The 46,186-nt window shown below is 45.1% G+C and carries 32 protein-coding genes and 1 pseudogene; 13 read left to right on the forward strand and 20 right to left on the reverse strand.

Annotation, left to right across the window (positions count from 1 at the left end; genetic code table 11):
* The 3 genes and pseudogenes from QUB64_RS04635 to QUB64_RS04645 all read left to right on the forward strand — a co-directional run.
* Window positions 1-776, forward strand: a pseudogene (locus QUB64_RS04635) (chromosome partitioning protein ParA); the annotation flags it as partial.
* A 36-nt stretch (window positions 777-812) separates the two neighbouring features.
* Window positions 813-1,202, forward strand: coding sequence for a hypothetical protein (locus tag QUB64_RS04640; RefSeq protein ID WP_333325277.1), 390 nt, complete (start codon window positions 813-815; stop codon window positions 1,200-1,202).
* A gap of 76 nt (window positions 1,203-1,278) precedes the next feature.
* Window positions 1,279-2,607: a glycosyltransferase gene (locus tag QUB64_RS04645; RefSeq protein ID WP_333270291.1), complete on the forward strand. Its 1,329-nt coding sequence runs from the start codon at window positions 1,279-1,281 to the stop codon at window positions 2,605-2,607.
* A 528-nt stretch (window positions 2,608-3,135) separates the two neighbouring features.
* On the opposite strand, the gene QUB64_RS04650 is transcribed toward QUB64_RS04645, so the two are convergent.
* The 7 genes from QUB64_RS04650 to QUB64_RS04680 all read right to left on the reverse strand — a co-directional run bounded on the left by QUB64_RS04650 (window position 3,136) and on the right by QUB64_RS04680 (window position 16,644).
* Window positions 3,136-5,649, reverse strand: a complete 2,514-nt coding sequence (locus tag QUB64_RS04650; protein WP_333270293.1) for a glycosyltransferase family 4 protein — start codon at window positions 5,647-5,649, stop codon at window positions 3,136-3,138.
* A 40-nt stretch (window positions 5,650-5,689) separates the two neighbouring features.
* Window positions 5,690-7,336: a class I SAM-dependent methyltransferase gene (locus QUB64_RS04655; RefSeq protein ID WP_333270295.1), complete on the reverse strand. Its 1,647-nt coding sequence runs from the start codon at window positions 7,334-7,336 to the stop codon at window positions 5,690-5,692.
* 27 nt (window positions 7,337-7,363) lie between these two features.
* Complete coding sequence (locus QUB64_RS04660) at window positions 7,364-8,125, reverse strand: DUF4214 domain-containing protein (RefSeq protein WP_333270297.1); 762 nt, start codon at window positions 8,123-8,125, stop codon at window positions 7,364-7,366.
* 51 nt (window positions 8,126-8,176) lie between these two features.
* Window positions 8,177-9,694, reverse strand: coding sequence for a methyltransferase domain-containing protein (locus tag QUB64_RS04665; RefSeq protein ID WP_333270300.1), 1,518 nt, complete (start codon window positions 9,692-9,694; stop codon window positions 8,177-8,179).
* A gap of 107 nt (window positions 9,695-9,801) precedes the next feature.
* A complete protein-coding gene (locus QUB64_RS04670; RefSeq protein WP_333270303.1) occupies window positions 9,802-11,454 on the reverse strand; it encodes a tetratricopeptide repeat protein in 1,653 nt (550 codons plus the stop codon).
* A 389-nt stretch (window positions 11,455-11,843) separates the two neighbouring features.
* Window positions 11,844-16,424, reverse strand: a complete 4,581-nt coding sequence (locus tag QUB64_RS04675) for a tetratricopeptide repeat protein (RefSeq protein ID WP_333270307.1) — start codon at window positions 16,422-16,424, stop codon at window positions 11,844-11,846.
* A 40-nt stretch (window positions 16,425-16,464) separates the two neighbouring features.
* Window positions 16,465-16,644 carry a hypothetical protein gene (locus QUB64_RS04680; RefSeq protein WP_333270311.1) on the reverse strand — a complete coding sequence of 60 codons (180 nt, stop codon included), beginning with the start codon at window positions 16,642-16,644 and terminating at the stop codon, window positions 16,465-16,467.
* Window positions 16,645-16,910: 266 nt separating this feature from the next.
* Between QUB64_RS04680 and QUB64_RS04685 the strand changes: the two genes are divergently transcribed.
* Together QUB64_RS04685 and QUB64_RS04690 are read left to right on the forward strand one after the other, a co-directional pair.
* Window positions 16,911-17,216, forward strand: coding sequence for a hypothetical protein (locus tag QUB64_RS04685; RefSeq protein WP_333270314.1), 306 nt, complete (start codon window positions 16,911-16,913; stop codon window positions 17,214-17,216).
* Window positions 17,217-17,255: 39 nt separating this feature from the next.
* Window positions 17,256-17,549, forward strand: a complete 294-nt coding sequence (locus QUB64_RS04690) for a Uma2 family endonuclease (protein ID WP_333270317.1) — start codon at window positions 17,256-17,258, stop codon at window positions 17,547-17,549.
* 122 nt (window positions 17,550-17,671) lie between these two features.
* Here the strand turns inward: QUB64_RS04690 and QUB64_RS04695 are convergent, their stop codons facing one another.
* Window positions 17,672-18,268 carry a 50S ribosomal protein L25/general stress protein Ctc gene (locus tag QUB64_RS04695; RefSeq protein ID WP_333270319.1) on the reverse strand — a complete coding sequence of 199 codons (597 nt, stop codon included), beginning with the start codon at window positions 18,266-18,268 and terminating at the stop codon, window positions 17,672-17,674.
* Between the two features lie 434 nt (window positions 18,269-18,702).
* Window positions 18,703-20,043 carry an adenylosuccinate synthase gene (locus QUB64_RS04700; protein WP_333270321.1) on the reverse strand — a complete coding sequence of 447 codons (1,341 nt, stop codon included), beginning with the start codon at window positions 20,041-20,043 and terminating at the stop codon, window positions 18,703-18,705.
* A gap of 501 nt (window positions 20,044-20,544) precedes the next feature.
* Here QUB64_RS04700 and QUB64_RS04705 point away from each other — a divergent pair.
* Window positions 20,545-21,582, forward strand: a complete 1,038-nt coding sequence (locus QUB64_RS04705) for an adenosine deaminase (RefSeq protein ID WP_333270322.1) — start codon at window positions 20,545-20,547, stop codon at window positions 21,580-21,582.
* A 258-nt stretch (window positions 21,583-21,840) separates the two neighbouring features.
* On the forward strand, window positions 21,841-23,145 hold the full coding sequence (locus QUB64_RS04710) for an aspartate aminotransferase family protein (RefSeq protein ID WP_333270324.1): 1,305 nt from the start codon (window positions 21,841-21,843) through the stop codon (window positions 23,143-23,145).
* A 172-nt stretch (window positions 23,146-23,317) separates the two neighbouring features.
* Here the strand turns inward: QUB64_RS04710 and QUB64_RS04715 are convergent, their stop codons facing one another.
* The 4 genes from QUB64_RS04715 to QUB64_RS04730 all read right to left on the reverse strand — a co-directional run bounded on the left by QUB64_RS04715 (window position 23,318) and on the right by QUB64_RS04730 (window position 29,368).
* Window positions 23,318-24,868 (reverse strand): hypothetical protein, encoded by a 1,551-nt coding sequence (locus QUB64_RS04715; RefSeq protein WP_333270325.1) that lies wholly within the window; start codon window positions 24,866-24,868, stop codon window positions 23,318-23,320.
* Between the two features lie 5 nt (window positions 24,869-24,873).
* Window positions 24,874-25,263: a hypothetical protein gene (locus QUB64_RS04720; protein WP_333270328.1), complete on the reverse strand. Its 390-nt coding sequence runs from the start codon at window positions 25,261-25,263 to the stop codon at window positions 24,874-24,876.
* 290 nt (window positions 25,264-25,553) lie between these two features.
* On the reverse strand, window positions 25,554-25,940 hold the full coding sequence (locus QUB64_RS04725) for a hypothetical protein (RefSeq protein ID WP_333270331.1): 387 nt from the start codon (window positions 25,938-25,940) through the stop codon (window positions 25,554-25,556).
* Window positions 25,922-29,368, reverse strand: coding sequence for a CHAT domain-containing protein (locus QUB64_RS04730; RefSeq protein WP_333393973.1), 3,447 nt, complete (start codon window positions 29,366-29,368; stop codon window positions 25,922-25,924). Before QUB64_RS04730 ends, QUB64_RS04725 begins: the two co-directional genes overlap by 19 nt.
* 567 nt (window positions 29,369-29,935) lie before the next feature.
* Between QUB64_RS04730 and QUB64_RS04735 the strand changes: the two genes are divergently transcribed.
* Window positions 29,936-31,423, forward strand: coding sequence for a TldD/PmbA family protein (locus QUB64_RS04735; RefSeq protein WP_333270337.1), 1,488 nt, complete (start codon window positions 29,936-29,938; stop codon window positions 31,421-31,423).
* Between the two features lie 299 nt (window positions 31,424-31,722).
* On the forward strand, window positions 31,723-33,069 hold the full coding sequence (locus QUB64_RS04740; RefSeq protein ID WP_333270340.1) for a TldD/PmbA family protein: 1,347 nt from the start codon (window positions 31,723-31,725) through the stop codon (window positions 33,067-33,069).
* A 205-nt stretch (window positions 33,070-33,274) separates the two neighbouring features.
* Here QUB64_RS04740 and QUB64_RS04745 read toward each other — a convergent pair whose 3' ends face one another.
* Window positions 33,275-33,421, reverse strand: a complete 147-nt coding sequence (locus QUB64_RS04745; RefSeq protein ID WP_333270342.1) for a hypothetical protein — start codon at window positions 33,419-33,421, stop codon at window positions 33,275-33,277.
* On the opposite strand from QUB64_RS04745, the gene QUB64_RS04750 reads away from it, so the two are divergent.
* The gene (locus QUB64_RS04750) at window positions 33,413-34,537 is read left to right on the forward strand and encodes a THUMP domain-containing class I SAM-dependent RNA methyltransferase (protein WP_333270346.1); all 1,125 of its coding nucleotides are present in this window, start codon (window positions 33,413-33,415) and stop codon (window positions 34,535-34,537) included. The two genes, QUB64_RS04745 and QUB64_RS04750, sit on opposite strands and share 9 nt — an antisense overlap.
* 544 nt (window positions 34,538-35,081) lie before the next feature.
* On the opposite strand, the gene QUB64_RS04755 is transcribed toward QUB64_RS04750, so the two are convergent.
* The 3 genes from QUB64_RS04755 to QUB64_RS04765 form a co-directional block, all read right to left on the reverse strand.
* Complete coding sequence (locus QUB64_RS04755; RefSeq protein ID WP_333270349.1) at window positions 35,082-35,978, reverse strand: 2OG-Fe(II) oxygenase; 897 nt, start codon at window positions 35,976-35,978, stop codon at window positions 35,082-35,084.
* A 558-nt stretch (window positions 35,979-36,536) separates the two neighbouring features.
* Window positions 36,537-36,956 (reverse strand): peptidylprolyl isomerase, encoded by a 420-nt coding sequence (locus QUB64_RS04760; RefSeq protein ID WP_333270352.1) that lies wholly within the window; start codon window positions 36,954-36,956, stop codon window positions 36,537-36,539.
* 236 nt (window positions 36,957-37,192) lie between these two features.
* Window positions 37,193-38,062: a prohibitin family protein gene (locus tag QUB64_RS04765; protein ID WP_333270356.1), complete on the reverse strand. Its 870-nt coding sequence runs from the start codon at window positions 38,060-38,062 to the stop codon at window positions 37,193-37,195.
* Window positions 38,063-38,230: 168 nt separating this feature from the next.
* Between QUB64_RS04765 and QUB64_RS04770 the strand changes: the two genes are divergently transcribed.
* Entirely contained in the window at window positions 38,231-39,022 is a 792-nt protein-coding gene (locus QUB64_RS04770) for an RNA ligase family protein (RefSeq protein WP_333270359.1), read from the forward strand.
* 85 nt (window positions 39,023-39,107) lie between these two features.
* Window positions 39,108-40,262 (forward strand): AAA family ATPase, encoded by a 1,155-nt coding sequence (locus tag QUB64_RS04775; RefSeq protein WP_333270361.1) that lies wholly within the window; start codon window positions 39,108-39,110, stop codon window positions 40,260-40,262.
* Window positions 40,263-40,393: 131 nt separating this feature from the next.
* Here the strand turns inward: QUB64_RS04775 and QUB64_RS04780 are convergent, their stop codons facing one another.
* The 3 genes from QUB64_RS04780 to QUB64_RS04790 form a co-directional block, all read right to left on the reverse strand.
* The gene (locus QUB64_RS04780) at window positions 40,394-41,074 is read right to left on the reverse strand and encodes an HAD family hydrolase (RefSeq protein ID WP_333270363.1); all 681 of its coding nucleotides are present in this window, start codon (window positions 41,072-41,074) and stop codon (window positions 40,394-40,396) included.
* Window positions 41,075-41,471: 397 nt separating this feature from the next.
* Window positions 41,472-41,687: an acetyltransferase gene (locus QUB64_RS04785; RefSeq protein ID WP_333270366.1), complete on the reverse strand. Its 216-nt coding sequence runs from the start codon at window positions 41,685-41,687 to the stop codon at window positions 41,472-41,474.
* Window positions 41,688-41,714: 27 nt separating this feature from the next.
* Window positions 41,715-42,881 (reverse strand): zinc-dependent alcohol dehydrogenase, encoded by a 1,167-nt coding sequence (locus tag QUB64_RS04790; protein WP_333270369.1) that lies wholly within the window; start codon window positions 42,879-42,881, stop codon window positions 41,715-41,717.
* A gap of 471 nt (window positions 42,882-43,352) precedes the next feature.
* Between QUB64_RS04790 and mutS the strand changes: the two genes are divergently transcribed.
* Window positions 43,353-45,980 (forward strand): DNA mismatch repair protein MutS, encoded by a 2,628-nt coding sequence (gene mutS, locus QUB64_RS04795; RefSeq protein ID WP_333270608.1) that lies wholly within the window; start codon window positions 43,353-43,355, stop codon window positions 45,978-45,980.
* Window positions 45,981-46,186: the final 206 nt, after the last annotated feature.

The raw sequence follows: 46,186 nt of genomic DNA on the forward strand, positions 1-46,186 counted from the left end.
CTCAGTTGCACCAAACTCAGACAGAGTTGACTCAATCGCAGTCTCAGTTGCACCAAACTCAGACAGAGTTGACTCAATCGCAGTCTCAGTTGCACCAAACTCAGACAGAGTTGACTCAAACCAAATCGGTGTTGCACAAAACTGCACGAGACTTCAAGCAGTCCCAATCTCAGTTACATCAGACTCAACAGGAATTGGAGCAATCTCAATCTCAGTTACATCACACTCAAGAGGAAGTAGAGCGATCTCAAGCGCAACTGGATCGGACTGAACAGAGATGGGAGCAATCTCAAGCGCAATTGCATCAGATTCAAGAGGAATTGGAGCAGTCTCAAGTGCAACTGCATCAGACTCAAGAGGAATTGGAGCAATCTCAAGCGCAACTGCATCAGACTGAACAGAGATGGGAGCAGTCTCAAGTACAACTGCATCAGACTCAAGAGGAAGTAGAGCGCTCGCGATTTCAGCAAAATCTAGTCGATCGGACAAATGAACCAAGCCAGATGCAGTACACGCTCTTTATTGGGGAAGCTTGGTATGCTTATTACTGTGGCAATCTGACGAAGATGCGAGAGTGCTTGCAGGAATCTTTGAAATGTACGCCTTTGTCCCGAACAGAAACAGTTAATAACTGGCTAGAAAGTTTTGGCAAGTTCTCCTCAGAAAAGGGAGATCAACTCGATACCTATTCCCTGACGAACTCACAAGAGTGGAAACAATTGATGCGTCAAGTAATGGCAGTTAAGCCAATGTTGTTGGTTAACGGAAAAAGTTAAAATTTTTACCAAGCTATGGTTATACAGACAAATGCAATGCAGCAACTCCAAATAGGATTGGAACCCACCCATAGTGTCGAACACCAGACTCAGGTGGAAGTCAGAGATTCTAATGACTTAATTCTGCTCGTCTCAACCCTTGCAGTTCAATTGCACCAGACTCAGGAAGAGTTAGAGGAATCCCACGAGCTATTGGACTTAATGCGAGACAAATTGATGCTGTTAGAGCCTGTACAAGCTCTGCTGAACCAGACTCAGACAGAATTGGAGCGATCGCGCTCTGAGACTGAGCAGTTTCGGGCAGAAAAAGAGTGGCTGGAATTAAAGTATCAGGCTTTGAGGGAGACAGCACAGCAACTTCAAAGAGAGCTGAAACTAGCTCAGATTCAGCAGCAGCATCAACCTCAGAATCCGAGTATGAAGTGATCGATCGGAACAGTATTTTTCTGTTAACACAGCCCGCCGATCGCCTGACCAATTATGAATGTGACAAGATTCACTTATGAACGAGAAAACACTAAACTCTTCTTTGGGTATTAATATTGCAGGTTTTGTCAATGGAGAGTTTGGCATTGGGGAAGGAGTCCGAGCCAATATCAGATCGATCGAAGCTGCTAGGATTCCTTTTGCCATTAATAATTTTCAAGTGGAGTGGCACCGCAACTTAGATACAAGCTATCAAGAGCAGCGCTTTGCTAAGGATAACCCCTATCCTATCAATTTGATAAATTTCAACCCTGACGGTATATCTCAATTTATTGAACTTTGGGGTTCTCAATATTTTGAAGGACGCTACAACATAGGCTTTTGGGCATGGGAACTGCCGACATTTCCGCCGGAGTTACAATTTGGTTTTGATGGCTTTGATGAGATATGGACTTTTAGCAATCATGCAGTAGAAGCTATATCAGCCGTATCCCCAATTCCAGTTATCAAGATAATGCCGAGCCTTTCTCTACCCCGCGTATCGCTGGGCAGAGAAGCTTTGGGATTGCCAAAAGATAAATTTATTTTTATGTTTATGTTCGATGCTCTTAGCACATTTGAACGCAAAAATCCAGCGGCGATTGTTGAGGCATTTATTCAGGCTTTTGGCAAGTCTAATCCAGATATTCTTTTGGTAATTAAGTTTTCCAATTCACACCATTATCCTCGCCAGCGAGACGAATTTAAGGCGTTAGCAGCCCAATGTCAATCTGTTCACTTGATAGATGGACATTTGATGAAAAAAGAGGTGAATGCTTTAATTTACAACTGTGACTGTTATGTATCGCTGCACCGGGCTGAAGGTTTTGGTTTAACAATGGCTGAAGCCATGTACTTTGGCAAACCTGCGATCGCTACTGCTTACTCATCTAATACAGAATTCATGAATGTAGGTAATAGTTTTTTGGTTAAATACGATTTAGTGCCAATTACTGAAGATATTGGGCCTTATAAAACAGGCAATATTTGGGCTGAACCGGATATTGAACACGCAGCCGCTCTGATGCACTATGTATTTCACAATTATCAGCAAGCAAAATTAGTGGGAGCGAGAGGATCTCGTGAAATTCAGTCTTTGTTAAGTCCACAAGCACTGGGAAAAAAAATTAGAAGTCGGTTGGAGCATATTATTGCTATGAGGATGAGGATGAAAGATGATTTACAGCAAGAAAAAGATAGTTTGAGGCGAGAAAGAGATTGGCTGGAATGCCAAGCTCAAGCCTGGAAAAACACATCCCAGCAAGTGCAAAAGGAATTAGAACAAGTACAGTCTCAATTGAAAAAAGCTGATATCAATTCTGGTTGCACTCCTTATGATATAGAGGAGACTGCACGTGCCCATTAGTGTCAACAAACAGGTCAAACCCGCAGTCCGGCAGGGGTTGAAACCCCTGCCTCAAAGCTAAAGTCCTCTTTGAGAGGACTGAAGAACTCATTAGTCCTCTTTGAGAGGACTTTAGCTATTAGACAGGGAATTGATTCTAAGAGCGGACTGACGGGCAGACGGAAGGACTGGGTGGACTGACAGCCTTGATAAATCTCGTTTTTACCTGAGTCCAGATCCCCCTCGCATCCCCCGAATCGTTGCGGGGACTTTGAGCAGATTCTTGTCCCCCCGCAACGATTCGGGGGGCTAGGGGGATCGGGCTTTAATGCTCAAACAGCAGTCTGTGACTACGTTTGAGCTGGTTGTTGACACTCCTTGGGCTCTTGGAGTGTCCTGGCTGTGAGTAATATTAATTCCGATGCTACCGGATTTGATATGAGATACAGATAGATAACTTGCAAGCCATAATCCAACAAGATCGAGGCTTGCGAGTGTGATATCATGTCCGCTGGCATCATTGAATACTAGCTAGCTGCCTTAAGCTAATCACAGGATTTGCATGGCTTCAATTTGACTAATAAATGTCTTCGCAATTACCGCCCAATCAAACTTTTGTTCGACATATTCCCTAGCATTTTCTACACGCATAGCCTTAGTTGAACTGCTTTCATCTCTGAGACGCGCGATCGCCTCAGCAAACTGCTCAATTTCTGCAACAATACAGTGCTTTTGGTGTTCCAGCCCCAAACCTCTCACCCCAGTAGGAGTAGAGATTACGGGAATGCCTGCGGCTAAATAGTCGAGCATTTTCAGATTAGTGCCTCCTCCAGACATCATCGGATTTAGAGCAACATCAGCGATGCCAAAAACCGCATTTTTAGTCTCGTCATCTATAAATCCCATCGCACTTACATTGGGTGGAGCCAGATGAGGTTCAGCACCTAAACCTACACTTCCCACAGTCAAAAATTTAACATCGGGAAGCTTCCTAGCCATATCAAAAATACAGCGCACTGCATCTACATTTGGAGGATGCCCGCTACCTGCGAACACTACCAGAAAATTTCCCGACAAACCCAATTTCTCTTTTTTCAAGGTTCGCTGATACAACGGAATATAACTTACTGTATCTAAATCTCCACCGTTAGGAACACGAACGAACTTATTTATGTCCACATCATATATTTCACTCATGACTAGAGCTTCATTATCAGAACAAGCCATAATCAAGCTACTAACTTGGCAACATTCTTTCTCAATTCTGCGAGTTAATTCCAATAATTCGCGACCGCCAAAGTTATCAGGAAGAATGGCTTTCTTTAATTCTACTTCGATATTGTGAGCTTCATACCAAATAGGCTTATTGGTAACTTTTAGAATAGCTGGGAAAAGATAGGGATGGGAAGCAATTACAAAATCTGAACTCTCTGAGGCCTCTCTTAAAGCCTGTAGATAATCAGGTGTTAGAGAGTAAAGTTTTGGCATTACCACATCACCAATGCCAAACGGTGTTTCTAAATCACGTTGGATTGATGCTTCTGCTTCTTGATGTTGAACTGACCTGGGAATCCTAGTTTCCCACATTCCAGGAGAAATTTCGCCCCTAAATGGTTGATCGTAGGCATCAGTCAGCGTCACCACTTCAATGTCGAATTTTGTAGCTAAATGCCGATAAAAGTGAAATACGCGAAACTGTCCACCATATCTAGGTGGAAAAATTGGAAATGGTGGAACTACAGTGAGTTTTTGGCGTTTTGCTATTGATTTGAAAGTTTTTGTTTTATGGTTTAGGGGGATGGTTGCAGTTAAAGAGGATTTCACAGTTTCACCAAGCAATTTGGCAACTGTACTTTCCCAAGTAATTTCCTTAACTAAATGCTGAGCTGCAAGTCCCATCTTTTGTGCTTGATCTGGATGTTCGCAGAGATAATCAATGCGTTCTGCGATCGCCTGGGGGTCTGGTGGAACCGAATATCCAGTTTCTCCATTACGGACAAACTCATTGGGTCCCCCTGAATCGGTAGCTGTAATTACTGGCTTACCGCTCATCATGGCCTCTACGGTAATCAATCCATAATCTTCGTCATAGGGAATGTAAAGAACAGCTAGAGAATCAGCATAGAGTTCAACTAAATCGCGATCGTTTACAAAACCGAGAAACGTGATTCTGCGATCGTCACCTGCAATTTGTTTTAGACCTTCAAGTTCTGCACCTGTTCCAGCAATTTTAAATTGAATATTCGCCTTGACATATTTCATTGCTTCTATCAAGTGAGCTATTCGCTTGCTACCATACTCCAGCCTACTAGCTGTAAATAAGTAATCACTTTTACCAGTCCGAAAACCTGTTTGGATCGGAGGTGGATAAACAACTTCAATAGGGCTACCTGCCGGGAAATAGTCTTTGCGCTTTATAACATTATATGATAGTGATGCGTACTTTCTAATAGCACTAGGAGCCATACCGATACCATCTAAAAAGTGAACAATCTCACGGGTTAGTGGTCCGGGATATTGAAAAGCATCGGATGGCAGATAATTTACCTGAGAACGGAGCCGATCTATTTTTTGAGAAAATTCACTGAGTGCAGCCCTAGAGCGTTGATTGTGACGCATGAAATTTTGCAATGCCAAAATTTCTGGAACATCAGTAATGTATGTTTCTGGATAGCTAGGAGGATAGAGGTCATACAAGCCACGAGATGTGTGAAACATATAGCACACATGATTTGGATGTTGTACCATCCAAGCAGGGTATTTGCAGGAGATGACTGCATCAAAGTGGCTTAAATCTAGTTGCGAAAATCGCCAATAATTATCCATTAAATCCCAGAAATCGATTTCTGGACTTGGCAGCTTAATTAAATCTGCGTGGTGTGAAGTATGTTGATTGATGTAATGGAGTAGTCCCCACCAAACATTTTCTGCACCACCAATCCGAAATGGTATACCACTAGGAGAAACTATGGCAATTTTCATTACTACTTCCTGAATAATTAAAATACATCTGTGACTTTCGATCCAACCTGTTAGCGAAAAAGAAGAAAGATCTTCATTCAAACAGTATTGGATAATTGGAAATTTCCATGTTTTTCTACTCTTAATTATCTAGTTTTTCGGCTGTTACATCAAACAACCACTCATGTATTAGTTGAAATTTAATTTTCCCCAGCCCTGCTTGCTCCAAATAATAAGTTAATAGAGGTTGGGTAAAAGCTGTAAAATGCCAATCTCCTTCACATGATTGCGGAGCAAACAAGCAGTAAATTATCTGTTGGTTACCTTCCACTGATTGATATTGTTCTAAGTTTAATAGCCCTACTAAGTCTACAAGACTTGTAGTTCTTATTTTTAATATCCCTCCCGGCTTCAACAACCGAGACCATCCTTTTAAAACTGGTTCGGTATCGCAGCGAGGCATATGTTCGAGACAATCTTGAGCTACTATCTCTTCATAGTAATCTGCTGGCAGAGCTTCTAAGTATCGGATATCTGCTACTAAATCTGGCTTAAAAAAGTTGTGAAGGTCTACATTCAAATAGTCTGGTCTGATGTCAGAGCCACAACCAAGATTTAAGCGCTTGGGGTATTTAGAATAGTCAAATCCTTTTAACTTCAATTTCCATTCCATAGCTCGACCGAAGGATTGAAATTCCTGGGACTGGCGAATAGTAGCGGGAATTTGCGATCGCTGCGAGCTATCATCGCTCAGTATTTTAAAGAAATGATTATACCCATGCTTATCAACTTCGCGCTGCAAATAGGCGCGGTAAGCTGCTTTCACAAAAGCTTCATTATTTAGGTGGGAAGTTGCTTGCAAAAATTCAGCGTCGTCAAGTTCATTTTGAGGTATTGAATGTTCGTTTACTCTCCTTTGATTCTGATTTTCCGACAAATCAACGCTTTGATCTGCTTCATCTTTCGATACAATATCTTGCTTTTTCTGCATCCAAAAACTACCGCCATGCTTATAGACACGATCGAATTTTGCATCTGCCGACCATAAGGGAGATAGAATGCTGGATAGTTCTGGATGGAAACTGGCATAATGAACTGGCAATACTATTTCGTAATTAGTTAAACCATTAGCCAACAAAGCCCCTAATAAGTATTGCTCGTTATAATATCTTTCTTGCCATGATTCTGGGTAGTCCAATGGCCAGAAAATGTCATGAATTTGCAGATATACGCCCGGATTCAGACGCGGCATGATGTCAAGAAAACAAATAGTGACATCTGAATTCATAAAACATCTATGAGAATTATCAATGAAGACAATATCATTTTTCTGAAGATTCTCAAAGATACTGAGATCGACTTCCTCTAATGGCTGACGAATCACCCGATCGCATATATTATCAATTTCAGCTCTAGGGTAAGGATCGATCGATATTATCTGAGTATCTAAGCGATGGTCGCTAATTGCTCTTCTCGCAAACTTAGTCGAATTGCCTGAACCTACTTCTATGTATAGATTTGGTTTTAGTTCAGCAATCAAACAGTAGAGAGAAATGCTATCAAATGCTGGCAAGTATGGATTAATATACTGAGGTTCCCTTGCATCTTCATTGCCTTCTACATCTATATTTGCCAAGTATTCAAAATACTTAGGAAAAGTCTGCAACACATTCCGATACATTTCATGATTCGATTCCAGCGCTTTACTAATATATTTATTAGGCTGGGTTTTCGTATAGCGCGGTTTGTTACTGCTACTTGTAGGGTATTCCAACTCAATTTTAAACATTTGGTCTTCCTTTAATTCCTTTAATTTTTAGGCGATACTTTTTAATTTTTCTGCACTGACATCCATTAGCCAACCATGTAACACTTGATATTCAATGTTCCCTAAACCAGCTTCTTCAAGATAGTGAGTTATTAAAATTTTGGTAAATCCCGTAAGATGCCAATCTCCCTCACAAGCCTGCGACCCGAATAAAAAATGAACTAACTGTTTTTGACCTTCGATCGATTGATATTGTTGCGACTTAAAAAGATCGAACAAATCCATTAGACTAGTAGTCCTTATTCTTAATATTCCTCCTATTTTCAACAAACGAGCCCATCCTTTGATGACTGGTTCTGTATCGCACCGGGGCATATGTTCTAAACAGTCCTGAGCAATGATTTCTTCATAGTAACCTGATGGAAGGAGATCTAAATATCGGATATCTGCTACTAAATCTGGCTTGCCAAAATCATGAAGGTCTACATTCACATAACCCGGTTTGATGTCCCAACCGCAGCCGAGATTTAAACGTCGGGGATATCTAGAGTAATCAAATCCTTTGACTTTGAGTTTTAATTGATGCGATTTAAACTCGGATGATTCCCGGATACTGGCAATCGCTTGCTCGCGCGTCCCCTTATTATTGGTAAGTAGACTAAAAAAGTGATGGTAGCCTTGTACGTCAACATCTCTCAGCAAATATTTGCGATAAAGAGCTTGCACAAAAGCTTCATGACTCTGATTAGCAGTTTCTTGCAAAAAAACTGTATCGTCTAATTCGCCTACTAGATTTGATTGGTAATTCATAATTTCATGACTCTCATTTTCAACACAATAGAACAGTTTCAGTACCTTGTCTCAAACTGTGATACCTGACGCTCTTAGAGCGTGAGCATATTTCTCTTCACTGAGCAAAGTCTTGTCCTGAATGGGCTTTTGGATTAATCCTGCAAATTGTACATAACATGACTGATCTACCTGTTTAGCATTTACTATTTTGTAAACTTTGAGTTTCATGCCGTTTAAGTTGTTGCAGACTCGGCTCAAAAGATGTTCTGGATCGTAGAATCGACCGTGACGGTTCCCCCATCCATAGGCACAGTAGACTGTAGCATCATCGTCAAATTTAACTTCTTGTGGTATTGAAACCGCCGGGTCAGTCTGAATCGCATATTCATCAAACATATACAGAGGTAGAATACATATAGCACCTCCTGGTCTAAGTACGCGAGACACTTCTCGAATAAAGCCCATGTCTGAACTGTTTTCAAAATGTTCAAAAGAGCAGTGTAAAGCCATCTTGCTAGCAAATCCATCTGGCACGGCCATATTTGCCGCATCGCCTCCTATCATATTTCCGTGGAGTCCCTGAGGGTAATCAAGGTCTTGCAGATACGGATTCACTCCAAAAAGACGACTGTATATTGTTGGTGTTGGGCTGTGTTGACTGGCAATATCGATGTAAATGTCTTTGTTGTTTAATTGAAGGAGTTTTGCTGCTATGTAGTGTTCGAGAGCTTTTTCTGGCAGATTAAAAGAATAGTAGTCAGGGAAATCCTCTGCGTATCGCGCAGCTTGAAAGTATTTGCGGTAGTCATCTACATCGATTTTGTAATCTTCTACGTCAATGCCTAGCTGGATCAGACGCTGAAATACTTTTTCTTGTGATTCTGGGCCATGAGGCACACCACCTTGTTTTTGGGGATTAGGTATTTCAGGATGATAGTAATTCAAATTCGATCTTGGCTTGGTTTCTGCCCTCTCTATTTTCAATTCTGCGGGGATGATTTGCATCCAGAGGGGATTTTCTTCTGCTTTAGGTTCTACAAATGCGCCGAAAATAATTTTTTTTAAAATTAAATTTACGGAACTGTTGCCGAGCAACTCAGATTCAGAAACCGCTTTTAGTTGAGAGTTATTATCATATTTGGCAACAGAAAATCCCATTGTCAACAATTGATATGCAATTTTTTTGGGATTGACTCCTTGAGCTTGGATCTGATCGCTATTAAATACCATGTAAATAGTAACTTGCGGGTTATTTGCGATCAGCTTTTGCATCCCTTTTAAAATTTTTGGTGCCGCTCCTTTAGCATCAATATTGATAGCAGCAATACCTTGTATTTCTCCCAGGGCTGCATCTAATGAATTGGTTTCATACTCAATAAACCCTTCGTCGTCGATCGAATTTAAAAATATTTGACTGCTACTATTTTCTTGAACTGATACTTTAATTCCTTCTGTGAATTCTGATAATCGTACATTTATACAAGTTGATTTTGAACGAGAGTTCTTGACTTGTACCTCTTTTTTCAGCGAAGCATACTGAAATATCCGAGCTTGAATTTCTTGAGCAGTTAAGTTTGCGATCGTCATTGATAAGACTTCCTTGCTAAAAACAGCGATTTTTTTTATTTCTCAAAAAAGGTCTTTCTGTCTATTTAAATTTAGATGCCTGTATGGCAAGAGCTGCTAAATTGCTGTCAAACGGAGGAGGTGCTTGCTTCTAGCTCAATAGCTTTGCGGTAGGCAACACTTGCCTCATCAACTTTACCTTGCTTAGCCAGAGCATCTCCTAAGTTGTTATGAGCTGGATAAAAGTCTGGGTTAAATTTTATCGCTTGGCGGTAAGCTGCGATCGCCTCATCAAGATTGCCTAGTGCCATAAAAGCTTCCCCCATACCATGATAGGACTTAAAGAATTCTGGTTTGATTTGAGTTGCCCTGCGGTAGGCGGCGATCGCGATCGGCCACTGATTCTGTGAAGCTAGAGCCTCGCCTAAGCAGTGATGAGCTTCCCAAGCATCCGGGTTCATCTCGATCGCGCGGCGGCAAGAAGCGATCGCCCGATCGAACTGATTTTGTTTCGTCAAAGCTTTCCCTAACTGTAAGTGCAGCCCTGGATCGTCTGACTTCATTTCTAGCATTTTTTGGCGATCTGCCAGCACATTATTGGGATTTAGCTCAATAGCTTGACCATAATAACTCAGTGCCTCATCTAAATCCGATTCAGCTTGTTCGATAATAGGTTGAACGCGCGATCGCTGCTGCAAAGCATCCCCTAAATGCTTAAGTACCACATCTGAGTCAGGAGCGATTTTAAGAGCTTTGTGGTAAGCTGCGATCGCTTCATCCCACCGATGAATTTGAGCTAGAGCAAACCCTAAATGATCTTGGAATTCTAAAGAGTTGGGTTCAAGCTCAACGGCATTGTAGTATTCTATTACAGATTCATGCCACCTTTGCAATCTTGCTAAGGCATCGCCTAAGTGATAGTATACCACGGCTGCACTGGGGGCAAGCTTAATAGTTTTGCGATAATAGACGATCGCCTCCTCCCAGCGCTGCACGATCGACAAAGTATGCCCCAAATAGTGGTAGGCTATCGCCGAACCCGGTTCCAACTCAACCGCCTTCCGGTAAGATGCGATCGCCTCCTCCCATTGACCCTGTGCCGATAAAGCCGTACCCAATTTATAGTAAAGCCAATGGAAATCTGGTTTTAACTGAAGCGCCTTTCGGTAATAACCCACGGCTTCGGCTAATTCATTCTTACCTTGCAAAGCCTCTGCCAACTTCAGGTACAAATCTCCCTCGCCCGGATTGAGTTCGATCGCCCTTCGCAAACAATCAATCCCTTCATCAACCCGTCCTTGCCTTGCCAAAGCCTCCCACAAATTTTGGTAAGGCAAAGCCGATTCCGAGTCAAGTTCGATCGCTTTTCGCAAACAACTTACAGATTCATTCAATTGACCTTGCAACCACAAACCCTTACCCAAACTATTATAAAATTCATAAAAATCTGGATATATTTCCACAGCTTTCCGATACGCCGCCACGGCCTCATCAAGATTGCCCTGCTGTTCCAAAACCTCCCCTAAATTGTGCCAAGTCCAAGCCGAATTTGGGTTAAGTTCGCAGGCCCTGCGGTAACTTTTCTCCGCCCCATCCCGCTGCCCCAATTTTGCCAAAACTTCACCCAAATTGTGGTGATACCAGGAAAAATCCGGGTTGAGTTCAGTACAGCGCTGGTAGGCGACGGCAGCTTCCTCTAATTTACCAGACTGTTTAAATAGGTTGCCTCGGTTGAAATAACTAGAAGCAGTTTCTTCGTGCACTTGTAATGAGTTATTCATATTTTTGTACCGTTAATTTCAGTTTTCTAGTTTAGTCTAGCAGGGTTGATCGAAGGGGCGGGGCGGGTTTATTAACCTGTCTGTACCCTTTAAAGCTATTGGTGAACCCGTCACAGGTTTTTGACATTGGTGCAAGATCTGAGCTCTCGCACGGGGTGGGGGCGGGTTTATTTAACCTGTTTGTACCATTTACAGTTATTGGTGAACCCGCCCCTACAGTCCCCCCAGCACCCAGGGCGGGCACGGGGACACCGCCCCTACAAAAGGGCGAATATTGTTCAAAGTCCCCCTTTTTAAGGGGGATTTAGGGGGCTCTAGACTTGGAGACACACTAGAGATACAGAAGGGTTTAAGCTTAAGTTGATACCCTAAACTTAATAGGGATTTTCCTAATGATTCCCCCGCCAATTCTCGTCCTCCAATCTAATACCGCTGTCTTGACACGCTCTAGTTAAATGAGGGCTGTAGTAAGGGTCATTGTCAATATACTTTTGCCACCTGCTTTCGATCAGCTTCGATTCCTTTTTCAGCCGCTCTTTTTTTTCTGGCGAATCCTCGTAACCGCGACTTTTAGATTCGTGGTGGTAGAGAACTACATGAGGCAGGTAAATATTTCGATATCCTTTTTCTAGCATTTTCAAACACAGATCGACATCATTGTACGCCACTGTTAGCTCTTCGTCAAATCCCCCAATACTCTCAAATACTTCGCGACGACACATTAAACACGCAGCAGTTACCGCTGAAACATTGTTCATGCCTACCACATTCCCGAAATACCCCGGTATCGATCGCGGCATATGGTAGAAGCTGTGACCGGCAACTCCACCACCGAGTCCCATCACCACTCCCGCGTGTTGGATCTTGTTATCTGAGTATATCAACAAATTGCCCACAGCGCCGATCGAGCTTCTCTGAGCTTGTTCCACCATCCCGTCAATCCAATCGGGAGTAATTACCTCTGTATCGTTATTCAAAAACAGCAAGTAATCTCCCTCCGCTTTGCTAGCAGCGTAGTTATTAATCTTCGAGAAATTGAATGGAATATCGAGCCGGTAACTTTTAAACCTCGCGGATTCCTGAGCCGTCCATTTAGCCAGAATTTCCGCCGTGTGTTTCTCTTGACTGCCGTTGTCGATGACGATAACTTCGTAGTTGGGGTACAGGCTCTTAGTAAAGATAGACTCCAAGCAATTGTCCAAGACATCGCCTAAATCCCGCGTCGGAATAATGATGCTGACTCGCTTGTAATCCGCTATTTTATAGCGTGCAATAAAGTGTCCCAAAAAGTAGGGGACGCCTTCAATTTTACCCGGTTCGCCCCTGCGTTCGATCGCCTCTTGCAAAGCTTTTTGAGATGCTTCGTAAGCATAGGGTTTAGCATCTACACCGCCAGCAGCAGAACCCGCGTGCATTCTCCAGTGGTAAAGAATTTTAGGGATGTGAAATATTTTGTCAGTTTTTTCTGTAAACCTCAGAACCATATCGTAATCTTGAGCTCCCTCAAAACCAGCTCTAAAACCGCCGATTTCACTGATTAGCGATCGCCTGTAAGTGCCCAAATGGCAAGTATACATCCGAGATAAAAATGAATCCGGGCTCCATTCTGCCTTGAAGAAAGGATTTATTAGTTCCTTATCCTGATAAATCTTGTCTTCATCTGAATAAATCATGTCCGCTTCCGGGTGGCGGTTAAGCAGCAGTACAACTTCATACAAAGCCTCTGGTGTCAGCGTATCGTCGTGGTCTAGCAAAGACACAAATTCACCCGTCGCTAACTCCAAAGCCGAATTTGAACAGTGAGAAATGTGACCGTTTTTGCTGCGATAAACTACTTTTATGCGACTATCTTTAGCTGCATACTCTTGCAAAATCCGCTTGACATGGGGCGTCGTGGATAAGTCATCAGCAATGCAAAGTTCCCAGTAGGGATATATTTGATTGAGAACCGAGTCTAGAGCTTCCCTGAGATAATTCTCTGGCGTGTTGTACGCGGGCATGACAATGCTAATTAGCGGCTTGTAGCTAAAGATTTCTAGTGTTTCCGCCATTTTCCGCAAATCAGATTCTCTGGGGCTGTGCTTAGCGCGCCACTTGGTGTAAGCTGGGTCTTGACCGAGGAAAAGCGCATCTCGCAAATTTTGATAATCCAAACCAAAAAGTTTTGGCTCGAGTTTGCTAGCAGTTTGATAAGCTTCCAGAGCTTCGGAAAGCTTGTCTTGTTTAGCTAAAGTTTTTGCTAAATTGTGGTAAGACCAGCCAAATTCAGGATCGATCTCGATCGCTTTCCGATAGGCCGCAACAGCTTCATCTAGCCTACCTTCTTGTTGAAATAAATCTGCTAAGTTGTGGTGCGACCAAACAAAAGTTGGATTCACTTGTGTGGATTTCTGATAGCTTTTAATGGACTCATCAATTTTACCCATCCATTTCAGGACATCGCCTAAATTATGGTGAGTTCCAAAGTAATTGGGATTAATTGCAATTGCTTTGCGGTAGGCGGAAATAGCCTCGGTAAATTTACCTTCTTGTTGCAGAGACTCTCCTAATTCGTGGTACTCCGCAGCTACTCCTGGGGTATCTTCGAACGCACTTCCCGAATCTCCGTTAACAGCGCGATCGCTCTTTCGGGCTTTAGTTATGCCTTTTTTTTTTAAGACCTCTTCTAACAGCCCAGAAATAGCCTGGTCATCAGGCCGAACCTGCAACGCCATTTGATAAAAGACGATCGCCCCATCAACCCAACCCTGCCGCACCAAAGCATCAGCCAAACCTACATAAAGGTCTGCATCATTCGGCGCAATCTCCAGCGCCTTGTGATACAACTGCAAGTCATCGCGATTTTCCTCAATCGCGCGCTGGTACAAACGCATCGCATCTTTCAAATCCCACTGCGATCGCATCCTCAAAGCATCAGCCAACTTTTGCGAAATCCACGGTAAATCCGGCTGAATTTCGACAGCACAGCGGTAAGCAGCGATCGACTCATCCCACCGTTCCAGCTTCTCAAAAGCCGTCCCCATGTTGTAATAAGTCCACGGAAAATCGCGATTTAACTCGGCCGCGCGTTGGTAAACATCGATCGCCTCATCCCACCTTTCCATTTCTAGCAGCGCGTCGCCCAATTTGCTGTGGGACCAGAAGAAACTCGGATTCAGTTCGTTAGCGCGCCGGTACGCCACAACCGCCTCATCCCAGCGTTCCAAATTCACCAGCGCTTCTGCTAAATTGTTGTGCGCCCAGAAATGATCGGGGTTAAGTTCGATCGACCTTTGGTAAGCAGAAATCGCCTCTTCCCACCTTCCCAGCTTAATTAGCGCGTCTGCTAAATAGTTGTGCGACCAACTAAAATCTGGATTTAATTCTGTTGCTTTAGTGTAAGCTTCTACAGATTCTTCCCACCGTTCCAACTTCAGCAGCACATCGGCTAAATTGTTGTGAGACCAGCTAAAATCCGGATTTAATTCTATCGCCGAACGGTAAGCATTTATAGCTTCTTCCCAGCGTTCCAACTTCACCAGCGACTCAGCTAAATTGTTGTGCGACCAAGAAAGTTCGGGATTAGTTCTAATTGCCTTGCTGTAAGCATCTACCGCCGCTTCCCACTGTTCTTGACCCTTCAGAAGTTCGCCCAATTCGTGATAAGCTGCGCCAGCATTTGGGTTCATCTCAACTGCGCGTCGGTAACAGTCAATTCCTTGCTCAACCTTACCTTGCTCGATCAAAGTTCTGGCTAAATTCTCGTGTTCCTCAGCAGTACCCGACTTCGGGTCGATCGCCAAAGCTCGATACCAACACTCGGCCGCCTCCTCCGACTTCCCTAACTGCGTCAACAGCTTGGCAAAATTGCGGAAAGCACCGGCGAAATCTGGCTTAATGGCGATCGCCTTTTCGTAAGCCGAAACCGCTTGTTGCCACTGTTCCTGCTGCACACAAATGCTGCCATAATTAGCGTAGGCTTCGGCAAAATTCGGGTTAATTTCGATTGCCTTGACATAGCAACTTTTAGCTTCATCTATTTTTCCACTAGCTTGCAGGGCGTTGCCGAGCATTTTGTAAAGTGGCGCTTCCGGCTTAATTTGCAGAGCTTTCTTACAAGCAGAAATTGCCTGTTCCAATTTTCCCTGAGCAAAATAACCTTCTGCGAGTATTTTGTATGCTTCTGGATCTTCTATATTAATTGTAGAATTAACTCCCTGCTGTACTGGTGGCTTAACTAGGGGCTTGACTGGGGTTGCTGCGGGTTGCTGCTGTTTAACTGCTGCACCGTTTGTCGCAGTTGCACCCGCCAAAGTTTGCTCTCCCTCGCTGCCGTTTCTAGCATTAACTGCGTTCAGTTCAATAGCTTTACGATAATATACTGTCGCTTCCTGTAATTTGCCTTCTTTTTTCAGCGCTTCGCCCAGGTTTTGGTAAGCTTGAGGCAGATTAGGATTTAATTTTATCGCGCGATCGTAACAGCCGATCGCCTCCGGGAACTTTTCTTGCCGAAAAAAAGCATCACCCATACCTAAGTGTTCTGCCGGCGATGCTTTTTCTGGTTCCAAAGAGAATGCGCGATACCAGCATTCCTGAGCTTCTGCCGGTTTGCCAATTTGTCCGAATACTTTGGCTAAATTGCGGTAAACTCCGGCGAAATTCGGCTTAATTGCGATCGCCTTTTGGTAAAACTCGATCGCCTCCGACCATTTTTCCTGCTGCGCGCCAATGCTGCCTAAATTCGCGTATACTTCCGCAAAATTCGGCTCTATTTCAATAGCTTTAGCGTACCAGTGCCGCGCCTCTTCCATCCTGCCTTGAGCTTGTAGCGCGTTACCCAAAGTCTTGTAAGCCGGCGCAAATTTGGGGTTAATCTTCAAAGCTTGCTCGCAGGAGGCGATCGCTTCTTCTAATTTTCCTTGGGATAAGTACGTTTCTCCCTGTTGGTTAAATTGAACCGCTGTTGATTCTGTATTGACTGTTGATGGCATAGGGGCGGCGGCTCCACAAGTAGCAAGTAAATTATAGGATTCAAAATGTTTCACAATTATACAGCGGTTTGACACCAACAATTGCCGTCTTACCCAAGCTGTCGAGAATGTGATGGAAAGGTTCAACAATAGCAGAATTCGATCGCGATCGGGCAACTCCGGCAAAAAAGCCTTCAGCCTCCGCGCCTCGGTTTTTTCCCAGGCATTCTGCTGCTTGCACTCTTATAAGCTGTACTGGATTATATTTTGTACCTTTGCGGTGGCATCGGAGCAACTGGCCGCAAAAAATTAATAAAAATTAGCGTACAAATTAAATGCGTGACAACTTAGTGCCGCAGACGATGCTCCAATAGCAATAGTTCCTCTGACACCAAAATCGATCGATCGCAGGCAGGATGCCTGCACCACAAGACTTATTGAAGAAATCTATTATACTAATTAACAGTAAATGTTCTGTCAACTTTCCCTAAAATTGCGGTAATTTTGATGTTGTTAGAGCCACCACCTCAACTTGTTGGAGAAAAGCGCCTCACCTTTGGCGATCTCGATTGGCGGGCCTTCAAGCAAATTCAAAGTTTGCTGGGGGATCGTACCCGCGCCCGTTTTACCTACGATAACGGAGTGTTAGAAATCACCAGATCCCTCGAAGGACACGAACGCTCTGCTCGCTTGATTGAACGCTTGATTAAAGTCCTTGTGGTTGAGATGGGGATGAAAATTAAGACGATGGGATCGACTACGCTCGATCGCGAAGACCTACTCAAGAGCGCCGAACCCGACAATGGGTACTAGATCCAGAATTATGCCTTAGTTGCCGATCGCCAGGTTAATTTGAATGTCGATCCTGCCCCGGATTTAGTGGTAGAAGTAGATATTACCAATACGGAGCTGAATAAAAATACACTTTATGCGAGTATGGGAGTGCCTGAGTTTTGGCGGTTTAACGGGCGGGTATGGCGGATTCTGCAATTAGTCGATGGGGCCTATGTCGAGTGCGATCGATCTCCGACTTTTCCGAACGTTGAAAAAACTGATTTATTCCGGTTTCTAGAAGCGGCTTTCATTGATGAAGTTGCCGCAGAGATTGATTTTCGTCAATGGGTAAGACAGCAGATTCAAGGCTGAGTAGAGAAAGTGCGATCGCACAAAAACTCTAACAGCTTTTTTGCAAAAAACGATCGCCCTTTTCCGAAAAAGCGATCGCCTTTTTGTTTAATAATTAGTTAACAACTATTCGTAATTACTAATCAAGCTGCTGGTGCTGCATCTGCATCTTCTTCAGCATCGGCTTTAGTTCCTACCACGGTAACAACCACCTGACTTGGTTCGCCGAGAGCTACTACTCCCGCAGGTAAAACTAATTCGTGAATGTGCAGCGCATCGCCTACCTTCAAATTAGAAATATCTACTTCAATTGCATCAGGAATGCTATCAGGTTTGCACTTAACTGCGATTTGCACCAGCACAGTTTCCAACATACCACCTTCTAACTTGACGCCGACAGATTCGCCGACAAAATGCAGCGACAATTCAACTTCCAGGCTGTCTTGAGTTGCTACGGAGAAAAAGCTCAGGTGGTAAGGAAAGCCTTTCCAAGGATGAACTTGAACTTCTCGGAGCAATGTTTTTCCGCTCCAAGAGAGTTCGGGAATGCTGAGGTCAATTAGGGTGTTGTTGACTGCGTGTTTTTTGAGCAGGGTTTCAACTGTTTTGGCTTTGACGGTAAGGGAAATGGATTCAGATCCTTTGTGCCCGTAGAGGACGGCGGGAATCAATCCGGAGCGGCGGAGGGCGTTAGGTTTGCTGCCTTCTGCCCGCTTTTGACATTCTACTGCGAGTTCCATTTTGTGACTTTCTGTTGATTGTTTTCACATTTTATCAAATTTGTGCTACAGCGATCGAACTTAATTAAAGTCATTGGGCATTGGGCATTGGGCATTGGGCAAACAGGTCATTAGTCATTTTAGACTGAGCGAAGTCGAAGGCTAGTCATTAGTCATTAGTCATTAGTCATTCGCATTGGGCTATTCTTTGCCAAGGCGTGTCAACAATTGTCTAAAAACGTTTGTATCTCTCGTTTATAGCGTAGCCTCGATCGCCCTCGCATCCCCCTTCTTAAGGGGAGTAGGGGTTGACTTTGAGTATTCCGGTTCCCCCCTTCTTAAGGGGGGTTAGGGGGGATCGGCAGGCATAATTTTCAGACAATTGATACCTATAATTCTCTCAATATCGTCCTATCCGATCGGTCTTTCCGAATCTCAAATCCCAAATCTCCAATCTAAAATGCTTTAGCCAAGGGATGGCCGTCAGGAGACAGTAAAGCGCGCTTGGGCCCGTGAATCGGGTCTTCGACAATAATAGTTTGATCGCGGCTGGCTCCGAGAGATACAATGGCGATCGGCACTTCCATCAAATCTGCCAAAAACTTTAGATAATCCAAAGCTTGCGAGGGCAAATCTTCCAAATTGCGGCACTCTTCCGTGGACTGTTTCCAACCGGGAAGCGTTTCATAAATCGGTTTACAGCGAGCAAATATCCGCGAACTTTTCGGGAAATCAATGCAGCGTTCGCCGTCAATTTCGTAAGCAACGCAAACTTTGATTTCTTCTAATTCATCCAGAACATCTAGTTTGGTAATAGCCAGACAGTCAAGGCCGTTGATGCGGACTGCGTAGCGGCCGATGACTGCATCGAACCAGCCACAGCGGCGTTTGCGGCCGGTTGTGGTGCCGAATTCTGCACCTCTCTCGCCCAAAACTGCGCCAATTCCATCGACCATTTCCGTAGGGAACGGGCCTTCTCCGACGCGGGTTGTATAGGCTTTGGCGACGCCAATTACCCGATCGATCGCTGTGGGGCCAACTCCGGTTCCTACACAAGCGCCGCCAGCGATGGGATTGCTGGAAGTCACGTAAGGATACGTGCCGTGATCTAAGTCTAATAAAGTGCCTTGGGCGCCTTCAAACAGAATATTTTTCCGCTTGTGAAGTGCCTCATAAATCTTTAGGGAACTGTCTACTACGTGCGGCCGCAAACGTTCCGCATAAACTCGATATTCATCAATGACCTCTTGGGGATTTAGAGGTGGTAAATTGTAGAGTTTTTCCAGAATGACGTTTTTATGCTCGATCGTCCATTCCAGTTGTTCTTGCAAACCTTCCAAGTCCATTAAATCGAGCATCCGAATCCCTGTGCGTTCGGATTTGTCAGCGTAAGTAGGGCCAATGCCGCGTCCCGTCGTGCCGATTTTATAATTTCCCCGCTGCTCTTCCGATGCTACATCGATTAATCGGTGATAGGGCATCGTGACGTGAGCAGTCTGGGAAATCATCAGCGAGGCCGTCGAAATATTCAGTTTTTCTAACTGATCTAATTCTGCAATTAAAACTTTAGGGTCGATGACCGTGCCACAGCCGATGATACACTCTGTTTCAGGGTAGAGAATCCCGGACGGAATTAAGTGCAGCTTGAAAGTCTGACCGTTGACTACCACCGTGTGACCGGCGTTGACGCCCCCTTGGTAGCGGACAACGATATCTGCGGATTTGCTGAGCAAATCGGTAATTTTGCCTTTTCCTTCATCGCCCCACTGGGCGCCGATCACAACTACGTTAGCCAAGGGTTTCTCGCGTTCAGTTCAGGTTGACACAAACTCTGATTATGTACGAATGCGTCCCGGATGTCAAATATATTTTTGTTACAATTGAGAGACTAGAGGCTGTATTGCTCTGAAAAACGCACTCCCAGCTCGCTCCGGGGAGATGGGGAGAATGGGAGATGGCTTCTTCGGCTTCCTTCGGCTACGCTGGCTGACAAGTCGCGATCGGGTAAAGAATGGGAGAGAGGGAGAATGGGAGATGGGAATAGTCCATTGCAAATATTCAGCTTAAATGTGGAACCGCTTACCTGCTTGGAGGAATTAAGATGATATCAGTTCTCTAAATAGATACAACTGTAGGGAAGATCCAAGTCATTAGATGAGATTACATAAATGTTTGATGAGAGAGGGAAACCGCAGATGAACGGAGATGAACGCAGATGAATGCAATCTTGTTGATTGTCGAGTAATTTATTCCCAATTCTTCAATTCTTTAATCCAAAATCTAAAATCTAAAATCGCATGACTTTACACGCTGAGTTGCACCGACATCTAGGTGGTTCTGTGGTTCCTCGGATTTTGTGGCGGTATTTCGATCGCCATAATGCTCAAATGGTCGATCGCTTTCAACAATATTCCGCTTTTGAGGAGTTTTACACTCGTCCCCGCAATACTCTCGACGAGTATTTGGAACTGCACACGCTGGTAGAAAGCGTTCAAACTGTTGAGACTTTGCCTTATTTCATCTATCGGTTGATGCGGGGCGCTTACGTGTTTGAAAATCTGGCTTATTTGGAGTTGCGCTATACGCCTTATTTGCGGACTCCTGAGCATTTGGAACAGTCAAAACGCATTGATTTGATGGCAGAAATTGTACAGGTTGTGGGTAAGGCCAGTCAAATTAGCGATTGTCCGATCGTTACTAGCCAAATTTTGTGTATGCACTCGCGTTTACCCTATGAGGTGAATCGAGCGATCGTTGATTTGGCGGCGGAAATGGGAGAGTATGTTTGTGCGATCGATCTGGCGGGCGGTGATGCTGCTATTGGCGATCGTTTGGATGAGTTTGTCGGATTGTACCAGTACGCAAGGTCGATCGGCGTCAAAACTACCGGCCATCTCTACGAAACTACCTCTGGCTGTTACCCTGAACTTCTGCCCTATCTGATGCGTATCGGTCACGGGATTCAAATTCCGCTAAAATATCCCGAACTGCTGCCAGAAGTGGCGCGCAGCGGTCAATGCTTGGAGGTTTGCCCGACTACCTATCTCAAAACGGGGACGTTGCAGGATATGGGAGAATTGAAGGTGGTGTTCGATCGATGTTTTGAAGCTGGTGTCGATATTGCCATTTGCACCGACAACGCGGGATTGCACAACGTGCGGCTGCCTTTTGAGTACGAGAATTTGTTAACTCTGGATATCATTGATTTTCGGCAGTTACAAGCCTGTCAAGATGCGGCTTTCCGCCATGCTTTCGCGTGGCCCTACGACGGGCGGCCTGTGAAGATGCTGACGGGTTTGTTGCAGCATGAGTCGGTGGGTGCGATCGAGAATTAGCAAAGAATATCTATTTAACGAACCGCGAAGGCACGAAGGAAGAGAAGGAATAGAAAGAAGAAGATAGGTAGATCTTTTCAGGAAAAGACCGGACGGGAAAATGATAAAAAGCTCTTTCTTATCTTCCTTCGCGCTCTTTGCGTCTTCGCGGTTTGTTTAAAAGAGATATTTGTAAAATTATAATAAGTGTCGCTACAGTGGCAATCGGTAACAAGTTATAGTTAGAGACAAAAGTATCAAGATAAAAGCTAAAAAAACATGACAAATCTCGACGCTTATTGGATGCCTTTCACTGCAAACCGACAGTTTAAAGCCAATCCGCGCCTCTTGGTTTCGGCAAAAGATATGCACTTTACAACCGATGATAACCGCTCAATTCTAGATGGAATTGCAGGGCTTTGGTGCGTGAATGCAGGCCACTGCCGCCCGAAAATTGTCGAGGCAATTCACAAGCAAGTATCGACTCTAGATTATGCTCCACCTTTTCAGATGGGACACCCAGGCGCGTTTGAATTGGCGGAACGTTTGGTGAAGATGATGCCGGGTAATTTCGATCGCGTTTTCTTTACTAATTCTGGTTCGGAATCAGTCGAAACTGCTCTCAAAATTGCGATTGCTTATCACCGGGCCAAAGGTGAAGGAACTCGCCAAAGATTGATCGGTAGGGAACGCGGCTATCACGGCGTTGGTTTTGGGGGAATTTCTGTCGGCGGTATCGGTACAAACCGCAAGTTTTTTGGCAGTTTGCTGACGGGAGTCGATCATTTGCCTCATACTCACAATTTAGAACACAATGCTTTCAGCCGGAAACAACCGGAATGGGGCGCGCATTTGGCGGATGAATTGGAACGGATTGTAGCTTTGCACGATGCGTCTAATATTGCGGCGGTAATTGTCGAACCTGTTGCTGGTTCTACGGGGGTTTTGATTCCGCCCCAAGGTTATTTGCAGCGCCTGCGCGAGATTTGTGACAAGTACGGAATTCTGCTGATTTTTGATGAGGTAATTACCGGATTCGGGCGGCTGGGTGCGAGTTTTGCAACTGAATATTTTGGGGTGGTTCCCGATATGGTGGCGGCGGCGAAGGGGATAACTAACGGTACGGTGCCGATGGGGGCGGTGTTTGTGAAAGAGGGAATTTACGATGCTTTTATGAATGCTCCTGAAAATGCGATCGAGCTTTTTCACGGTTATACTTATTCTGGGCATCCCTTAGCCTGTGCGGCGGCTTTGGCGACGCTGGATATTTATGAGGAAGAACGGCTGTTTGAACGGGCTGATAAGTTGGCTGATTATTGGGAAAATGCGGTTCATTCTTTAAAAGGCGTGCGCCACGTCATTGATGTGCGAAATCTGGGACTTGTGGCGGGGATTGAGTTGGAATCTATTCCTGGGAAGCCGGGGAAACGGGCTTTTGATTGTTTCTTGCAGTGCTTTGAAAAAGGGTTGCTGGTGCGGACAACTGGTGATATTATTGCTTTGTCGCCTCCGTTGATTATTGAGAAGGAACATATCGAGATCATTTTGGAAATCTTAACTGCGGTTTTGCAGGGATTGGAGTAAGTTTTAATAAACCGCGAAGGCGCGAAGGACGCGAAGGAAGAGAGAGAAGAAGATCGGGAAAATCTCTCTCTCTTTCTTTCTTCCCTTCGCGCTCTTCGCGTCTTCGCGGTTCGTTTAAATAATTAAATAGTGCTATATTGAGAAGGAAGATATCGAGATCCTTTTGGAAATCTTAACTGCGGTTTTGCCGGGGATCGGTTTCCTCGGAAATTGCCACCTCTGGATTTTGAGAAGTACCCAAACTTCTCGGCACGGAGTCCTGTATTTGGGTAGGATGGGATGATGCTGTTAGCAGTTTGCGAGTGCACCACCAAGCTAACCATCCCAAACCTCCACCCAATATGCAGCTAACTGTAACGGAAATCACGAAGGGATGCAGCAGGGGATATTGGGGAGATGGTAAGTGCAAAGGTTTGTCTACCACCAAAGGGTAGCTGCTGGCGAGAATTCCAGCAAAGCCGATGCCTACGCCGATACCGGTACCGACGGATTGAATGGTATTCTCTAATTTACGATCGTTCTCTTTTTCGGTTTGGGCTGAAGCGCGATCGCTCTCGGCTTGATCGATTTCGACTAAACCGCGTATACTGGCAATAATCTGATCGAGTAATTGAGCGCCCGGTTTAGAGTAGTTGAGGTCGGCTTGAATTTGCAATTGAAAGGTTTGGCTTTCTCGTTCCGCAAACCGATTAAATAAATCCAGAGGATCGTTTGCTTGAGCTTGCAGGCGCTTCAGGGTGAGTTGGTAATTTCTGGTATGAATGTTCAGGGTATTCAAACTATCTTCTAGATTGCGGATTTTTAAAGTATATTGAGGAACAGTTTTTAAGATATCTTTGAGTCTGTTTTTTAAGATAGCCAAATCTAAAGATTCGGGCAATGTTGATTTACTTTCAATTTCTTCGATGATTAATCTGTTGAGTTCGTCGGCGAAGTTTCGACTCTCTTGGAACGCCTTGGTGATTTTATGATAGTATAAGAATAGTTCGGGTAAGTCAAAATATATTTTTTTCAGTTGTTCGGAAGTCGCATCGGCAAAATAGAACAGCACCAGATACCGAGTTCGCGATGTTTTGGGTCGGCTAAATTCTAAAATGTAACTATCTAAAAATGTATCGGCTTGATAAAAGTCAGGACAAAAACCAAGTAGTTGATGCAGCAAGGTTTCGGCATGAATTCTTAAGGCTTCAGCATTGCTTGGTTTGGACTCAGACAAATAAGCGGTGATGAGTAAGGTTTCTCCGATAAAAAGTGGGTTTTTGGCAAGAGTTAAGCATTTGTTGGGGTTGAATTCGCCAATTTTGCTGGAGTTGACGCCATCAAAACCTGGAGATTGCGGGCGAAACACATTAATTAATAAAGCGTAGCTATCGCTAATTTTTTGCGGATACACCACTAGACGATATAAAGGTTTAGGCTGAGTTGGATGTTGGTTTTTCTCTGGGCCCGAAAGCAAAAAATATTGTCTGGTTCCTGGTTTTTGGCTATTTAGTAAGTCGTAGTTTTCTGACTTGGGAAAATCTTGACGCAACTCAGGAAATGAATTAGGGAAATTTAGCTTAGAACTAAAATTATGTTTTAATAATTTTTCATAGTTGTGCTTGAAATTTTCGGGAGGTTCGTTAATTTGTTCTGGCAAATCTAAGTAGGAACCTGATTGCAGGGTGAAAGCAAACAGGTTAACATTTAAGGCGTAGTAAATCGGAGCTGGTGCGTTGGACATTGCGATTAATCTTCAGGAGTATTTTCGGGAGTGTTGTCTTGAGGCTGCTGATTCTCCTGAATTATTTTTTGGATTTTATCTCGATTGCGAATAATATCCGCTTCGTTTGATGGGGGTGCAGCTTGAATTTCTGGTTCGTCTTCATCAAACATATCGCAGCGAAGTTTTGGCCAATCCGTCTCCTGCAACTTTTGATTGATTGCTGGATATTTTTCGCACCCGTCTAAAATGGCTAAAGCAATTTTATTAGGTTTGCTAATATCATGTAAAGCTAAATTTAGTTGATTGAGGTCTTGCCAAATAGTAGCATTAAATAGGTTGCTGGTTTTTTGTTCTATTTCCAGCAATGTGAGGAAGTCGAGAATGGTTGTAGCCGCGTTAGAATAGTCGTTCATTTTTCTAAGTTATTCGTGTGTTCGGGAAATCTTCATATAGTATACCAACTGCCAACCTGATTAGGAAAAACTGTAGGGGCGGGTTCACCAACCATTTCTGGTAAAAATGAATAATATCATAAACCCGCCCCCGCCCACCAACAATCAAAATGTACCGTGAATTTATTGGTAAAATGTTCATCTATAGCGCTTCTCAGAAAGATGAGGTATGTTGTTGGGCTTCAGCCCTCTTTAAATTTGTTGCAGAGCAAGGTATGCGCCTAACAACTCCATTTACAGTTATACCTCATCTATCTGAGAAAGGCTATAAATACTGGCGAAGATAGGGCGGGTTTATCAGATTGTTTGTCGGTTTGATAGATGGTTGGCGAACCCGCCCTTACAAAATCTGTGCTAATAAATACTGGCGAAGATCGGGCGGGTTTATGAAATTGTTTGTCGGTTTGATAGATGGTTGGCGAACCCGCCCTTACAAAATCTGTGCTAATAAATACTGGCGAAGATGGGGCGGGTTTATCAGATTGTTTGTCGGTTTGATAGATGGTTGGCGAACCCGCCCCTACAAAATCTGTGCTAATAAATACTGGCGAAGATAGGGCGGGTTTATGAAATTGTTTGTCGGTTTGATAGATGGTTGGCGAACCCGCCCTTACAAAAATTATATACCAATCGCACAAAAAGCTGCCCAGTATTGAGGATCGGCAAAGGGTGGATTGGCAAAATTGCGACGCAACAGGATTTCCAGATTGTCGAGGCTATCTTCGGCGATTTTGACATCGTTTTTCAACCAGGTTAAAAAATCGTCGCGATTAACGGTTCTCAACCAATTTTGGGCGGCTTGTAAGGCTTGAGAAACTGACAAGTTTTCATGTTTGAGATTTTCATAAAAGCGAATCATCAGAAAGGCGGTGGAAAAATCACTGACTGACCATAAACTACTGACAACATTCGTCGCACCGGCATAGAGGAAACCACTAGCTAAACCGATATATTCGTCGGTGGAAACGCTACTTACTAATCCGGTTTCACAGGCAGAAAGGGTGACTAGGCGACAGTATGGTAAGTTGAGAGTGGCGAAAATTTCTTTGAGTGTCAAGCATTGAGTCTCCAGCCGAAAGCGATTACCATTGCGTAAGGTTAGGTAGCAATTTTTATCGGTTTCCTCTGGATTTTGTGAGGGTAGTTCGGCGGTAACTAAGGGAGTTTGTGCTGCATCTCCAGCTAACAGTAAAGCTGAATTCATTGGATTGTTGGAGTTGAAGCTGCCGTGACAAGAGAAATGGGCGTAGTAGGAAGCAGTTAATTTGGTGAGAGTTGCTTCGGAGTTAAAGGCGATTTTGGTGGCTTCGCGGTTTTTCAAAATGTGCGCGTGGGGGTTGAAGGGGCGGGAAATCTCTGCTACTTCAATTTCAGTGTAGCGCAGGTCTTCTGTGGGATTTTGGATGGCGAATAAGGGGAAAATTTTAGTGGTTGGCGGGCGTTGGCGTTGGTGGAGTCGGTCGAGAAATTGGCTGCTGGGGGCGTATTGTACGCCGTTGGGGTAGAGCTCTAGCAAGTAATCTGTTTGAGTTTGATTGTTTGCTAATTTTCGGGTGGCGGGTAAGGCGTGAAGCGGTAACAAATGTAAATCCCGGTGGGGGATGAGGATGAGTTTTTGGATGGTTGGAGGTAGTTTTTCTAGGACTTGGTTGAGGTGTAGGGATTGCGCCAGGATTGGTAGGCGGTGGCTGAGGGCTTGACTCCAGGTTTTTTGGCGGTAGTCGCTGAGGTAGGTGGCGATGTCGGTGTCGAGTTGTTGGCGGTTTTCGGGGGTGAATGCTAGGTGTTGAATTTGGGTTTTAACCCCCCCTAGCCCCCCCTTGGTAAGGGGGGGGACAAGATTTGGAGTCTCACTTGGTAAGGGGGATTTAGGGGGTTCTTCTTGATTATTCAAAGTCCCCCTTACCAAGGGGGATTTAGGGGGTTCTTCTTGTTGAATTTGGGTTTGAACCCCCCCTAGCCCCCCCTTGGTAAGGGGGGGGACAAGATTTTTAGTCTCACTTGGTAAGGGGGATTTAGGGGGTTCTTCATCGGCGAGGGTGACGATGAAGGCATGAAAACCAGATTCAGGGTTTGGGGGAAGATACCACTCGATGAGGGCGGTTTCGCTGTCGAGAAATTGGGTAAAGTCGGGTAGTTGGGGGATGACTTGTTGGGTGAGGGTGAAGTCGGGATCGTTGATTTCTGTCAGGAGTTGGGTGAGTTGCTGTTGTCGGTTTTTTAGTTCGGTTTCGAGGGGGGAAGTGGCTGTTTGAGGACGTTCTAATTTGTTGGAAATACTGCGGTTTTCCTCGGTGTTGCTGTCGGTGTCGGTGGTGTCGGTGGGTTCGTTGCTGTCGAGTTGTTGTTGGAGGGAGGCAATTTGGTTGCGGAGTTGGCGGAGGCTTTGTTTTTGTTGGGGGGTGCTGTTTTTGGGTTCGAGTGTGGCGTCGTCGAGGAGTTCGATGAGGGTGCGAGATTTGCTGCGTTCGACGGTGAGGAGGGCTGTGTGGTAGCGTTCTAGGTGGATGCTGGCAAGTACCAATTTTTCGTAGATGGGCAAGGCATTTTCCAGGATTTGGCGCTTGCTGCGTTGGGATGCTGCCCAGGCGCGACTTTGTTCGACGGCGGTGATGGCGTTTTCATAGCCGTAAGTGGCGTTTTCCCAGTCTTGGAGTTCAAAGGCAATGTTGCCGAGGTTGCACCCGGTTTGGAGACAGTCAAGGGGAAAGGCAGAAGGAGTGCGAACTTCTAAGGCTTGTCGGAAACACTGAATCGCCACTTCGATATTCTCGGCTTTCTCTCCCCTGATTCTGTTACTGTAGGCTGCTGCCAGATTATTTTGCGTCATTGCCCAATCTTCGGGAAAGGTATCGGGGGTGTAAACGGATAAAGCATTGGTGTAAGATGCGATCGCCAGTTCGAGATTCTCGGCTTTCTCTCCCCTGATTCTTTCTCTGTAGGCTGTTGCCAGATTATTTTGTGTCGCTGCCCAATTTTCGGGAAAGGCATCGCGGGTACGAACGGATAAAGCATTGGTGTAAGATGCGATCGCCAGTTCGATATTCTCGGCTTTCTCTCCCCTGATTCTGTCACTGTAGGCTGCTGCCAGATTATTTTGCGTCAGAGCCCATTGTTCGGGAAAGGCATCGCGGGTAAGAACAGATAAAGCATTGGTGTAAGATGCGATCGCAACTTCGATATTCTGTGCTTTCTCTCCCCTGATTCTGTTACGGTAGGCAATTGCCAGATTATTTTGCGTCCGAACCCATTTTTCGCTTCCCGGTTCCCGATTATTTAAAACTATTTGATAACCTGCGATCGCAATTTCAATATTATTCGCTCTTCTCCCCAGAGGAAAGTTACTAATATCAATACTCAAATTTTCAATATCGCCGAGAATCTTTCTAGTTCCTTCTGGGTGTTCTGCAATTAAATTACTAGCTACTTGCTGTAAAGTTTCAGCGAAACGGGCATTAAGAAGATGTTGCCGTTGCTTGAGAATGGGGTAAACTACAGCAACATCGCTATTGCTATCTTGTTCGGCTTGCAATAATTCTAGGATAAAGTTTGAATACTCTTCTGGATTTTCCCCCTCAGAGTTATCGCTATCTTCCTCCTCACGCATCCCCAAGAATTCCCCTACCTGAGTGGCAAGATTCCGCAAAAAATTAGCATTATTCTCGTTTCCTTGCTGTGCCAAAGTTGCCGCTACCGCCTCGCAAGCTTGCAGAAACCCAGCATCGAGCAATTCCAAGTTATCCTGTAATATCTGCGCTTCCTCACCGCTAGGACAACTCAGCAGTTGTTGAATCAATTGCAGATAAGCAGAATTACCCTCTGCATTTTCTCCCTGAACCCCGGCGGCCAAAGCTTGACTAATTTGCTCCGCCAATTGCTGCAAAAAATCCGCAGCATTTTGTTCGCCATCCGCCGCCATCCGACTCGCCACTTGCTGCATCACTTCAATCAAGTCTGAGTCTATTAACTCTGAGTGCTCTTGCAATAGTTCCATTTCTGCGCCAGACGGACAAGTCAGCAGCGATTGAATCAGGTTCAAGTGCGATCGGAGGCGGTTTTCATCCATGAGGTGTGAGGTTCGACATTCTTTATTTGTTTAGTTGTAGCACAAATGCCAGCAGTTTTAGTTCAGGTGCGAGATTTTTTTTATTTGGGGATGGAAGATTTCGCCCGGATTTTTCGAGCTAGGATATGGCAATGTCCATTAATCTGATGTCTTGCACCAATGTCAATGGGGTTTGTTCGTGGGGTGGGGGCGGGTTTATTTGATCTGTCTGTTAGGTTTTAAGCTGTTGTCAATGGGGTTTGTTCGTGGGTGGGGGCGGGTTTATTTAACCTGTCTGTTACGTTTTAAGCTGTTGGTGAACCCGCCCCTACAGGATTTTGGCGGTTGGAATAATTAAATAGCGTTATAATCGGGTTTGTTCGTGGTGGGGGCGGGTTTGTTTAATCTGTCTGTTACGTTTTAAGCTGTTGTCAATGGGGTTTGTTCGTGGGTGGGGGCGGGTTTATTTAACCTGTCTCTTACGTTTTAAGCTGTTGGTGAACCCGCCCCTACAGGATTTTGGCGGTTGGTTCAAAAAATTCAACAGCGCTATAATGATGGATAACTAACGACGAATGACTCATCACTATGGTACTGTTAACCGCAAAAGTTTCTGCTAACGAGTTGGCAAATTTGGCTGTAGATTTGATTCGGAAATCTGGGTGCGAGTACGGTGACGTGCGTTTTTGCAGTTACCGCAGGCAAAGTTTGTATGCGCGCGATCGATCTTTAAGCAATATCTCCGATAATGTAAGTTCCGGTTTTGGCGTGCGAGTGTTGCTAGACGGCGCTTGGGGCTTTGCCGCCAGTCACAGCAAAACGCCCGCAGAGGTTGCCAGAATCGTCGCTTTGGCTGTTGAAATCGCTAAAGGCAGCCGCTTGACTCAAAAGGAACCGGTGCGCTTAGTACCGGTGGAAAAATATGTCGATACCTACATTAGTGCGATCGCAATTGACCCGTTTTCAGTACCCGTTGCTGACAAAGCCGAACTGCTGCTAACCATCAACGAGCGCCTGCTATCCCACGATTCTCAAGGCATCAAAAAAGCTTATTCTTTTTTGACCTTTAACCGCGAGGACAAGGTTTTTGCGTCCACAGAAGGCTCGCTAATCGCACAAACAATCTACCGCAGCTATCCGGGTTTTGGCTGTACGGCAATTGCGGGCGGCGATGCCCAAAGTCGCAGTTACGAACGCCCGCCCCTAAATATCGGTTACGAACACATCAATCCCGAGGATTTGTTGAGTCAAGTCGCCCGAGTTGCGGCCGAAGCGATTGAGAAAGTCAGCGCGCCAAAGGTTCCGGCTGGTATTTGCAAATCCCTGATTCTGAAGCCGACAAATTTGTTTCTGACAATCCACGAATCCGTCGGACATCCAACAGAATTAGACCGGGTTTACGGCTACGAGTCTAATTTTGCTGGCACGAGTTTTGCTACTACTGATAAATTGAATAAGTTGCAATACGCTGCACCTTGGGTAAACTTTAAGTGCGATCGCACTCAACCCCACGGCCGCGGTACAATGGGTTACGATGATGAGGGTGTAAAATCGCAGGATTGGTACGTTGTCAAGGATGGGATTTTAGTTGATTATCTCACTGACAGAGAAACAGCTTATCGCCTCGGACGTGCTAGCAGCAACGGTTCCGCCTGCGCTGACAGTTGGTCTAGCGTGCCGATGGTGAGAATTCCTAATTTGGGACTGGAACCGGGCCCGGATGGCGGCAGTCATACTGCTACTTTAGATCAGATGATTGCTGATACGGAAGATGGGATTTTAATTGATGGTATTGGTAGTTTTTCGATTGACCAACAGCGGCGCAATTTCCAATTCGGCGGTAATGCTTTCTGGAAGGTGGAAAAAGGTAAAATTGTCGGTATGTTGAAGGATGTAACCTATCATTCAATGAGCACAGATTTCTGGAATCAAGTAGATGCGATCGGGCCTGCTTCCGAACGGGTTCAGTGCGGTACTAATATGTGCGGAAAAGGTGAACCGATGCAGGTTGCTCAAATGACTCACGCTTGTGTACCGGTGCGGGTGAGGGATATTCAAATTGGGGGAAGGGCTTAATTCGGAATGATTTAACCACAGAGGGCGCAGAGAACACAGAGAGAGTATTCGTAGGGTGCGTCGCCTGAGAAGAATCCCTAAATTTAACCTACAATCTGATAGCGACGCACCTTACACATTGGGTGGAATACACAAACCCCAAAAAAGATTGTAGCAAGCTTGTTTATGGCATGACATAAGGTGCGTCGCTATGAGATTTTAGCGGTTTTTTAGAGATTGTCGATGAATCCACACCCTACAGATACTGCGTCAATCTGCCTGATATCTGCGGTTACAAATTACCATCCAACTTATAAATTATGACTGCAACAACATCCCCCTCAATATTAAGCGAAGACCGAGCATTATCTTTGCTAGAGTCAACTGTTAAACAATCATCGGCGGAAGCAGTATTTGTCAGTCTCTCTACTGGTGAAGAATCTCTTTCCCGTTTCTCGGAAAATCAAATCAGCCAAAATATTAGCAAGACTGTATTTAGCCTCAACATTACTAGCTATTTCGGCAACAAAAGCGCCTCTGCATCTGTTACCGAATTTGATGAAGATACGATCGCCCAAACCATCAAACGATCGCAAGAACTAGCTCAAATTGCCCCCGCAGACCCCGAATGGATGCCCTTGCTGCCCCCTCAAACCTACGATTTACCCACGCCCGCGTTTGATGAAGCAACGGCCGCTGTATCGCCTCTAGCCCGCGCTGAGATGGTGCGGCAAGCCTGTGCGATCGCCTCCCGGGAAGGTGCTAACGCTTCCGGTACTTTGAGCGCTGAGGCGTCGTTGTACGCGATCGCCTCGTCAACCGGACTCCGCGCCTGCAACCAGTCTACAGAGGCGAATTTCGGCTTTACAGCCCGCATCGGAGACGGTTCTAGCTGGACGGAAAGCACGGCTTGGGGTATCAATCAACTACAAGTAGCGGCATTAGCAGCACAAGTTGTCGATCGCGCCAAAGCCTCCCGCAACCCCCGCCCCATCACTCCGGGCGTGTATCCTGTAATCTTTGATGGCGCTGCGTTTGCGGATTTGCTACCCTGGATTGTTTGGGGAATGGATGCGCGGGCGGCGGATGAAGGGCGATCGTTTATGTCGATCGCAGATGAGTCGGGAAAACCCGCTGGAAACCTGGCTGGGGAACAACTTTTCAGCCCGTTGGTGCAGGTACAGCGCGATCCGAGTCATCCTTTATTGCGATCGAATACTTTTTTCGGCGACGGATTGAGCAATAGCTATTTGGAAATCATCAAAAATGGCATTCCTCAAAGTTTATCTTATTCCCGCTACTGGGCTGCCCAAAAAGGCAAAGAAGCGAAAGGTGCTTATTACCCGATCGTGATGACAGGTTCCGAGCAAAGTTTAGCAGATTTAATCGCTCAAACCGAACGCGGAATTTTCGTCAGTCGCGCTTGGTATGTCAACTACGTGAATCCGAAAACATCGGAAGTAACGGGAATGACTCGCGACGGTACTTTCTGGATTGAAAATGGTAAGATTGCTTACCCGATTAAAAATTTCCGTTTCAATCAAGTTTTACCTGATATGTTGCGGGATGTGGATGCAGTTAGCGAGGTGAAACGTTACGGCGGTAGTGTCGTGCCCGGAGTGCGCGTCAAAGCTTTTAATTTCAGCAGTGTTACTGACAGTTTGTAATTTGCAGGGGTGCGCTGCGTGGCGGTGCACCCTCTGTGAGTTTAGGAAGGCAGTTCCATTCTTGTTTAAAACTGGTATCATGAGGGCGATCGAGAAAAACCCATTCCCAACCCCCAACCACCTGTCTTCACAATCCACAAGTCACGAATACACACATAGCTATTTCTTCCCTCTTCCTTCTTCACTAATGACTAATGACTACTGACTAATGACCAATGACCTGTTTGGCCCATGCCCCATGCCCCATGCCCCATGCCCCATGCCCCATGACCAATGCCCCATGCCCCATGCCCCATGCCCCATGCCCCATGCCCCATGCCCCATGCCCCATGCCCCATGACCAATGAATCAATATTTTGCCACAGTAGCGCGCGGTTTAGAAACCATTGCCGCCCAAGAATTAGAACGTTTAGGGGCGCAGGATGTCAAGCCCGATTTTACAGGAGTTTACTTTGCGGGCGATCGCGCTTTATTGTACCGCGTAAATCTCTGGTCGAGAACAATCTTTCGAGTCCTAGTTCCCATAGCCGAATTCCGCTGTTACGACTCAGATAAGCTTTACCGCGAAGTCCAGAAAATCCCTTGGGACGAATACTTAGATCCTGAAAATACATTAGCAGTCAACTGCACCGGCGGGAACGACAAGTTAAATCACACTCACTTTACAGCTTTACAGGTCAAAAATGCGATCGCCGACCAACAGCGCCACCAATTTAACAAGCGTTCCAATGTTGATGTCGAAAATCCCGACTTACTAATTAACCTTCACATCCATCGAGACCAGGCTATTTTAAGTTTAGACAGTTCCGGCGGCAGTTTGCACAGGCGGGGATATCGCCCAGCAATGGGCTTAGCTCCGCTCAAAGAAACCCTCGCTGCTGCCCTATTAGAGATGGCAGAATGGACGCCAGATTTACCGTTTTTAGACCCGATGTGCGGTTCCGGAACTTTGCCTTTGGAAGCGAGTTTAAAAGCCTTAAACATTGCGCCTGGATTGTTTCGCGAAAAATTTGGATTTATGAGTTGGCGCGATTTTGACGAGCCTTTGTGGGATTCATTGTGGGCCGAAGCTGAAAACAGCGAATTGGCTGAGCTTCCTGAAATGGTCGCTGGGTGCGATCGCGATTCTGATATGTTAGATCAAGCTCGCACCAACGCCCAGCAAGCAGGTATTGCTGGTAAAATCAAGTTTGCTCGTACCGAATTATCCGAGTTGGAAGCACCGACAGATAGAGGCGTGCTGATTTGCAATCCTCCCTACGGAGAGCGCCTGGGAGATGCTAGCGAATTGGGAGATTTGTACAAGATGTTGGGCGATATTTTCAAGCAGCGTTTTAAAGGTTGGAATGCATTTATTTTGACGGGGAATAAGGAGTTGGGAAAACAGGTTGGACTCAGGACATCGAAGCGAATTCCGGTTTTTAATGGCTCGATTCCCTGTACTTTGCTCAAGTATGAATTGTATTGAGTATAGCGGTTCTCAAAAAAGTGAGGATAGCCCATAGCCCTGTTTTGCCCATGCCCTATGCCCTATGCCCTATGCCCGGTTTGGCCGTCAAGTACCTCATCTTTCTGAGAAAGCCTATATCTCTAGTAAATATCAACTATTTTGAGCGCATGGAACAGGAATTTACAAAAAGGAGTTTTGGCAACTTATACACTAGACAAGATTGCATTCATTCGCTCTCAATTCTTGAAATGCATCTGCGTTTATCTACGTCGATCTGCATTGAATTTACGGTTGACGTATTATACCAAATCCGGGTTTGGGACCCCGTTTCTTCAGTCGGCATTACTGCCGACTTTGTTTGTCTAGAAGCGGTTTCAACCGCCGAAAGATCGAGGGGATATTTAACCCGGATTTGGTATTAATCAAAGATTTAGGCAATTCAAGTCTACTATGTATGTTTTAGTTGAACGCTATTTTTTCAGAGATTTTCATCAAAGCGAAGGGAAAGAATTTTGTCGCCTTGGCCGATAGCATTCCCTTCGCCTTACCTTGATTCAATATTTTACCTAGACATCAACTTCGGCTGGAATGACTGCGAACCATTTTCCCACCAGAAAACGCATTCTTTTTGGCGTGGAGAAAGAGTTTTTGAAAGCACAAGCAACTCATCTGGCGAAAAAGGAGCATTCCAGTGATCTGAAAACACTTTGATCGGTTCTCTGGAGTGATAGTTAAAAAATATGGCGTCTCGGTTTGACTTGAGAGGCATCTTACCACGATGGAAAACATGGTGAGAGTCGAAGAAAATCACAGTACCTGCTGAGCCCGTACATGAAGCCCAATTTGATGGATCTAAAACTTCCGCTACTTCTGCATCAGAAAATAAAAGTTTGCCTTTGAGAGAGCTTAATTGAGAATTGAAATGCTTTGGAATATATTCAAACGGGCCGCTTTCAGCATTCACATCATTCAAGTAAACAGCTATTTTGAGAAGTCGGTGATCTTCCGGGTCTTTATGCCACAATCTTGTATATACCTGCTGTTCGTTCGCAAAATCTTTCTGAAAAAATAAGCCGCGGTAAGCAACGGGAACTTCAAGATAATTTTCAGCAATGTCGAGCAACCGAGCTTGAAGACCCCACGCAAAAATTTCGGAATTTTCTATAATTTTTGCTGAATTAACATGGTAAACGTATTGATCGGGAAAAGCAGGAGCTTTTGGATTATTAGGTAAGATCGCCTCGACGGCATCCAAAAGTTTTTCATTCATTGGTAATGACAAAGCTTCTAGAGAAGTAATAAAAGCCCCTTCCTTCCTGAGAGCATCGACAATACACTGATTTGTCGCACTAAGTGCAGGTATTTTTTTGATATGTTGAAACATTCTCCAATTGAAAGATAAACCCGATTGCAGCAGCGAAGCTTCTCTTGCTACTTTTCTTAAACCTCTATTAATCATGTTAATTGTACTTTTTTCCTTGGCAGTCTGAAATATATATCTTTTATATCATCAGTTTGCTTAGGCGCCGTAGGTTTTTTACATAAATTTACTAACCGGGTTCATCCCAGTAATGTCGATCGCGAATCAATCGCCCAACCATCTTAAATGCCAGTTATATATATAGCCTTTCTCAGAAAGATGAGGTACTTGACGGGCATAGGGCATAGGGCATAGGGCATAGGGCATAGGGCATAGGGCATAGGGCATAGGGCTATCCTCACCACGCTTGAGAACCGCTATAACTTATTTTATATATAGTTTAATTGCTTTTCAGTACCTTTTATGCTGATTTTTTAATTAGCATCATAACTTGCCTGTAAAATTAAGGCTTCTAGCCGTGGGTCGCTGCGAGGGCCTCTAACCGTAAGCATAACGACTACGCTTTTTACCGTAAAGGTTTCAGCGTCGTTTACAGGCTTATTTAGGATAACCAGTAATTAAGAGCCTATTTAATTTAGTATTATGTTTGCAATAAGGACTAAAGTCCTTACTACAAACGCCACTAATTACTGAAAATTAATGCTCGATTTTCAGCGAAATAATCTTGTCGCCTTGGCGGATCGCATTCACGACAGACATATCTTCAGTTTTGCCAAAAGTTGTGTGAACTCCGTCTAAATGAGACTGGGGAGAATGGCAAATAAAGAATTGGCTACCACCCGTATCGCGGCCTGCGTGAGCCATCGATAAAGTTCCTGCCAAATGTTTGTTCGAGTTGATTTCACACTTGATTTTGTAGCCGGGGCCGCCACTTCCCGTGCCTTTTGGACAGCCGCCTTGAATCATAAAGTTAGGAATGACTCGGTGAAACGATAGTCCGTCGTAAAAACCTTTTTCCGCCAATTCAACAAAATTCTTTACTGTATTCGGCGCATCCGCATCGAACAGTTCCAAATTGATTGTACCCTTGTCGGTTTCCATAATAGCGCGGGTCATGATTTCTCCTTGCTTCCTAAAATGAGTGTGCTGTCTGCGTGTTAATTGCGGACTTTGGTTTAATAGCGACAGGTTGCAAGCTGTCACTATATTTTGACTTTCAGAAGTGTAGCATACTCCGGCAAATCTCATAGGACTTGGGCCGGCTTTCTGAGCAAACCCGGTTTCTGGCGAGATTTGTGGTTAGCAAAGCCAACATTTTCCCAGAAACAAGGGTTCAGAGGGTAAGTGCTATTTTAATTGTCGATCGCTTTTGGGCGATCGGGTTCTTCCTTAATATCGTTCATATTAAAAATGAAAGGAACCCGACTCGAACCGCTGCCCATAACCAGCACTTTTGGCATCTGAGCGCCTCCGCTTCTCCAAGCTTCGATCGCCTCTTTTTGCAGCACCAAATCGCCGCCTTGAGCCTTCAGAGTTTCTGCTAAAAGTCTTTGAGCTTCAGCCCTACCTTGAGCGCGGTTAATATCAGCTTGAGCCTGTTGTTCAGCTTCTTGAGCAACATAGACTGCCCTTTGCGCCCGCTGTTCAGCAACCTGTTTCTCCTCAACTGCTTTCGCAAAATCTGTGGAGAATCTAATGTTAACAACGCTAGTATCAAGGACGATTACATCGTACTTTGACAGCCGTTCCTTCAGTGCAGTATCAAAGTCTCGCTTTAGTTCGCTTCTTTGAGTAATAGATTGTTCGGCGGTTCTCAGTGCAGCCGCTGTTTTAAATGCTTCTTGCGTCTGCGGAGCAATAATTTTAGAGACTATATTCTCCAAGGTTCCTTGAGTCCTTCTGACATCGACTACTTTTGCTGGATCGAGGCGAAAATTGATCGCAAAACTAGCATTTAAATCCTGAAGGTCTTTAGTAGCACTCTGAGCGGGAACTTCAAATTTTTGGACTGTTACATCGTACACATCAACCTTGGAGATCAGCGGGGGTCTGAGGTGAAATCCCTCTAACAATGCTCCATCTGTGGCTTTTCCTAAAATGCTGACAACCCCTGCTTCACCTGGATTGATGACAACAAAAGAGTTGAAGCCCAGGAGCAGCGCGACTACTAATAGAATCCCAGCGATCGCTGAGGTTACGCTCTGGAAACTTTGACTTTTCAAAATACACGCTCCTTTGTGATAAATCTATTATATAGCGCTCCGAAATGATTTGCAAACCTCTCTCCGATATGACTTCGCGCCCTTTGCGTCTTCGCGGTTCGTAAAAAAATACAATTAACAACTCAAATAGAATTGTTATGATAGATAAAGGAATGAGGTAACAGCGCCATGGTCGAAATTGTTAAATATCCTAGAACTTATCACATCGAAGGTTCGCGTTTCCAGCCGGGTGATGAAGACCTCGACAGCGTGCCATTTAGGGCTATTGGCGATCGCCCTTTAATTATCGAAGAAAAGGTAGACGGCGCCAATACAGGCATCAGCTTCGCCCCAGACGGACAAATGCTGCTGCAAAGTCGCGGCCACTATCTCACCGGCGGCCCCAGAGAAAAACATTTTAACTTATTCAAACAGTGGGCGTTCAGTCTCAGCGGAGTCCTGGGAGAAGTGCTGGGAAATCGTTATATTTTGTACGGCGAATGGCTTTATGCAAAACACACTGTTTTTTATGATTTGTTGCCGCACTATTTCATGGAATATGACGTGCTGGACTTAGAAAAAAGTCATTTTTTGAGTACAGAAGCCCGCCGCAAATTGTTAAGCGGATTGCCGTTAGTGTCAGTTCCTGTTCTGTTTTCTGGAGTAGTCAAATCGCCCAAGCACATGATGCAGTTGATGGATAAATCTAATTTTATTCAACCTGGACATTTGGAGCGGTTGCGCTTGCAATGCCGGGAATTGGGATTGGATGAAGAGCGGTGTTTGAAGGAGACTGATAATAGCGATCGCATGGAGGGTCTGTATATTAAAGTCGAAGCAGATGGAATTGTCAAGGCGCGTTACAAGTACGTGCGCGCTAGCTTTTTGACTGCGATTAAAAATGCGGAGGGACATTGGCTGAATCGCCCGATTGTACCGAATATTTTGCGTCCGGGTGCTGATTTATTTAATTTTAGCTAAGAGTCTGCGGTTGAAACTGCTTCTACACAAACAATGTCCGCCTCTGCGGACGAATAAATTGCGTTATTAACAAACAGGTGAAACCGTGACTACTTTATTATCACAATCTGCAACTTGGACTTTTCCTTTTTGTCCGGAACCGCCCGATTGGTTCTTGGATTGGGAGAACATTTACAATTATTTTGATTGGATTCAAAACTTAGAAGGATGCCAGCAAGACCCGATTTATCACGCTGAAGGTGATGTTTTAATTCATACCAAAATGGTCTGCGAAGCCTTAATATCTTCCCTCAATTGGCGGCAGATTCCCGCGCCAGAACGTTCAATGCTTTTTGCTGCGGCTTTGCTCCACGATGTCGCAAAACCTGCTTTTACAAAGATAGAAGAAAATGGCAGGATTAGCTCGAAAGGTCACGCCCGTCAAGGTGCGAGGATGGTCAGACAAATTTTAGCTCAATTTGACCCGCCGGTGCAGTTTAGCATTCGAGAGACTGTTTGCGCGATCGTCCAATTTGGCAGTTTACCCATCTGGCTGCTGGACAAACCCAACCCGCAGCAGTCTGTAATTAAAGCCAGTCAAGTTGTCCGCTGCGATTTCCTCGCACTTTTAGCAGAAGCAGACGTGCGCGGGCGAGAGTGTGCTGACAGACAAGAAATTCTGGATAAAATAGAACTATTTCGGGAGTTTTGTCAAGAAAATAATTGTTTGGATTCTCCGCGACAATTCCCCTCAGCACACAGCCGATTTATCTATTTCCGCAAAGAGAACGGCAACCCCGATTATAAAGCATTTGATGATACTAGATGCGAAGTTGTTTTGATGTCGGGATTGCCTGGAAGCGGTAAAGATTATTGGATTAAAGAAAATCTGCCCAATTGGCCTGTTATTTCCTTGGACGCGCTGCGAAAAGAGATGAACGTTCCTCCCGATGAAACTCCCGGAGAAGTAATCGTGGAAGCTAAAAATCGAGCGCGGGAATACATGAAATTGGGACGTTCTTTTGTGTGGAATGCTACCAATACGACCAAACAAATGCGCCAGCAATTAATTAATTTTTTTGCAGGTTATCAAGCGCGAATTCGGATTGTTTACCTCGAAGTTCCCCTGGAGGAAATATTGCGGCGGAATCGATCGCGCGCAGCAGCAGTACCAGAAGCGGTAATTCAACGATTGGCTAATCGGCTGGATATTCCAGATATCACCGAAGCGCATGAGGTAGAATGGATTGTAGATTTCTGACCTCAGTTCTTTTAATCAAATGTTAGGACGCTGCTCAAAGCCCATCCCACAAGAAAAAATTGTGGGATGGGCTTCTAGCCCGTCCTAGCTATGAGCGAAGCTATCCCTGTTCATCGATCGCCCGTATTTTATCAACGAGCTACCAATTCCTTTTTCCCTAACATAGAATCTTGATACTGCGCCAATAAGTCAGCGGGGTGATCGTAAATTTCCGCAGCACCTGTAAGCGAAGCATCATCAAAACCTCCGCAGCGAAAAGCAATTACCGGCACGCCGCACTTGCTCGCAGCTTCGATATCGTAAGGAGTATCAGCTAACATCACAGCCTGACTCGCTTCCACCTGCAATTTGCTCAAAGCAGCTTCCACAATATCCGGTTCCGGCTTAGAAGCTTCCGCATCGCTAGATGTTGTTGCTTCATCCAATAAATCGTCAGCTTCTGCGGCTTTCAGCAAACCAGAAAGTTCTTCGCTGGTAGCTGAAGTAGCAATAATCAGCCGCAATCCTTCTTGCTGCATTTTTAACAGCAATTTCCGCGAACCAGGGGCTGGAGAAAGCTCGGGAACAAAGCGATTAATAATCAATTCTTTGCGCCGCTGTGCAATCTTTTTCCCGTCGCCTGCTTTGTCAGAAAGTCCCGATACCATTTTGGGTATAAGTTGGTCGCCTCCCATACCAATTAGCGGGCGAACTTTCTCAAAAGGTACGTCGTATCCGCAAGCAGCAAATGCCTCTACCCAAGCTTGAGCGTGGGCGTCATTGCTGAGTACGAGAGTACCGTCAACATCGAGAATTACTGCTTGCAAATTCATAAGTTATTTGCTGTTATTGATGAGAATTGTTGCAAAAATATGGTTTGATCGTTCGGACTTCAGTCCTTAAATAATTAATTAGCAAATTCGGGACTAAAGTCCCCACTACGAACCTAAGGTTTGTAGTAAGGACTTTAGTCCTCTCTTAAGTTTGTAGTAAGGACTTTAGTCCTCTCTTAGGTTTGTAGTAAGGACTTTAGTCCTCTCTTAAGTTTGTAGTAAGGACTTTAGTCCTCTCTTAAGTTTGTAGTAAGGACTTTAGTCCTCTCTTAGGTTTGTAGTAAGGACTTTAGTCCTCTCTTAAGTTTGTAGTAAGGACTTTAGTCCTCTCTTAAGTTTGTAGTAAGGACTTTAGTCCTTAATTACTTAATGAGTCAATCGGGGACTGAAGTCCCTACTACGAACCTTGAGTTTTATAATTTTCCTCAGTCCAGCAACGCGGCAGAACTTCCCCTGAGGGAAAAACCAATTTATCCTTTTCAAAAGTAGCCGGCTCTTGCTCCTCTTGACCTGCTTGATTTTTGCCCGCCACCTCTGTTTTTGTTGGGCTGACTAAAGTCTCGATGTCGATAATTTCTATCAAATCGCCGGATTCTTTTTCTTGTAAAAGCATAGTTTCTCCTTGTGAATTAATGGTGAGTTAGGGTTTGAGAACAACTTTGATGCAGTTGTCTTTTTTGTGCTTGAAAATCTCGTAAGCGTCGGGCGCTTCATCCAATTTCATGCGGTGGGTAATCACGAATGACGGGTCAATTTCGCCTTTTTGCACGCGATCGAGCAAAGGGCGCAAATAGCGGTGAACGTGCGTCTGTCCCATTTTCAGAGTCAAACCTTTGTTGAAAGCTGCACCTAAGGGCACCTTGTCCACAAAACCGCCGTAAACGCCGGGAATTGACACCGTACCGCCTTTGCGACAGGCGAGAATCACTTGTCGCAGGGCCGTAGGCCGATCGCTCTCCAGGCGCACAGCTTGCTTAGCTTTGTCGTACAAAGCATCGAGGCCGGTACCGTGGGCTTCCATTCCCACCGCGTCGATACAGGCGTCAGGCCCGCGTCCCCCCGTCATTTCGGTGACAGCTTCCCCGGCGTCCATTTCTTCGTAATTAATGATTTCAGCTTTCGCCGCGGCCGCCATTTGCAAGCGTTCGGGTATGCGATCGATCGCAATTACTCGATCGGCGCCCAACATAAACGCGCTTCTGATTGCAAACTGTCCGACAGGCCCGCATCCCCAAACAGCAACAGTATCCCCCGGTTTAATGTCGCAGTTTTCCGCCGCCATGTAACCAGTCGGAAAGATATCAGTGAGGAACAATACTTGCTCGTCAGAAAGTCCGTCAGGAATTTTCAAAGGGCCGACATCTGCAAAGGGAACCCGCACGTATTCTGCTTGACCGCCTGCATAACCGCCCGTTAAATGCGAGTAGCCAAACAGTCCCGCCGGCGAATGACCGAACATTTTTTCGGCTAAGCCTGCATTCGGGTTGGAATTGTCGCACAGAGACCACAAATCTTGATTGCAAAAAAAGCAACTGCCGCAAGAAATAGTAAAAGGAATGACAACGCGATCGCCCTTTTTTAAGTTCTTGACTTGGCTGCCGAGTTCGACGACTTCCCCCATGAATTCGTGGCCCATAATGTCGCCCGATTGCATGGTCGGGATGAAGCCGTTGTAGAGGTGCAAATCTGAGCCGCAGATTGCTGTAGACGTTATTTTAACAATGGCGTCGCGCGGATTGATAATTGTTGGGTCGGGTACATTATCAACTCGCACGTCATTTGCTCCGTGCCAGCAAAGAGCTTTCATTATTTGTTTCTCCTCTAGTTAACTACTAGCAGATTTTGGTTCTTAATCTTAAATTTACTCCGCAGCTAAATCACTCGGCTGGATGTTTTAATTTTAAGCATATAAAATCTGGCAGTTCTCTATCCGAGGTATAATTTATAAATCTATCTTTCGGCTGTTTTAAATTACAAACAAGCTTGACAAAAACGCGAATAAATTGCAGAAGCTTTCGGGTTCTTCTGTTAACAGTTAACAGGTAAGAGCGGCATGGCTGAGGTTGTTTTTGGCGATCGGGTTCGTAGTGCGGACTTCAGTCCGCTCTCCGGATGCGGACTGAAGTCCGCACTACGAACCATATAACGGCGGCCGCATCTGGAGAATCGCGCACCCTGCTGGAGGAGGATTAATCGTCAAAAATTGTATCATTAGCTATAGCTAAAAGCCGAGCTTGCGCTAAAGTTGTTAAAGATAAAAATTTATCGATCGCCTTTTATGCCTTACACTGCATCTACCCCAACAGATCCCAATCAAGCCAACATCCGCAATGCCGACCACCGCTTACTAGAATTCACCAAGCTGACGCCGATGATGCAGCGGTATGTGGAAGTGAAAGAACAGTATCCCCACGCACTTTTATTATTTCGAGTCGGAGATTTCTTTGAGTGTTTTTTTCAAGATGCCGTGACTATTTCGCGGGAATTAGAACTGGTTTGTACGAGCAAAGAAAGTGGCAAAGAAATCGGTAGAGTGCCGATGACAGGAGTACCGCACCACGCCCTCGATCGCTATACTTCTCAATTAGTAGAAAAAGGCTATGCTGTAGTAGTTTGCGACCAAGTTGAAGATGCCTCGATCGCAGCAAAAGAAGGCCGCCAAGTCAAGCGCGAAATTACCCGCATTCTCACTCCCGGAACTTTGACTGATGACGGAATGCTCAAACCCCGACAGAATAACTTTTTAGCAGCAGTTGTCATCGCTGGCGAACATTGGGGATTGGCTTATACTGATATTTCTACAGGAGAATTCGTCACTACCCAAGCCGATAGTTTAGAACAATTAACCCTCGAATTGCTGCGCTTGCAGCCTTCAGAAGTGCTAATTCCGACTAATGCGCCGGATTTGGTGACGATGTTGAGGCCGGGAGAGAAATCCGAGCATTTACCCGATTGTTTGCCGAATTCGTTTTGCTATTCTTTGCGATCGCAAATCCCGTTTACTTTGTCCGAAGCCAAACAGCGCATCCTGCAAAAGTTCAAAGTGCGATCGCTCGAAGGACTGGGATGCGCCCACCTTACCCTCGCAGTGCGCGCCGCCGGAGGTTTGCTGCAATATCTCGAAGAAACTCAAAAAGAAAAAGCAGTTGCTTTGCAAAGATTGCACACTTACACTATCACCGATTTTCTGATCCTCGACTACCAAACCCGCCGCAATCTCGAAATAACTCAAACCGTCAGAGATGGCGTATTTCACGGTTCGCTGCTGTGGGCGATCGACAAAACCAGCACCGCCATGGGAGGCCGTGCTTTGCGCCGCTGGTTGCTGCAACCTTTGCTCAGCATTAAAGGTATTTGCGCCCGCCACGACACGATTCAAGAATTAGTAGAAAACAATCCCCTGCGCCAAGATTTGCAGCAGTTGCTGCGCCAAATTTACGACATCGAAAGACTCACGGGGCGCGCCGGTTCTGGAACCGCTAGCGCCCGAGATTTGGTCGCTTTAGCCGATTCTCTCTCGAAATTGCCGCAATTGGCGGCGATCGCCACTGAAGGAATCTCGCCTTATTTAAAAGCCCTGCAAAATGTCCCGCCGATTTTAGAGGAATTAGCAACTCAAATTCACGCTTATTTAGTTGACGAACCGCCAATTCATTTAAAAGAAGGAGGTTTGATTCGATCGGGCATCAATCCGATGCTTGATGAGATGCGCCAAACTGCATCAGGCGACCAAGAATGGATTGCCAATTTAGAAGCAAATGAAAGAAAACGCACCGGGATTTCTAATTTAAAAGTCGGCTACAATAAAGCTTTCGGCTATTACATCAGCATTACCAAATCGAAAGTTGACCAAGTACCGAACGACTACACCCGCAAGCAAACTCTTACCAATGAAGAACGCTACAGCACTGAAGAATTAAAAGAAAGAGAAGTGCGAATTCTGACGGCGCGCGAAGATTTGAATCAGTTGGAGTACGATATTTTTGCGAAATTGCGATCGCAGGTAGGAGAGCACGCCGAAATTATTCGCAACGTTTCCCGCGCGGTGGCGGCGGCGGATATTTTGTGCGGTTTGGCGGAAGTAGCAGTTTATCAAGATTACTGTCGCCCGACGATGGTTGAAAGTCGGGAAATTAAAATTATTGAAGGTTGTCATCCGGTGGTGGAAAAGTCTTTACCGCCGGGATTTTTTGTCCCGAATTCGGCTTTTTTGGGTCGGGAAGCAGCGCTAAGTCGCCCAGATTTAATTATTTTAACCGGCCCGAATGCTAGCGGCAAGAGTTGTTATTTGCGACAGGTGGGTTTAATCCAGTTAATGGCGCAGATGGGCAGTTTTGTCCCGGCGAAGGCTGCAACTTTGGGAATTTGCGATCGCATTTTTACCCGTGTCGGCGCCGTGGACGATCTAGCAACCGGTCAGTCTACGTTTATGGTAGAAATGAACGAAACTGCGAATATTCTCAATCACGCCACGCCGAAATCATTGGTATTGTTGGATGAAATTGGTAGGGGAACGGCGACGTTTGACGGACTTTCGATTGCTTGGTCTGTAGCAGAATACTTAGCCAGCGAGATTCGGGCGCGGACGATTTTTGCGACTCACTATCACGAGTTGAACGAGTTAGCTTCTATTTTGGATAATGTCGCAAATTATCAGGTGACGGTGAAGGAATTGCCGGATCAAATCGTATTTTTGCACGAAGTTCACCCCGGAGGTGCTGACAAATCCTACGGAATTGAAGCGGGGAGGTTAGCTGGTTTACCGCCGTCGGTGATTGATAGGGCGAGACAGGTGATGAAGCAGATTGAGAAACACAGCAAAATTGCGATCGGGCTGCGGAAGGGTGTTAAAAAAGAAGGGAAACAAGAGTCTGAGGGCCAACAATTAGATATCTTTGATGATTGAAATTGTCATCAAAAAAGGTTCGTAGTAAGGACTTTAGTCCTTCAAAACTCAGATTTAAGGACTTTAGTTCTGACTGCACACCTATCATTTAAAACTCAGATGGAAGGACTAAAGTCCTCACTACAAACCTGGAAGGACTAAAGTCCTCACTACAAACCTGGAAGGACTAAAGTCCTCACTACAAACCTGGAAGGACTAAAGTCCTC

This window comes from Microcoleus sp. Aus8_D2 (assembly GCF_036702665.1).
Taxonomy (GTDB): domain Bacteria; phylum Cyanobacteriota; class Cyanobacteriia; order Cyanobacteriales; family Microcoleaceae; genus Microcoleus.

Bases quoted from the DNA above. Each gene is read 5' to 3' on its own strand.
- QUB64_RS04640 (WP_333325277.1), top strand. From the start codon at position 813: ATGCAGCAACTCCAAATAGGATTGGAACCCACCCATAGTGTCGAACAC.
- QUB64_RS04645 (WP_333270291.1), top strand. From the start codon at position 1,279: ATGAACGAGAAAACACTAAACTCTTCTTTGGGTATTAATATTGCAGGT.
- QUB64_RS04655 (WP_333270295.1), bottom strand. From the start codon at position 7,336: ATGTTTAAAATTGAGTTGGAATACCCTACAAGTAGCAGTAACAAACCG.
- QUB64_RS04660 (WP_333270297.1), bottom strand. From the start codon at position 8,125: ATGAATTACCAATCAAATCTAGTAGGCGAATTAGACGATACAGTTTTT.
- QUB64_RS04665 (WP_333270300.1), bottom strand. From the start codon at position 9,694: ATGACGATCGCAAACTTAACTGCTCAAGAAATTCAAGCTCGGATATTT.
- QUB64_RS04670 (WP_333270303.1), bottom strand. From the start codon at position 11,454: ATGAATAACTCATTACAAGTGCACGAAGAAACTGCTTCTAGTTATTTC.
- QUB64_RS04675 (WP_333270307.1), bottom strand. From the start codon at position 16,424: ATGCCATCAACAGTCAATACAGAATCAACAGCGGTTCAATTTAACCAA.
- QUB64_RS04685 (WP_333270314.1), top strand. From the start codon at position 16,911: ATGTTGTTAGAGCCACCACCTCAACTTGTTGGAGAAAAGCGCCTCACC.
- QUB64_RS04695 (WP_333270319.1), bottom strand. From the start codon at position 18,268: ATGGAACTCGCAGTAGAATGTCAAAAGCGGGCAGAAGGCAGCAAACCT.
- QUB64_RS04705 (WP_333270322.1), top strand. From the start codon at position 20,545: ATGACTTTACACGCTGAGTTGCACCGACATCTAGGTGGTTCTGTGGTT.
- QUB64_RS04710 (WP_333270324.1), top strand. From the start codon at position 21,841: ATGACAAATCTCGACGCTTATTGGATGCCTTTCACTGCAAACCGACAG.
- QUB64_RS04715 (WP_333270325.1), bottom strand. From the start codon at position 24,868: ATGTCCAACGCACCAGCTCCGATTTACTACGCCTTAAATGTTAACCTG.
- QUB64_RS04720 (WP_333270328.1), bottom strand. From the start codon at position 25,263: ATGAACGACTATTCTAACGCGGCTACAACCATTCTCGACTTCCTCACA.
- QUB64_RS04730 (WP_333393973.1), bottom strand. From the start codon at position 29,368: ATGGATGAAAACCGCCTCCGATCGCACTTGAACCTGATTCAATCGCTG.
- QUB64_RS04735 (WP_333270337.1), top strand. From the start codon at position 29,936: ATGGTACTGTTAACCGCAAAAGTTTCTGCTAACGAGTTGGCAAATTTG.
- QUB64_RS04740 (WP_333270340.1), top strand. From the start codon at position 31,723: ATGACTGCAACAACATCCCCCTCAATATTAAGCGAAGACCGAGCATTA.
- QUB64_RS04750 (WP_333270346.1), top strand. From the start codon at position 33,413: ATGAATCAATATTTTGCCACAGTAGCGCGCGGTTTAGAAACCATTGCC.
- QUB64_RS04755 (WP_333270349.1), bottom strand. From the start codon at position 35,978: ATGATTAATAGAGGTTTAAGAAAAGTAGCAAGAGAAGCTTCGCTGCTG.
- QUB64_RS04760 (WP_333270352.1), bottom strand. From the start codon at position 36,956: ATGACCCGCGCTATTATGGAAACCGACAAGGGTACAATCAATTTGGAA.
- QUB64_RS04770 (WP_333270359.1), top strand. From the start codon at position 38,231: ATGGTCGAAATTGTTAAATATCCTAGAACTTATCACATCGAAGGTTCG.
- QUB64_RS04780 (WP_333270363.1), bottom strand. From the start codon at position 41,074: ATGAATTTGCAAGCAGTAATTCTCGATGTTGACGGTACTCTCGTACTC.
- QUB64_RS04785 (WP_333270366.1), bottom strand. From the start codon at position 41,687: ATGCTTTTACAAGAAAAAGAATCCGGCGATTTGATAGAAATTATCGAC.
- QUB64_RS04790 (WP_333270369.1), bottom strand. From the start codon at position 42,881: ATGAAAGCTCTTTGCTGGCACGGAGCAAATGACGTGCGAGTTGATAAT.
- mutS (WP_333270608.1), top strand. From the start codon at position 43,353: ATGCCTTACACTGCATCTACCCCAACAGATCCCAATCAAGCCAACATC.